This window comes from Chitinophaga sp. S165 (assembly GCF_003182155.1).
Taxonomy (GTDB): domain Bacteria; phylum Bacteroidota; class Bacteroidia; order Chitinophagales; family Chitinophagaceae; genus Chitinophaga.
The window spans coordinates 634,386-692,056 of sequence record NZ_QGTG01000002.1; the positions used below are offsets into that span (position 1 = coordinate 634,386).

General features: G+C 44.8%; 54 protein-coding genes and 1 tRNA gene (2 of these 55 cut by a window edge). 26 read left to right on the forward strand and 29 right to left on the reverse strand.

Features of this window, described 5'->3' with window-relative positions:
* On the forward strand, positions 1–351 hold the 3' portion of the coding sequence (locus C7475_RS10770) for a hypothetical protein (protein ID WP_110053360.1). Its footprint begins 246 nt before the window's first position; 351 of the gene's 597 nt are visible here — the last part of the coding sequence; its start codon lies off the left edge, out of view; its stop codon occupies positions 349–351.
* On the opposite strand, the gene C7475_RS10775 is transcribed toward C7475_RS10770, so the two are convergent.
* From C7475_RS10775 to C7475_RS10785, 3 genes are all read right to left on the reverse strand, one after another.
* Complete coding sequence (locus C7475_RS10775; RefSeq protein ID WP_158286481.1) at positions 348–1,670, reverse strand: D-alanyl-D-alanine carboxypeptidase/D-alanyl-D-alanine-endopeptidase; 1,323 nt, start codon at positions 1,668–1,670, stop codon at positions 348–350. The genes C7475_RS10770 and C7475_RS10775 overlap by 4 nt on opposite strands.
* Before the next feature lie 79 nt (positions 1,671–1,749).
* Entirely contained in the window at positions 1,750–3,087 is a 1,338-nt protein-coding gene (locus C7475_RS10780) for a Gfo/Idh/MocA family protein (protein ID WP_110053362.1), read from the reverse strand.
* A 66-nt stretch (positions 3,088–3,153) separates the two neighbouring features.
* A complete protein-coding gene (locus C7475_RS10785; RefSeq protein ID WP_110053363.1) occupies positions 3,154–4,116 on the reverse strand; it encodes an SUMF1/EgtB/PvdO family nonheme iron enzyme in 963 nt (320 codons plus the stop codon).
* Between the two features lie 164 nt (positions 4,117–4,280).
* Between C7475_RS10785 and C7475_RS10790 the strand changes: the two genes are divergently transcribed.
* From C7475_RS10790 to C7475_RS32950, 4 genes are all read left to right on the forward strand, one after another.
* Positions 4,281–5,207 (forward strand): hydroxypyruvate isomerase family protein, encoded by a 927-nt coding sequence (locus tag C7475_RS10790; protein ID WP_110053364.1) that lies wholly within the window; start codon positions 4,281–4,283, stop codon positions 5,205–5,207.
* 46 nt (positions 5,208–5,253) lie between these two features.
* Positions 5,254–5,601, forward strand: a complete 348-nt coding sequence (locus tag C7475_RS10795; protein WP_110053365.1) for a phage holin family protein — start codon at positions 5,254–5,256, stop codon at positions 5,599–5,601.
* Positions 5,602–5,616: 15 nt separating this feature from the next.
* On the forward strand, positions 5,617–7,596 hold the full coding sequence (locus C7475_RS10800) for a thiamine pyrophosphate-dependent enzyme (RefSeq protein ID WP_110053366.1): 1,980 nt from the start codon (positions 5,617–5,619) through the stop codon (positions 7,594–7,596).
* A gap of 71 nt (positions 7,597–7,667) precedes the next feature.
* A complete protein-coding gene (locus tag C7475_RS32950) occupies positions 7,668–7,811 on the forward strand; it encodes a hypothetical protein (protein ID WP_158286482.1) in 144 nt (47 codons plus the stop codon).
* Between the two features lie 65 nt (positions 7,812–7,876).
* Here C7475_RS32950 and C7475_RS10805 read toward each other — a convergent pair whose 3' ends face one another.
* Complete coding sequence (locus tag C7475_RS10805) at positions 7,877–8,617, reverse strand: NYN domain-containing protein (protein WP_110053367.1); 741 nt, start codon at positions 8,615–8,617, stop codon at positions 7,877–7,879.
* A 116-nt stretch (positions 8,618–8,733) separates the two neighbouring features.
* On the opposite strand from C7475_RS10805, the gene C7475_RS10810 reads away from it, so the two are divergent.
* Complete coding sequence (locus C7475_RS10810; protein WP_110053368.1) at positions 8,734–9,960, forward strand: MFS transporter; 1,227 nt, start codon at positions 8,734–8,736, stop codon at positions 9,958–9,960.
* A 65-nt stretch (positions 9,961–10,025) separates the two neighbouring features.
* Here the strand turns inward: C7475_RS10810 and C7475_RS10815 are convergent, their stop codons facing one another.
* The 3 genes from C7475_RS10815 to C7475_RS10825 are packed head-to-tail and all read right to left on the reverse strand — an operon-like array spanning position 10,026 to position 13,055.
* Positions 10,026–11,102: an iron-containing alcohol dehydrogenase family protein gene (locus C7475_RS10815; RefSeq protein ID WP_110053369.1), complete on the reverse strand. Its 1,077-nt coding sequence runs from the start codon at positions 11,100–11,102 to the stop codon at positions 10,026–10,028.
* A gap of 25 nt (positions 11,103–11,127) precedes the next feature.
* Positions 11,128–11,856 (reverse strand): 3-deoxy-manno-octulosonate cytidylyltransferase, encoded by a 729-nt coding sequence (gene kdsB / locus C7475_RS10820; protein ID WP_110053370.1) that lies wholly within the window; start codon positions 11,854–11,856, stop codon positions 11,128–11,130.
* Positions 11,857–11,864: 8 nt separating this feature from the next.
* Positions 11,865–13,055: a DegT/DnrJ/EryC1/StrS aminotransferase family protein gene (locus tag C7475_RS10825; protein ID WP_110053371.1), complete on the reverse strand. Its 1,191-nt coding sequence runs from the start codon at positions 13,053–13,055 to the stop codon at positions 11,865–11,867.
* An 80-nt stretch (positions 13,056–13,135) separates the two neighbouring features.
* Between C7475_RS10825 and C7475_RS10830 the strand changes: the two genes are divergently transcribed.
* Positions 13,136–13,558 (forward strand): DUF4440 domain-containing protein, encoded by a 423-nt coding sequence (locus tag C7475_RS10830; protein ID WP_110053372.1) that lies wholly within the window; start codon positions 13,136–13,138, stop codon positions 13,556–13,558.
* 124 nt (positions 13,559–13,682) lie between these two features.
* Here the strand turns inward: C7475_RS10830 and C7475_RS10835 are convergent, their stop codons facing one another.
* Entirely contained in the window at positions 13,683–13,871 is a 189-nt protein-coding gene (locus tag C7475_RS10835) for a hypothetical protein (protein WP_110053373.1), read from the reverse strand.
* Positions 13,872–14,379: 508 nt separating this feature from the next.
* On the opposite strand from C7475_RS10835, the gene C7475_RS10840 reads away from it, so the two are divergent.
* On the forward strand, positions 14,380–14,592 hold the full coding sequence (locus C7475_RS10840; RefSeq protein WP_110053374.1) for a general stress protein CsbD: 213 nt from the start codon (positions 14,380–14,382) through the stop codon (positions 14,590–14,592).
* 80 nt (positions 14,593–14,672) lie between these two features.
* Here C7475_RS10840 and C7475_RS10845 read toward each other — a convergent pair whose 3' ends face one another.
* A complete protein-coding gene (locus C7475_RS10845; RefSeq protein ID WP_110053375.1) occupies positions 14,673–14,951 on the reverse strand; it encodes a hypothetical protein in 279 nt (92 codons plus the stop codon).
* 16 nt (positions 14,952–14,967) lie between these two features.
* Positions 14,968–15,735: a glycoside hydrolase family 25 protein gene (locus tag C7475_RS10850; RefSeq protein WP_110053376.1), complete on the reverse strand. Its 768-nt coding sequence runs from the start codon at positions 15,733–15,735 to the stop codon at positions 14,968–14,970.
* Between the two features lie 145 nt (positions 15,736–15,880).
* On the opposite strand from C7475_RS10850, the gene C7475_RS10855 reads away from it, so the two are divergent.
* Positions 15,881–16,906, forward strand: coding sequence for an SPASM domain-containing protein (locus C7475_RS10855; protein WP_110053377.1), 1,026 nt, complete (start codon positions 15,881–15,883; stop codon positions 16,904–16,906).
* Between the two features lie 7 nt (positions 16,907–16,913).
* Here C7475_RS10855 and C7475_RS10860 read toward each other — a convergent pair whose 3' ends face one another.
* Genes C7475_RS10860 through C7475_RS10870 form a run of 3 tightly spaced genes read right to left on the reverse strand, consistent with a single transcriptional unit; the run spans position 16,914 to position 17,986 of the window.
* A complete protein-coding gene (locus C7475_RS10860; RefSeq protein WP_110053378.1) occupies positions 16,914–17,285 on the reverse strand; it encodes a hypothetical protein in 372 nt (123 codons plus the stop codon).
* Positions 17,286–17,315: 30 nt separating this feature from the next.
* Positions 17,316–17,762, reverse strand: coding sequence for a hypothetical protein (locus C7475_RS10865; protein ID WP_110053379.1), 447 nt, complete (start codon positions 17,760–17,762; stop codon positions 17,316–17,318).
* Positions 17,763–17,788: 26 nt separating this feature from the next.
* Positions 17,789–17,986: a YtxH domain-containing protein gene (locus C7475_RS10870; protein ID WP_110053380.1), complete on the reverse strand. Its 198-nt coding sequence runs from the start codon at positions 17,984–17,986 to the stop codon at positions 17,789–17,791.
* 263 nt (positions 17,987–18,249) lie between these two features.
* Here C7475_RS10870 and C7475_RS10875 point away from each other — a divergent pair, with 263 nt between their 5' ends.
* Positions 18,250–19,284, forward strand: a complete 1,035-nt coding sequence (locus tag C7475_RS10875; RefSeq protein ID WP_110053381.1) for an AI-2E family transporter — start codon at positions 18,250–18,252, stop codon at positions 19,282–19,284.
* Between the two features lies 1 nt (position 19,285).
* Here C7475_RS10875 and nadD read toward each other — a convergent pair whose 3' ends face one another.
* The 5 genes from nadD to paaA are packed head-to-tail and all read right to left on the reverse strand — an operon-like array spanning position 19,286 to position 22,608.
* A complete protein-coding gene (nadD, locus tag C7475_RS10880; protein WP_110053382.1) occupies positions 19,286–19,855 on the reverse strand; it encodes a nicotinate (nicotinamide) nucleotide adenylyltransferase in 570 nt (189 codons plus the stop codon).
* A 58-nt stretch (positions 19,856–19,913) separates the two neighbouring features.
* A complete protein-coding gene (paaD, locus tag C7475_RS10885) occupies positions 19,914–20,405 on the reverse strand; it encodes a 1,2-phenylacetyl-CoA epoxidase subunit PaaD (protein ID WP_110053383.1) in 492 nt (163 codons plus the stop codon).
* Between the two features lie 12 nt (positions 20,406–20,417).
* On the reverse strand, positions 20,418–21,173 hold the full coding sequence (paaC, locus tag C7475_RS10890; protein WP_110053384.1) for a 1,2-phenylacetyl-CoA epoxidase subunit PaaC: 756 nt from the start codon (positions 21,171–21,173) through the stop codon (positions 20,418–20,420).
* Between the two features lie 15 nt (positions 21,174–21,188).
* On the reverse strand, positions 21,189–21,557 hold the full coding sequence (locus tag C7475_RS10895) for a 1,2-phenylacetyl-CoA epoxidase subunit B (RefSeq protein WP_110053385.1): 369 nt from the start codon (positions 21,555–21,557) through the stop codon (positions 21,189–21,191).
* A gap of 46 nt (positions 21,558–21,603) precedes the next feature.
* On the reverse strand, positions 21,604–22,608 hold the full coding sequence (gene paaA / locus C7475_RS10900) for a 1,2-phenylacetyl-CoA epoxidase subunit PaaA (protein WP_199236208.1): 1,005 nt from the start codon (positions 22,606–22,608) through the stop codon (positions 21,604–21,606).
* Between the two features lie 63 nt (positions 22,609–22,671).
* On the opposite strand from paaA, the gene C7475_RS10905 reads away from it, so the two are divergent.
* Positions 22,672–23,346, forward strand: coding sequence for a hypothetical protein (locus tag C7475_RS10905; protein WP_110053386.1), 675 nt, complete (start codon positions 22,672–22,674; stop codon positions 23,344–23,346).
* Here C7475_RS10905 and C7475_RS10910 read toward each other — a convergent pair.
* From C7475_RS10910 to C7475_RS10925, 4 genes are all read right to left on the reverse strand, one after another.
* A complete protein-coding gene (locus C7475_RS10910) occupies positions 23,286–24,188 on the reverse strand; it encodes a M28 family peptidase (protein WP_110053387.1) in 903 nt (300 codons plus the stop codon). The two genes, C7475_RS10905 and C7475_RS10910, sit on opposite strands and share 61 nt — an antisense overlap.
* Positions 24,189–24,256: 68 nt before the next feature.
* Positions 24,257–26,392: a ferrous iron transport protein B gene (feoB, locus tag C7475_RS10915; protein ID WP_110053388.1), complete on the reverse strand. Its 2,136-nt coding sequence runs from the start codon at positions 26,390–26,392 to the stop codon at positions 24,257–24,259.
* A gap of 179 nt (positions 26,393–26,571) precedes the next feature.
* A complete protein-coding gene (locus C7475_RS10920) occupies positions 26,572–28,365 on the reverse strand; it encodes a PspC domain-containing protein (RefSeq protein ID WP_110053389.1) in 1,794 nt (597 codons plus the stop codon).
* A gap of 42 nt (positions 28,366–28,407) precedes the next feature.
* On the reverse strand, positions 28,408–28,734 hold the full coding sequence (locus tag C7475_RS10925; RefSeq protein WP_110053390.1) for a PadR family transcriptional regulator: 327 nt from the start codon (positions 28,732–28,734) through the stop codon (positions 28,408–28,410).
* Between the two features lie 709 nt (positions 28,735–29,443).
* Between C7475_RS10925 and C7475_RS10930 the strand changes: the two genes are divergently transcribed.
* The 3 genes from C7475_RS10930 (at position 29,444) to C7475_RS10940 (ending at position 32,317) form a co-directional block, all read left to right on the forward strand.
* A complete protein-coding gene (locus tag C7475_RS10930) occupies positions 29,444–29,734 on the forward strand; it encodes a hypothetical protein (RefSeq protein ID WP_110053391.1) in 291 nt (96 codons plus the stop codon).
* A gap of 207 nt (positions 29,735–29,941) precedes the next feature.
* Positions 29,942–31,588: a SulP family inorganic anion transporter gene (locus tag C7475_RS10935; protein WP_110053392.1), complete on the forward strand. Its 1,647-nt coding sequence runs from the start codon at positions 29,942–29,944 to the stop codon at positions 31,586–31,588.
* Positions 31,589–31,636: 48 nt separating this feature from the next.
* A complete protein-coding gene (locus C7475_RS10940; protein ID WP_110053393.1) occupies positions 31,637–32,317 on the forward strand; it encodes a carbonic anhydrase family protein in 681 nt (226 codons plus the stop codon).
* 89 nt (positions 32,318–32,406) lie between these two features.
* On the opposite strand, the gene C7475_RS10945 is transcribed toward C7475_RS10940, so the two are convergent.
* The 3 genes from C7475_RS10945 to C7475_RS10955 all read right to left on the reverse strand — a co-directional run bounded on the left by C7475_RS10945 (position 32,407) and on the right by C7475_RS10955 (position 35,693).
* The gene (locus C7475_RS10945; RefSeq protein ID WP_110053394.1) at positions 32,407–33,540 is read right to left on the reverse strand and encodes a methionine aminotransferase; all 1,134 of its coding nucleotides are present in this window, start codon (positions 33,538–33,540) and stop codon (positions 32,407–32,409) included.
* An 85-nt stretch (positions 33,541–33,625) separates the two neighbouring features.
* Positions 33,626–34,717, reverse strand: coding sequence for a mannose-1-phosphate guanylyltransferase (locus C7475_RS10950; protein WP_110053395.1), 1,092 nt, complete (start codon positions 34,715–34,717; stop codon positions 33,626–33,628).
* 1 nt (position 34,718) lies between these two features.
* Positions 34,719–35,693 (reverse strand): SIS domain-containing protein, encoded by a 975-nt coding sequence (locus tag C7475_RS10955; RefSeq protein ID WP_110053396.1) that lies wholly within the window; start codon positions 35,691–35,693, stop codon positions 34,719–34,721.
* Positions 35,694–35,998: 305 nt separating this feature from the next.
* On the opposite strand from C7475_RS10955, the gene recQ reads away from it, so the two are divergent.
* The 3 genes from recQ to C7475_RS10970 all read left to right on the forward strand — a co-directional run bounded on the left by recQ (position 35,999) and on the right by C7475_RS10970 (position 39,140).
* On the forward strand, positions 35,999–38,200 hold the full coding sequence (gene recQ, locus C7475_RS10960; RefSeq protein ID WP_110053397.1) for a DNA helicase RecQ: 2,202 nt from the start codon (positions 35,999–36,001) through the stop codon (positions 38,198–38,200).
* A 20-nt stretch (positions 38,201–38,220) separates the two neighbouring features.
* Positions 38,221–38,991: a DUF3050 domain-containing protein gene (locus C7475_RS10965; RefSeq protein ID WP_110053398.1), complete on the forward strand. Its 771-nt coding sequence runs from the start codon at positions 38,221–38,223 to the stop codon at positions 38,989–38,991.
* 73 nt (positions 38,992–39,064) lie between these two features.
* A tRNA-Phe gene (locus tag C7475_RS10970) sits at positions 39,065–39,140 on the forward strand.
* Between the two features lie 245 nt (positions 39,141–39,385).
* On the opposite strand, the gene C7475_RS10975 is transcribed toward C7475_RS10970, so the two are convergent.
* From C7475_RS10975 to rpiA, 3 genes are read right to left on the reverse strand one after another with little or no spacing between them, the layout of a single operon-like run.
* Positions 39,386–40,231, reverse strand: coding sequence for a sulfurtransferase (locus tag C7475_RS10975; protein WP_110053399.1), 846 nt, complete (start codon positions 40,229–40,231; stop codon positions 39,386–39,388).
* Between the two features lie 43 nt (positions 40,232–40,274).
* Entirely contained in the window at positions 40,275–40,838 is a 564-nt protein-coding gene (locus C7475_RS10980) for an isoprenylcysteine carboxylmethyltransferase family protein (protein WP_110053400.1), read from the reverse strand.
* 19 nt (positions 40,839–40,857) lie between these two features.
* Positions 40,858–41,532, reverse strand: a complete 675-nt coding sequence (rpiA, locus tag C7475_RS10985; protein WP_110053401.1) for a ribose-5-phosphate isomerase RpiA — start codon at positions 41,530–41,532, stop codon at positions 40,858–40,860.
* A gap of 79 nt (positions 41,533–41,611) precedes the next feature.
* On the opposite strand from rpiA, the gene C7475_RS10990 reads away from it, so the two are divergent.
* The 8 genes from C7475_RS10990 to C7475_RS11025 all read left to right on the forward strand — a co-directional run bounded on the left by C7475_RS10990 (position 41,612) and on the right by C7475_RS11025 (position 51,554).
* Complete coding sequence (locus tag C7475_RS10990; protein WP_110053402.1) at positions 41,612–42,901, forward strand: MFS transporter; 1,290 nt, start codon at positions 41,612–41,614, stop codon at positions 42,899–42,901.
* A gap of 80 nt (positions 42,902–42,981) precedes the next feature.
* Positions 42,982–43,866: a carotenoid biosynthesis protein gene (locus C7475_RS10995; RefSeq protein ID WP_158286483.1), complete on the forward strand. Its 885-nt coding sequence runs from the start codon at positions 42,982–42,984 to the stop codon at positions 43,864–43,866.
* A gap of 48 nt (positions 43,867–43,914) precedes the next feature.
* Positions 43,915–44,256 carry a hypothetical protein gene (locus C7475_RS11000; RefSeq protein ID WP_110053404.1) on the forward strand — a complete coding sequence of 114 codons (342 nt, stop codon included), beginning with the start codon at positions 43,915–43,917 and terminating at the stop codon, positions 44,254–44,256.
* Positions 44,257–44,292: 36 nt separating this feature from the next.
* Entirely contained in the window at positions 44,293–45,597 is a 1,305-nt protein-coding gene (locus tag C7475_RS11005; protein ID WP_110053405.1) for an SWIM zinc finger domain-containing protein, read from the forward strand.
* 7 nt (positions 45,598–45,604) lie between these two features.
* Positions 45,605–47,053 (forward strand): DUF5691 domain-containing protein, encoded by a 1,449-nt coding sequence (locus C7475_RS11010; RefSeq protein WP_110053406.1) that lies wholly within the window; start codon positions 45,605–45,607, stop codon positions 47,051–47,053.
* A 31-nt stretch (positions 47,054–47,084) separates the two neighbouring features.
* A complete protein-coding gene (locus tag C7475_RS11015) occupies positions 47,085–48,161 on the forward strand; it encodes an AAA family ATPase (RefSeq protein ID WP_110053407.1) in 1,077 nt (358 codons plus the stop codon).
* A gap of 9 nt (positions 48,162–48,170) precedes the next feature.
* Complete coding sequence (locus C7475_RS11020; protein WP_110053408.1) at positions 48,171–50,417, forward strand: DUF5682 family protein; 2,247 nt, start codon at positions 48,171–48,173, stop codon at positions 50,415–50,417.
* A gap of 6 nt (positions 50,418–50,423) precedes the next feature.
* Entirely contained in the window at positions 50,424–51,554 is a 1,131-nt protein-coding gene (locus tag C7475_RS11025; RefSeq protein ID WP_110053409.1) for a VWA domain-containing protein, read from the forward strand.
* Here the strand turns inward: C7475_RS11025 and C7475_RS11030 are convergent, their stop codons facing one another.
* A complete protein-coding gene (locus C7475_RS11030) occupies positions 51,555–56,222 on the reverse strand; it encodes a DUF3320 domain-containing protein (RefSeq protein ID WP_110053410.1) in 4,668 nt (1,555 codons plus the stop codon).
* A 118-nt stretch (positions 56,223–56,340) separates the two neighbouring features.
* Between C7475_RS11030 and cls the strand changes: the two genes are divergently transcribed.
* On the forward strand, positions 56,341–57,671 hold the 5' portion of the coding sequence (gene cls / locus C7475_RS11035; RefSeq protein WP_110053411.1) for a cardiolipin synthase. Its footprint extends 148 nt past the window's final position; only the first 1,331 of its 1,479 coding nucleotides appear in the window; the start codon lies at positions 56,341–56,343; its stop codon lies beyond the right edge, outside the window.

Sequence of the window (57,671 nt, forward strand, 5' to 3'; positions counted from 1 at the left end):
CAGGAGCTGACTTTACCTGGTTATCAGCTGGAACCCGGCGACCGGTTATTTCTACGCGACAACTATACCACCGGGGCAAGCTGGGAAGATACTGTGTCTGTTACCATTTCAGGAGTAGCACAAAAGGGATTATTACAGTATCATATACTGCAGCAACAAGCTGTTCATACCGTAATGGGTAAGGAATATAAAAATGTTATTGTTATACGGCAGGATGCCGCCATTTTAGCCGGAGAGACCGTATTTCCCGCCGGAACTATTGCAACCTACTATTATGCTTTGGGAGTAGGACATATAGAAACCGATTCTCCTACTGACACTATCCGTTTGCTGAACTATGCGATCCGTTAATATTTTTCCCATACCTGGGTCAGGAAACGCTCTACCGTTCTTCTTACGTTTGTTGCGCTGTTGTTATGGTTATTGACCAATACACTGAATACAAGCGTCTTATTCTTCTTCGTTACAAGATAGCCGCTCAATGCAACGCAGCCGGACAATGTACCCGTCTTGGCATGTACAAACTGTTGCTTGTAATAATTCTTCAGCGTGCCTTTTCCACCTGTCGGGAACAGGGCATACAGTCTTTCTGAAGGATATGTTTTATACATATCGGAGAGCACACTTACAAAATTGCGGGGCGTGAACAGATTATATCTTGACAGGCCGGAGCCGTCTACCCATTTAGGGGTATCTGGCAAATTAGCCAGAAAGCTTTTTTCCATAAAGGCAATGGTACGCTCAGTACTGATCGTATCCCATAGCCGGGCCGCACACATCATCAGCGTCTGCTCAGCAAAGAAGTTATCACTACGGTGCATCATAGGCTGGAACAGGGAATCTGCGGGAATGCCTTTCAACAGCGTAAAGTTCCCCTGTGGCAAGGTAGCAGGATCTGACAGTACTGTAACTGTTTTATGCAGGGTGTCCTGCAAACGATAAGCAAGATCGGACGCATGGCCTGTAATAAAAGGGACTTCCGCTTCCTGTACACTTTTATCATTACCATTGTAGGTCAGTGAAAAGCGGTTGCTTCGCTCATCTCTTTCAGCAAGCAATTCTTCCAACATATCGTCCCTACGGTACGTGAAATGTGCAGTATCACTGAACATGCGGGGAGAGATCACTGTTGAATCGCCATGATGACGGATGCGGGCAACGTTGCCATACATGGGCCATTCATTCAGTTCGGGTTGATAATAATCAGCATAGTCGCTCCAGGCCCATCCTCGTCCGAAACGTTTATTTTCTGACACTGCCGGCACTATTGCAATACGCTTCGAAGTATTCTGCAGCAACTGCCATGCAGGTTGTGAAGTATAGTCAGGATGCAGGAACGCTGGATCTGCAGTACCTTTTACGTACAACACAGAATCTGTTTCCAGGTATCGCAGTGCGGGCAATGAATCTCCTAACAGACGTAAGGCGGTATACAGCGTGAATATTTTGGTGTTAGATGCAGGTGTGAAATATCGATTGTCCTGATAGCTATACCAGTACTTGCCTGTGGCAGGTTCATAGATACAGATACCTGTATGGGCCTGACGTAAAGCTGGGCTTGTCAGCAATTCTTCTTCCGCCCATTTTTTGATCTGGCCATATTGTGCGAAGGTTGTCTGTGTAGTGAGGAACAGCAGACAAGCGGATAAAACAATCTTCAGTAGTCTCATATGCATCCTATAAAGAGGAGGCCCCTGAACGGAGGCCTCCAATGTATTTCTGATTATAATCATCTCAATATACTATGCATTAGCTAAAGTATCTAGTGATACCAGGTTTTGCATAAGCATAGTTCCCTGTTGCATCCGGCACTACCGGAGGGGCAGCGTCAAAGGCATAAGTTGCCGGCTGGAGGTTCAAGCCGGAGTTAAGCGCCTTATCAAATGCGATCGTTTGCCCGGAATAAGTAGCCAGTCGGCCGATAATGGCAGTCAGTGTTGTTTTAGCGCCTCTTTCTGCATCCCAGAACTTGTATTCACCTTTTGCAATGGCAGCAAACAGTTCATCGTGTTCCGCCTGATAAGGTTGGTTCTCGGTTTTCTTATCAAACTGGTAAAGCACCTTCCCCTTATGATCTTTGATCAGGCCTTTGTCCATCAGCATACGGCCTTTCGTACCAACAATTTCTTCGTCTACCCTGCTGTCAGCATCTTTCCAGTGTCGGCACTGGGCGTTCATTACTACGCCGTTACCATAACGGTACTCTACGTAGTGATGATCATATATTTCTCCGAACTCTTTGCCGGTACGCACGGAACGGCCACCCATACCAACTGCTGTTACCGGGTAATCGTTCATAAACCAGTTACCTACGTCGATGTTGTGAATATGTTGCTCTACGATATGATCGCCGCACAGCCAGTTGAAATAGTACCAGTTGCGCATCTGGTATTCCATTTCGGTATACTCAGGTTTGCGTGGTCTCACCCATAAAGCGCCCTGGTTCCACCATACCTGCATGGATGTTACGTCTCCGATAATACCGTCCTGGAAGCGTTTATACATCTCGCGGTAAGACGTCTGATAACGGCGTTGCAAACCAACTACGACGTTGAGCTTCTTCGACTTCGCTACTTCAGCGGCGTCCAGTACTCTTTTGATACCGGCAGGATCTGTCGCCACTGGTTTTTCCATGAAGATGTGTTTTCCTTGTTTTACCGCTTCCTCAAAATGGATAGGACGGAAACCCGGAGGAGTTGCAAGGATCACAACATCGGCCAGCGCAATCGCTTTCTGATAAGCGTCAAAGCCGACAAATTTATGTTCTTCCTTTACGTTCAGGCGGCCTGGCTTGTCGCCCATCTCGCCTTTGATATCATTATAGCTATTGTTCAACCTGTCGGCAAAAGCATCCGCCATTGCAACCAGTTGTACATTCTGTTTTGTACTGAGCGCTTGTACAGCCGCGCCGGTACCGCGGCCTCCGCAGCCGATCAGCGCAATTTTGATCACTTTGTCTGCGCCTGAAAAGAAATTTGCCTGAGAGAGCATAGGTGCCGCCAGTAATCCGCTGGCAAGAAGAGACGATTCTTTTACAAAGTCTCTGCGGGTTTTTCCGTGGAATTGATTTAGTTCTTCCTGTTGCATGATAGAAGTTTTTTTATGTGTTAATGTGGGGGGATGCTTAACCTGTAATCTGTTTACGCCCCGCTGTTATCTAGCTCCTTTATACTGATCTACAACGCCTTCAAAGAATTGCGCTGCTTGTTCTTTTGTAGGCTGTTTAAGAGGGCGCACAAGCCGGAAGCCGATAAATGGAGCGTCGGCGTTCCACCATGAGCTTTTAGGGATCTGTGGGTCCCGGCGGTTCCAATCCGGATCAGACTTCAGGCGGTTTGCGCTGCGTAGGGCTACAGGCGCGTCCTGATAATTACCGCCTTTGATCGTCCTGGGAGTTTTGGCCGTTGGCTTATTCCAGGGGTCGGTGTCCGATACATGCTGAAGATATTGCTCGTCATACTGGTCAAGAGTCCATTCGGCTACATTACCCAGCATATCATACAAGCCCCAGGCATTGGGTTTCAACTCACCAACCTTATGATATTTATTATCGCTGTTACCTGCGTACCAGGCGTAATCTTTCAATTGTGCAGCATCATTTCCGAAGGGATAGGCTGTAGCGGCTCCTGCGCGGCAGGCATATTCCCACTCGGCTTCCGTTGGCAGCCGGTAGAATACACCGGTCTTCGCATATAACCATTTGCAGTACATCAGTGCTCCATACTGGCTCATGCTGTTAGCCGGATAACCTCCTACTTTACCCATACCCAGCGTCAGATCTATATAAGGGGGGCTGGGCCTTGTCATACCGTCAGGGATCGGCGTTTTATCTTTCTCAGGATCTGAATATACATCATATTGCTCAAAGGTCACTTCATGAGCACCCATCCAGAAAGCACCGATCTTCACTTTCTTCTGCGGACCTTCGTCAGCGTCCCTGCCCTTCTCGTTCGCCGGACTACCCAGCGTTACTTCGCCGGCAGGAATAGGCACCATTTTAAAAGTATAAGTTGTTCCGGGTAATTTTTCTTCATACGCAGTAAACGGCTGGTCCTGTGCGAATGCCGTACCTGTAAGCATACTTCCCAGCGATAACGCCAATAATCTGTTTTTCATAACACTTCTTGAGAGATAATACCCGTGAATTTATTAAATCAAATAATGGAATGCAACGTTTTTTCAATAAATACGCGTCCCCAATACACTTTTAATCGCTCGCCCTTGCAATAGAATCAAAAAGCGATTACATTTAGTATTCATGCAATCAACCCTTTAACGTTATGGAAAGAAGACAATTCCTTCAACAAGGTACACTAGCAGGACTATCCACACTGGCCATGGGCAGTGCAACTGCTGCGGTAACAAATGGTCTCGCAAAATCCGGATCTGCCGCGAAAACCTTTAACCTGAACTATGCTCCTCACGACGGGATGTTTAAAAACAGTGCCGGAGCCAGCTTTTTAGATCAGATACAATTTATGTATGACCAGGGTTTCCGTGCAATAGAAGATAACGGACTGATGAAACGTGACCCTGCTGAACAAGAAAAGATCGGGAAGCTGCTCAGCAAACTGGGTATGCAGATGGGTGTTTTTGTGATCGATGCCGGCGACAACTGGAAGGTGTCTCTCACTACGGGTAAACAGGAGTACAAAGACAACTTTGTAAAAGTGTGCAAACAGGCACTGGAAACCGCTAAGCGTGTGAACGCAAAGTGGGCTACGATCGTACCTGGCTATTTTGAAAGGAACCTCCCTATCGGCGTACAAACAGGTAACGTCATAGAAGCATTCCGCATGGGTGCTGATGTTCTGGAAAAACATGGACTTGTCATGGTAATGGAACCACTAAGCGACAATCCAGACCTGTTCTTACGTACGGCAGAACAGAGCTACGGTATTTGTAAAGCGGTGAACAGTCCCAGTTGTAAGATCCTTTACGATATTTATCACATGCAGCGTAATACCGGCAACCTTATTCCTATCATGGACCTTTGCTGGGATGAAATTGCCTACATACAAATCGGAGATAATCCCGGCCGTAAAGAGCCGACAAGCGGTGAGATCAATTACAAGAACATCTTCAAACATCTGCATAAGAAAGGGTTCAAGGGCGTATTAGGAATGGAGCATGGCAATGCCCATCCGGGTAAAGAAGGAGAAGAGGCCCTGATAAAGGCTTACAGGGAAAGCGATGATTTTCTGTAAGCAGGTATAACATCAATTTTGTTACCTTCCCGGAAAATTCGCCGTCATGAACTTTTTAATCCGTTTACTTGTAACAGCCCTGGCAGCCATGCTTTCCGCATACCTGCTACCCGGTGTTACGATCAGGGATTTTATCACTGCACTTGTGCTTGCATTAGTTTTGGCTATCTTGAACGTGTTGGTTAAACCGATACTGATAATACTCACACTGCCGGCAACAATATTTACATTGGGATTATTTCTGCTGGTGATCAATGCCATTATAATACTGCTTGCGTCCAAGCTGGTAGGCGGCTTCTCGGTAGATGGATTCTGGTGGGCGCTGATCTTCAGTCTCGTCCTGACGGTAGTTAATAGTATCATGCATAGTATAGCGGGAAAGGATAACAAATGATTGAGCTTTTATACCATGTATTTTGAACGTGCACATATTAGTGATGAGGAACTGCTGACTTTTTACAAAACATTGTTATATCCCCGGTTGGTAGAAGAGAAAATGCTGTTGTTGCTACGACAGGGGAAAGTAAGTAAATGGTTTTCCGGCATCGGGCAGGAAGCAATTGCTGTAGGCGCCACTTTAGCGTTGGATACAGATGAATGGGTCCTGCCCCTGCACCGGAACCTGGGTGTATTTACTGCGCGGCAATTACCTTTACAGCAGCTGTTCCATCAATGGCAAGGCAGTCCGCTGGGGTTCAGCAAAGGACGGGAACGTTCTTTTCATTTCGGTAGCCGGCAACACCACATCTGCGGCATGATCTCCCACCTCGGTCCGCAGTTATCTATTGCAGATGGGATATCTCTCGCACATAAATTAAAAAAAGAAAACAAAGTATCCCTTGCCTTCACCGGCGAAGGAGGCACCAGTGAAGGTGAATTCCATGAAGCGCTTAACGTTGCGTCTGTATGGAACCTGCCTGTTATTTTCCTTATAGAGAACAATGGTTATGGCTTAAGCACACCGGTAGAAGAACAATACCGCTGCGAACAACTTGTTCAACGTGCCACCGGGTATGGTATGCGCGGCATGCGCATCAACGGGAACAATCTTCTGGAAGTATATCACGCTGTGAAAGAAGCAAAACGCCATGCTATACAGGAACAGCAGCCGGTATTAATAGAAGCGATGACCTTCCGTATGCGGGGGCATGAGGAAGCCAGCGGTACCAAATATGTACCCCCTGCCCTGCTGGAAGAATGGGCGGAGCAGGACCCTGTCCTGCATTTCGAACGTTTTCTACTTTACCTGCAACTTATAGATGAGACCAGGATACAGGATATCCGGGAAACACTGAAACAGGAAATAGAACAGGAGATAAATACAGCTCTGACAGAAGTATTCTCTCCGGTTAATGAGGCCGATGAGCTAAAAGATATTTATGCTCCTGCACCCGCTCCCGTCTCTCCCACAAGCGGTGCCGCTACCCCCGAAAAAAGATTCATTGATGCCATTTCGGATGGATTAGATCAGGCAATGGAGCAATATCCTAACCTGGTATTGATGGGACAGGATATCGCTGAATATGGCGGTGCATTTAAGATCACGGATGGATTGATGGCAAAGTTCGGGAGAGACAGGGTAAGAAACACCCCGCTATGCGAAAGTGCGATCGTAGGCGCCGGGCTAGGGCTTTCCATTATGGGCTTTAAGAGTATGGTAGAAATGCAGTTTGCCGACTTTGTGACCTGCGGTTTCAACCAGATAGTAAATAATCTTGCAAAGATCCACTACCGTTGGGGGCAGACAGCAGATGTCGTGATACGGCTTCCGGCAGGAGCCGGTGTTGGTGCAGGCCCATTTCACTCCCAAAGTAACGAGGCCTGGTTTACACATGTACCCGGGTTAAAGGTAGTCTACCCTGCCACCCCAGCCGATGCAAAAGGCCTTTTACTGGCCTCTTTTGCAGATCCTAACCCGGTGTTGTTCTTTGAGCACAAGGCACTGTACAGAAGTATCAGCGGGCCGGTACCCGAAGGATCGTATACCATAGAAATCGGTAAAGCTAACGTAGTGCAGACCGGGGAAGACGTCAGTATTATCACATATGGCAGCGGTGTACACTGGGCGCTGGAATATGCACAACAGCATCCGCAGCTATCGATACACGTACTTGACCTGCGTACTTTACTCCCGCTGGATTATACCGCTATCCGGGAAGCGGTGGCCGCTACCGGCAAGGTGTTAATTCTTCATGAAGATACACTTACAGGCGGGCTGGGCGGAGAGATCAGCGCCTGGATAGCAGAACATTGTTTCTCTCTCCTGGACGCCCCGGTAATGCGTTGTGCAGGATTGGACACGCCTATTCCGTTCGCAGCAGCATTAGAGAAAAATTTCCTGGCCAAAACACGTATGCATCAGTATATAGAGCAACTTATAAACTATTAGACGGATATGTATGTTGGGATTTTCAAAGAGAATGCGCTAACTTGCAGCCCGGACCACTAAACATTTTTATTATGTTACTTGAAATAGTTAACAACGTAGAGACTACCGATTTTTACAGAGCTGGAGATAAGTTCATGCACACAATGACCTATGTTGTCATTGCACTGTTTGCTTTAATGTTCCTCTACGCTGCTATCAAATACGCTAAGCGCTAGTATCCAACTAATTAAGATATTTAAAGGCTGTTTTACTCCATAAGTAGAACAGCTTTTTTTATGTCTTATTTTACCCTGACATATACCAGTTTCCCCATCTTACGGCTACTTTCGCGGATATCTATTTCGAAATCCTCGAAGCTTTTAATAAGCTGTACCAGCTTGTTATAGCCATAGTTACGGGCATCGAAGTCGGGCTGTTTCTTCAGCAGCAGGTTTCCCAGCTCTCCCAGGTAAGCCCAGCCATCTTCATCTGCAATATCATTGATACTTGATGCCAGGATGTTTACCACATCTCTGTCAGCCTTGCTGATCGCCTTTCCTTTTTCTTTATCTGCTTTTTCTTTAGTAGAAGATTTCTTGTCTGCACTAGCCAGGATCTCCAGGTAAATGAACTTGTCGCAAGCGGCCCTGAAGGCGCTTGGCGTCTTCTTCTCCCCCAACCCGAACACGCGCATACCGGCTTCCCGCAGCCTGGTGGCCAGACGGGTGAAATCACTATCGCTGGTAATAAGACAAAAACCGTCAACCCTGCCAGTATAAAGAATATCCATGGCATCGATGATCATGGCAGAATCTGTGGCATTCTTTCCGGAGGTATAGGCATATTGTTGTACCGGAGTAATGGCATTATCCAGCAGGACTGTTTTCCAACCGGTCAGCGTGGGTTTCGTCCAGTCTCCATATATCCGTTTAAAAGTCGGGATTCCATACTTGGCCACTTCTTCCATCATTGCTTTTACACTGGCGTAGGGGATATTATCTGCATCGATGAGGACTGCCAAACGGAGCTCTTTGTGTTCCATAACTGGTAATTTGGGGGGTTCATACCAAAGTTACTATCAACCGTTAGATAAATAATATAAGTTGTATTTTTCCCATTAATCTGCTGGGGTTCTGCCCTTTATCTTAACTTTGCAACATGGACCAGTTGCCCGGGAGAATTTACACCTTCCATTTTATCATGCTATGCCTCAGCAATGCACTGTTTTCCGCCAGCTTTAACATGTTGCTTCCGGAATTGCCCGCTTATCTGACCCGGATGGGCGGCGAGGATTACAAAGGATATATTCTTGCGCTTTTTACACTGATGGCCGGATTATCCCGTCCTTTCAGCGGAAAATTAACAGATACTGTCGGCCGTGTTCCTGTCATGATATTCGGATCACTGGTATGTGTTGTGTGCAGCCTGCTATATCCACTGGTTAGCTCTGTAGGAGCATTTTTGCTCCTCCGTTTCTTTCATGGTTTTTCCACAGGATTTAAGCCTACCGGCACGGCCGCTTATGTATCCGATATCGTGCCTGCTACCCGAAGGGCGGAAGCAATGGGCATGATAGGCTTGTTCAGTACCATAGGCCTGGCTATGGGCCCTGCTATTGGCGGTTACATATCCACCCGCTGGAACATTGGGATCATGTTCCAGGTATCAGCAGTATTTGCACTATTGTCTGTCGTAATACTGGCAGGCGGAATGCGGGAAACATTAGAAAACAAACAGGGCTTCCGGCTATCAACATTAAAGATCTCCAGAAGTGAAATATTTGAGCCGCTGGTGCTGGCTCCGGTTATCATAACATTCCTGACTTACCTCAGTTATGGTGTTTTGTTCACGATCATTCCCGATTTCAGTACTTATCTTGGCATTCAGAATAAAGGTTTATTCTTCACGTTCTTCACGGCCAGTTCCATTGGTATCAGGCTGCTGGCGGGTAAGATCTCCGACAAGTATGGCCGTGTACCTATCCTGAAGATCTCAGCTGCAACCATGGCGCTTGCTGTGTTCCTGCTGGCGATATCGCATACACCAGCGATGATGCTGACCGCTGCTGTTATTTACGGTATTTCTGTTGGGATGAACTCTCCGGCTATCACCGCCTGGACAATTGACCTGGGCCATCCGGAGCATAAAGGCCGTGCGCTGGCAACGATGTACATTGCACTTGAAGCAGGTATAGGTCTGGGCGCCTATCTTTCTGCATTCATCTATCATAATGATGCCCGCTTCTTTGCGCTCACGTTCTATTGCACCGCGTTCGTGACATTAATGGCATCTTTCTATCTCCTCTTTATTTATCACAATCGCCGCCTGCAGGTCATGTGGCGTTTCGTTCATATGAGGGTACCTATCAAACGGTTCCTCCGATAACTACTTATAAAAAAGCCCCCTGCTAAAACAGAGGGCTTTTTTATAAGCAGTTATTAATCTTTTCATTATAGTTGCTCGTACAATGCACGAAGGCGTTCACGTGTCATCTTCTCTTTCCAGTCTTTGCCAAGTGCATTTTCCCACAGCGGAGCCATACCCAGGGATACATCGATCATGATATTGAACTGTTCGTCGGTCAGTCCTTTTGTAATGCCTTGTGGAATGTCAATGTTGTGTTTCTTCACCATCTGCTTGAACTCCTTCACGCCTTCCGGATAAAACTCTTCCAGCTTATCAAATACGATACAGTTACCGATACCGTGTTTAGTGCCGAGCAGATACGCCAGTCCATAGCTTACAGCGTGTGCAACACCTACCTGTGAATAAGCGATACTCATACCACCGGCATAAGAAGCCATCATCAGCTTTTCGTCTGCATCCTCGTCCCAGGTAGCTTTCTCAAGGAATATTTCCTGGCAAAGACGAAGTGCTTCTTCACCGTAAGAACGGCTGAAAGCGTTCAGGTAAGTACCTGTCAGGGATTCAATACAGTGAATATAGCAGTCCATGGCAGTATAGAATTGCTGATTCACCGGTACACCTTTTATCAACTCGGGGTCCAGCACGATCTGATCGAACGGTGTGAAGTCGGAGTTCATGCCCAGTTTACGGGTAGGGCCGGTCAGCACGCACGTACGGCTTACTTCTGCACCGGTACCGGAGATCGTAGGAATACCGACTTTATATACACCGGCAACCTTTACGAGGTCCCAGCCCTGATAGTCAGCGGAAGAACCAGGATTGGTCATCATCAGGGCTACAGCTTTCGCCATATCCATTACAGAACCACCGCCAATACCAATAATACCGCTCACTTCACCAAATTCTGCTTTCAGCTCATCTCTTACCTTATCTACATATTTGGTTTTCGGTTCGTCGGTAACGTCGATATATACGATCTTATCTTTGCCTCTTAAAGGAATACGTTTGGCAAATGCCGCATTACCCTGGAAGAAATGGTCTATGAAAAATATCATCGGCGCATCACCTTTACGGCGGGGAGCGAGTATTTCATCAAGCTGGTCAAACGCACCACGGCCAAACACCACGTAATCTACCATTTTAAAGTTCCTGAATTTCATCTCAGTCGTTTAATTGATTTTAATATTAGAGTAATTTTTCCGCCTTGATCAGATCTTCCGGCGTATCGATCTCTACACCCATATATTCTGTTACTACCATTTTCATGGAGATCCCATTTTCCAGGTATCGCAGGCATTCTATCTTTTCTGCAGCCTCCAGCGGACTTACCGGCATTTTGGTAAAGTCCATCAGCGTTTGTCTGCGGAATGCATATATACCTATATGCTCGTAATATATGGTCTGAACATTTTTATCGCGCGGATACGGAATGACTGAACGGGAAAAGAAGAGTGCATTGAACTTTTTATCCACCGCAACCTTCACATAGTTAGGATCTTCTATTGCCTGCGGGTCTTTCAATACCTGCATCAGGGAAGCTACCTGTACCTGTTTACCTTCTTCACCTTCAAATACTTTCAGCAATTTTTCCAATGGCTCTTTCTGGGTAAAAGGCTCATCTCCCTGTACATTCACAACGATATCAACATCTGTACGGTCTTCAATAGCCTCCGCTATACGATCGGTACCGCACTCGTGTTCTTTTTTGCTCATCACGGCTTTACCGCCATTACTTACAATTTCGTTGTAGATGATCTCATTATCGCACACCACCATTACTTCATCAAAAACACCTGTATTAACGGTGCTTTCATAAGTACGCAGAATTACGGATTTACCTCCCAGTTTAGCCATCAGTTTACCTGGGAAACGGGTAGCGCCATAACGGGCAGGAATCAGGGCTATTTTCTTCATGCTTGTTATTATAAGGCGCTCTTTACAGCATTTACCAATTTCTCAGCACGCTGCTGTACTTCTTCTTCACTCCAGCCCAGGTTAATAGGCGTACAGATACAACGGCTCATGATAGCGTCAGACACAGGGAATTGCTTCACTTTATACAGTTCCATTGCCTGCTCCAAACCTGGTGCAAAACGGGAAAGCACTGTGCCTTGTTTGAAATGTTCCCAGTTACGGATGTAATGCCAGTTGTTATCAAACCAGTAGAATGCAGCCAGACCAGCGGCTTTCATTGCAGCAGCAGCAGCTCTCGCCTGTTTTTCTTCAGGCAGGAAAAATGCCAGGAAGGTAGCACTATCACCATCTGCATCTGGCAGACGGCGGAAAGTTACGCCTGGTACAGTAGCCAGCGCATCTTTGAAGATCTTCTTTGTTTTACGGTGGATGCCCAGGAAGGTATCCAGCTTGCGTACCTGGGCAAGGCCCACAGCAGCATGCAGTTCGGAGATACGATAGTTGTAACCGATATATGGGTGAAGGTCTGCACCACGATCTACACCAAGATGGTCGTGACCATGGTCTGCATAAGCATCACATTTCAGATAAACATCCTTATCGTTTGTTACAACAGCACCACCTTCAGCACAAGTGATCGTTTTTACAAAGTCAAAGGAAAATGCACCGGCATGACCGATGGTCCCCAGGGCTTTGCCTTTATAAGTACCGCCAAAAGACTGGCAGGCATCTTCCAATAAAATCAGGTTATGTTTTTCGCAGATGGCTTTCAGCGCATCCAGGTCGGCCATTGCACCACACATGTGTACCGGCATCACTGCTTTGGTACGTGGAGTGATAGCTGCTTCTACCGCTGTAGGGTCCAGTGTAAGGGTATCATCCACATCCACCAGAACGGGAGTTGCCCCAACAGAGAAGATACACTCAAAGCTGGCTACAAATGTAAATGTGGGCATGATCACTTCATCCCCGGCGCCGATACCCAACGCAGCCATTACGGTTGTAAGGGCAGCGGTACCGCTTGATACCAGGTGAGTGTGGGCTACATTCAGTTTTTCAGAAATGGCCTGCTCAAGCTCTTTAGCTTTCCAGATGCCTTTGCGGGGACCGTCAAAGCCATAACGCATAAAAATGCCTGTTTCCAGTACATCGTTTACTTCCTTGCGTTCTTCCGGGCCAAAAAATTCATATCCGGGCATAAGTTGTTGATTTTTGCAAATGTAGTACAATCAAATTGCCCTGCCTCGCAAAAACTGTTTATCTTTTACTAAAAATTACCATGCGTTTTTTGTTGTTCCTTATTCTGTTGGCCGCGCCGTTTACCGTCTTACGCGCACAACAGCCGCAGTCTGCCATCAGGGCATTATTACAAAAGCAAACCGCATCCTGGAACGAGGGTAACCTGGAAGAATTTATGACCACTTACTGGCAGTCCGATTCCCTGATATTTATTGGCAAAAGAGGCCCTACCTATGGCTGGCAGGCTACCCTGGATAATTATAAAAAGTCCTATCCTGACACAGCCGCTATGGGGAAACTGGCATTCAATATACTGGAACTGAAGCCATTGTCGGCCGACGTCTATTTTGTAGTAGGAAAATGGCATTTACAAAGAACCGTGGGCGACCTGCAAGGTCACTTCTCACTGATCATTAAACGTATTAAAGGCGCCTGGAAGATCATTGCCGACCATAGTAGTTAAAAAAAAACCATCCCATGAATGGGACGGCCTGCTATACACCACAACATTAAAGAAGAATGTTTACTAATCGTTTTTCCTCGTGGAATACCATTTTAGAGGTCAATCAATAAATAATGGTAACGAATTAGTCTTTAGTATCTTGATCGCGTGCCACTTTGTTTTCCTTTTCAGGTTTCTCTGAGAGGTCGCCATGCAGTGGATTACGCGAATTATCTGCTTTATCTGTTTTTAAAATTTCAACGGGATGCTGTTCTTCCTGATGATACTCTTCCGAGGGCTTTTTATCCTTATCGGATTCTTTTTCACTTAGCATATCGTTTCCATTTAGATGATCAATGTGTCATTGTCATTTATTACTTTGCAAAGTCTGTTCCATCCCTTAAATCCTTGCTAATTACGCATTGCATAGCAGTTATGAGTAAACCATTCCACACAAAGCGCCCCAAACCGTTGTAATGGATGTGCAGACTTTCCACAAAGGCATCAGAAGCAGCGGTTGGTGCAATCTATTGCAACTTCCGCATCAGATTTGTTTTAGCATTTTTTTAGCACCAAACCTATTTTTAATATTTTAATACCCTCGCCTGTAAGCCAATACTGCAAAGCATTTGCCGCCAAAAAACATGACTTTTATTTAACGTTCGTTCAACTACAAATGGCACAGATATTGAACTTTATTCCATCCAACCGTGTTGATAATATAGAAGTTAAACCTCAGCAGCAATCACGGCTACCCTGAAACTAAACACGGAAAGGAATCGAAAATTGGCAACTTTGGATATCTACATAAATTCTATAACAAAAAACAAAAAAATGCTACTATGAACATCCGGGGATACCAGTGGTCGGTACTGAAGAAACTGCTCAAGCAGCGTTTCACCGAACTTTCAGACGAAGATCTAGTGTTTGAAAGAGGTAAAGAGAGGGAGCTGTATATCAGACTTGAACGTAAAACCGGTAGGTCTGAAGAAGATGTTGCCCGCATAATCAAAGGTATGCAACAAGCATATTTGCAGCAGACAACATTGCTGTAAGGATCGTAAGTGATCAATTATATGTTAGCATTCAGGCCAAAAACCTGCTGTGAGAATTTATATAATTGATCACTTCTTTTTTATTTGTAATTATCCTGCACATTTCCATTCTTTCTCCACATCCTGATCACAATAAAGAGATAGCCCGCCAGTGAAAGCACGAACCAGCTGTAGAAAAATATCATCCTGCCGGTGGTAGACTCCTCAGGTACGGCAAAGCCCAGATACAATCCAAGAAATACATTTATTATCATCCAGAAGAACCCAAGAAATACCGTGCGCATGATCCGTACAAAATATTGCACTATCCTCATGTCAAAAGGTTCCTTTCTGTCCTGTTGTGGTTCCTGTGTTTCCATATCACAGCTTATTAGTTTAAGGAAGGCATAATTTACGAAGGGCCAGACTGTCTCCTCTGAAAACGTTGAAATCAACCGTTGTAGAGATCCCGTTCACCCTGCCGATATCACTGTGCTGCCAGAACAACCAGTGCCGTTGTGTAGATGGCCGCTCCTTCTGGTAATAGTGCGCCACCCACAATGGATAACGGTCAAATTCCTCTCCAAGATATGTCTCGTAAAAATGCATATTGGTATAAATGATCGGCTTCACACCATACGCCTTTTCCATTTCTTCCAGCCAGATCCGGGCAGTAGACCTTATTACGGCCGGCGGTTGATTATTATGAACTTCTATGTCCAGCACCGGCGGCAAGTCGCCAGACTCCAGTTGTACTACATTTTGGAAATTGATCACCTGTTTCAACGGGTCACGGGTAGAATAAAAAAAGTGATACGCCCCACGGACGATACCCGCTTTTTTGGCTTTTTGCCAATTCTGCTTAAATGAGGCATCCTGACGGGTAATCCCTTCTGTTGCCTTGATAAAAGCGAAAGAGATATGGATACGGTCCACCTGCATCTGTTCCACAGCAGACCAGTTAATATTCTTCTGGAATCTTGATACATCAATTCCATGTATAGCATAGTTAACCGGCATCTCGATCCCAAATTCTTCATACCTGACAAAATTCAGGGCTTCCTCTCTTTCCTGCCACCACAGCCATGCTCCAAATGTCAGACATAGGAGCAATAACAGGGTGAAAATGATACGCCTGGATTTCTTGATTCGGAGTTTTGGCACTTTTTATTTATTCTGCTTTCGCATTAGGGTGACAGCTTTTAACGCTCACATTGTCAATCTCATTCCCAATTTCACAGCAAGTATAATTATTATTATACATAACCGGCATAGATATCTTATTTTTACAACAATAAGTGATGTTGTTATGCCAGAATTCAATCTAAATGATACCCTTAACCTGATCTCCAAGTTTACACTGCGCCGTGGCTGGAATGCCGCCAAGGTATTAAGCAGCTACTTTGTAAGCAAATGGACAGGTAAACCTATTCAATGGGGATACCCCATTTCGGTATCATTTGAGCCGACAACATCCTGTAACCTGCGATGCCCGGAATGCCCCAGCGGACTGCGTGCCTTTACACGCCCCACAGGTATGCTTCAACAGGATTTTTTCAGGAAAACAATAGACGAGATCCATAAAGAACTCTTATACCTGATCTTTTATTTCCAGGGAGAGCCTTTTTTGAATCCCGGCTTCCTGGAAATGGTCAAATATGCACACGCCAAAGGCATCTATACCGCAACCTCTACCAATGCCCATTACCTCACAGAAGAGAATGCCCGTAAAACCGTGGAAAGCGGTTTGGACAGATTGATCATCTCTATTGATGGCACGACACAGGACGTTTATACACAATACCGTGTAGGTGGTAATCTGGAAAAGGTAATACAGGGAGCCAAGAATATTGTAAAATGGAAAAAGGAACTCAACTCTAAAACACCTTTTGTTTTCTTCCAGTTCCTCGTAGTAAAACCGAACGAGCATCAGATTGAGGAGATAAAGCAACTGGCGAAGGAGATCGGTGTAGATGAAGTTCGCTTTAAAACCGCACAGGTATATGACTATGAAGAAGGTAACCGCCTGATCCCAACGATCGATAAGTATAGCCGTTACCACAGAAATGAGGATGGCACTTATAAGATCAAGAACAAAATGGGAAATCACTGCTGGCGCTTATGGCATTCACCTGTTATTACCTGGGACGGATTGGTAGTTCCCTGTTGTTTCGACAAGGACGCACAACATAAACTTGGTGATCTTAAACAGGAATCCCTGAAAGAACTATGGCATAACGATAAGTATATCCAGTTCCGGACTAAACTTCAGACGGGGCGTAAGAATATTGATATCTGTGCTAACTGCAGTGAGGGAACAAAGGTTTGGGGATAACAAACCTTTAATCTTCATCATTTTCCGCCGTAGCTCTTGCTTTTTTCTTCTTTTTGCTACGGCTTTTTCGGAATTTATCAAAGAGGTTGATGCCCATACGGACACCGGCAAACTCCAGTGCTGTCATCAATGCGCTGGTGGTAAATGATTTGAACTTACCACTCTGCCAGGCAATCTTTGCAATACGGCCCGCCATTCCCATAACACCGCTATGTTTAGCGCTGCCGGGAATAACGGAGTTTAATGCCATTTTACCATAGTTACCCTTGAAATAACTAACCCTGTCTCCTAATTCATTTTCCAATGCACGTGAGCGTTTTTTGAGCCGGCTTATTTCCTTGTCCAACAGCTCCGTACTTGTTACTTTCACCTTTGGCATGTGTAAAGGTTTATCAATAAATGCTCGATATTATAGTTGTTCGTACAATTCTTCTTCCTCTTCTTCAGGCGCTTTCCTGTCTGCTTCCTTTTCTTCTCTTTTGTTATTATCCTCCACATCATCAATATCCATTTCGCTCATTAGCTCCCTGACAAGCATATTGGATAAAGGGATTTGAATAAGGGATTTACGGAAAATGAGCAGGATACCCAGCAGTACTATAAATAGCCCTGCAGAGCAGGAGAAGCCTAACGTAAAACTATTAGTCATCTCACCTATCCAGAAACCGAGTACCATTCCCAGAAATACAATAACAAAAAAGAACAGCAGGAAAGCCAATATCAATGAGAAAAACAGCCCTAAGGCCTTTGAAAGCTTTCCTGCTGCCTGGAGCTTAATCAGGTCCAAACGGGTTTCCAGGTATTCCTTGGCAACCTTGCCTGTCTGATTGAAGTAACTGCTGAAATTATCTTCCATGCAAATGTTTTTTGTGACACTGTGCTTTATGCCAACTCGTTTTCCAATGCATCTTCATATTGTTCCTTCCTCTTCTTGAATTTGTCTTTCAGTTTATCCGCCTGGTATTTCAGCTTTTCTACCAGTTCGTCCTTTTTATCAGAATTCAGGAAATAACCTACCGCTACACCTACCGCAGCACCAACAATGAATGATACAACTGCTTTTGAACTGTTGTTCGCCATAAAATAAAGTTTTAGAAAGATGAGTAATGGTTTTTGAATCGTACTGTACAGGGTACAAACACTATTCCAATAATTTTAATCTTTCACGAATACTTATTAATGAAATATTATTTATTGAGGCATGTTGCTTAATAACCTGCACTGATTAAACACTTTATGCAGAAGTTTAGTTTACTTTAGTACTAATCCACACTATTGCAGGGAACGGTACTTTTTTTGTAGACATATTGTAACATTTACTGACAGAATAACCTTTTAACCATATGGCTGTAATAGATAACGAACGCATAAAACAGGTCAGCTTCTTATTGATCATTGTACTGCTGGCATATGTGCTCTTCAGAGAGCTGTATACATTTCTCCCCGGATTTCTCGGTGCCATTACTATGTATATTCTCAGCCGAAAGTATATGTTCCGGCTTGTGGAGCAGCGAAAGTGGAGAAAGAACCTTGCTGCGGCCCTCCTGATGTTTATGTCATTTATTATTGTACTGATGCCCTTCGGTATACTGATAAACATGCTGACCAATAAGATCAGCTACGCTGTGACGCACTCTTCAGAGCTTATAGCTGGCTTGAAAACCGTTAATGACCGTATACATTCTTCCACTAATATAGACGTCCTTTCACAAGTCCGCCTGGAGCGCCTGCAGGGTTACCTTACATCAGTATTGCCAGGCTTGCTGGGTGCTACGTTTAATATACTAACAGCCATCGCTATACTTTATTTCATCCTTTATTTTATGTTGGTTAAGGGAAGGGAAATGGAGGCCTGGTTATATGAATATATTCCCCTGAAAGATGAAAATGTACTACGGCTTGGGACTGAATTCCATAAACTGGTGATCGCCAATGCGGTGGGAATTCCACTGATTGCGATCATTCAGGGTATTGTGTCGCTGGTTGGTTATTTTATTTTCCAGGTTCCCCAGCCATTTTTCTGGTTTGCCGTAACCTGTTTTACTGCCATGTTGCCTGTAGTGGGCGCTGCCGCTGTCTATGTGCCTATGGGAATTTATCTTATTGCCATTAATATGACCTGGCAGGGTATCGGCGTGCTGGTATATGGTTTTGCCGTAGTAGGTACTTCTGATAATTTATTCCGCTTTATCCTCGCAAAAAAGATAGGAGACGTCCACCCTTTAATTACCATCTTCGGCGTATTGATAGGTGTGAACCTTTTTGGGTTTATCGGGTTGATCTTCGGGCCACTGCTGATATCCATGTTCATACTCCTGCTGGATATCTACTCAAACGAGTTCCTCACCAAAAAGCGGGAGGTAAGAGTACAGCGCTGAGTTACCGGTAGTAGTTATTCTCCGCCATATAGGCCACTACATTGTCGGGTACCATATAACGGATGGATTTCCCCTCCTGGATCCACTTACGTATATCGGTTGACGAGATATCGAGCATTGGCGCTTTTAATACTTCTACCTGGGCTCCATACGTATCTGTTACTTCATGTCCCGGACGCAGGTAAACATAGATGGGATAGTGCTTGATGATCTGCTGATAATTACGCCAGCGGGTGATATTCTGGAAACTATCACTACCCATGATAATCGTAAACTGCTGCGTGGGAAATTTTTCTGTCAGATAAGTCAGGGTATCTATCGTGAAGGAAGGCCTGGGTAGGGAAAACTCTATATTACTGGCCCTGAGTTTGGGTTCGTCCTTAATAGCCAGTTCTACCAGGTGAAAGCGGTTATGTTCGTTTAGTAATGATCCTGCCGGTTTCAAAGGGTTCTGCGGTGATACCACCAACCATACTTTATCGAGGTCCGTATTGTATGCCACGTAGTTAGCTATAATCAGATGCCCGGTATGTATAGGATTAAAGGACCCAAAATACAAGCCTATCTTCATGCCCCTGTTTTTTGAGCGTGAATGTAATCAATAATGGGGAAATCTGATATATGTATGCTTATGAGAGCGGTTTAAACTGTTCGAACATCATCCCGCATTGCCGGCAGAAGTGTAAAGCCCTGCACAACGTAGATCCGAACGGGGACCGCAAATAGGTGTTTTCACTTCCACAGTGGGGACAATTCGTTTTGATCAACAGGTCTACGCTTACCTCGCCTTCATGCCTGGCGGGGGGCGCAATCCCAAAATCGCGCAGCTTTTCTTTTGCTGCATTGGTCAACCGGTTACTGTTCCAGTTCACCTCTTTATCTACCATTACAAATGCCGGCATCTGCAAATCCCTCTCCACAGCATTTTTAATGTTTTCCTTTATAATATCTACTGCAGGGCAGGCCGCAAATGTGGGGATCATCTTAATGTGCACGCCTTCAATATCTACCTTAACGTCTGTGATCATTCCCAGCTCCAATACGCTTAATACAGGAATCTCAGGGTCCATCACATGTTCCAGTGAATTGTATACCGCCTGTAATGTTGTTATAGTTTGCATAGTCTTTTGTTTCTACCAGGTTGCTTCGGGATCCAGGCGGAACACTTCGCCCATTTCCTCCAGTAATTGTTGTAAATATTGTGTGTGCTGCCCCTTACGGCCGCCGTATACAGGCGCTGTTAGCACCGGTAAGGTCAATCCTGCTTTCTCTATTACAGGGGAAATGTTGTTCAGCCATTGCTGGTATAAGGCAGCCTCTCCAGGATAGATCTGTTCTGCTATCAGCAGGTCCTCTCCTTCTCCTGGTTCAAAGATGCCTCCCGCCAGTTGAAAACAATCGTCCAGTGCCGTTTGCATACGCCGACGGCTATCTTTTCCCGCTGTACAAAGCTGTATGATCCAGGCATCCGCGTGCAGCGTGTGATATTTTAACTCCCCTTTTACCTTTCCTGCCAGATGTTGCAAAGGAGTAAAACTGCTTCCTGAGAGAGATTGGTACCGCACCGTTTCTGCGTGGTCAAAAAGAAAGTGCCGCATCAGGCTGAATTCATAAGAGCCTATCGGCATTTCTGCAAAGTGACAACATCTGTAGTCCCGGGCATTCCTCAGAAATGCAAACTGGTCCGGGTCTGTGCCTCCAAAGGACTCCTGCAGTATGCGATAGAGCGCCCATGCATGACCGATCTTATCCTGCGCCATAGAAGAGAATGCGATATCTTCCTCCATGACAGGACCTAAACCCGTCCATTCGGAATTGCGATGTCCGATCACCAGTTCATCGTCTGCCATTTTCGTGATCAGCTCCTGTATTGCTTGTTGTAATTGCATTGGGATATGTGGGTACTATTTAGTCTGTGCTTTAAACTTGTTGATCTTGTCCATGACTTTAAATCCGCTGGCATCCCGGTAAGTCTTGTCCGGGTTGTTGGCAAACATGTCTTCATCTTCCAGGTCGAATGCGAGGATATCTGCACTGCGTACCACCCATAGGTTCACGCATTTCTTCCGGCGGCCGAATTGTTCTTTTGCAAAGATCAGTGCAAGGCTGGCGTCCGGGGCATGTACACACCCTACGTGCTCGTGATGCGCGCCTCTTTTTTCCTGGTGAAATACTTCAAATACATTCCAGTTCTCTCCCTCTTCTACCTTAAAGGAGCCGTCATTCTTATCCAACCGGAGCCGGTTGACACGTGGATCAAGTGAGTCATTCATAAATCGTGGTACTTACTAATATACTATAAAAAAGGGGAAACAATCCTTATGCAACAGGAAGCGCACTGCGTTCCATTTCATCTTCGCGCATGAGCGCTTTTCTGATCCATCGGCCATTTTCTTCTGCCCATTTCCTTACATCCAGCCGTTCTTTGTTACAAGGGCCATTCCCTTTGATCACTTCAAAAAAGAGATCCCAATCCGGGTCAGAATATTCCCATTTACCCGTATCTGCGTTCTTTTTTAACAGTGGGTCAGGAAGCGTCAGCCCCAGTTCCCATATCTTAGGAACATACGCATCCAGGAACTGGTTACGCATATCATCGTTGCTCGCCATTTTTACTTTCCACTGCATCAGCTTTTCGCTATGATTGGATGTTTTATCCGGAGGGCCAAAGAAATGCATGATAGGCTGCCACCAGCGGTTAAGGGCGTCCTGCAACATCCCTTTCTGTGCCGGCGTACCGGTAGCAAGCTCAATGAATGCATCATGTCCTTGTTTAAGATGAAAGCTCTCTTCATAACAGATCCTTTCCAACGCCCGGCAATACGGTCCGTATGACCCTTTTGAATTGGCCACCTGATTCACAATTGCGGCCGCATCGATCAGGAACCCGATCACAGTAACATCCGCCCAGGTTTCTGCCGGATAGTTAAACACATTGGAATACTTTGACTTGCCGCTGAGCAGGTCATTGATCATTGCTTCCCTGGATTTACCCAGTGTCTCTGCTGCGTTATACAACAGTTGTCCATGGCCCACTTCATCCTGCACTTTGGCAATCAAGGCCAGTTTACGCTTAAAGCCCGGCGCCCGGGTGATCCAGGTACCTTCCGGCAGCGCGCCAATTATTTCAGAATGTGCATGTTGTTCTATCAGCCTGATGAGCTGCCTGCGATATTCAACCGGCATCCAGTCGCCCGGTTCAATTTTTTCCCCTCTGGCTATACGCGCCTCAAACGCGGCCAGTTTTACAGGATCGTCATGCAACTGCTCTTCCCGTTGCTGCTTCCCGTTGGGTTCGTCGAAGATATATCCGCCACCGTACATAGTGCGATTGTTTTGGTAGCTTGTAAGTTACGAAAAATGTACCTTTAACCCAGAACGGGCGCTATGTTTTTATTACTTACGTTCATATGGTGCTGTCTCCTGCTTCCTGTCAGGTCACTGAAGGAAACACCACCTGCTACTGTTATAAAAGTTGTTTTTACGCCGGACCGGCGGCCGGAAGATCCGGAATCCGACAGCCTTTTTTATCAGCCTCACCGGAAACTCCGCTGGTCTGATTTCAAAGCTACACCTCCCCTGCGCGGCCCAAGCGCAGCCGTCTCATATACCAGCTTCGCCTATGAAGGGAATAGCCTCCACAAAAAAGATACTTTACAGATAAACCTGACCCTGCAGGTCTTTTTTGTAAAAAGCTCCTCCTGGGTTAAATCCTTCGCAAAGGACAATTATTCGCTGGAACATGAACAGCTGCATTTTGATATTACCTGGCTGGTCGCTCTCAGGTTCCAGCAACGCATTAAAAGTATGGAACTGACTGCCGAAGATTTCGACAGCATTATTCAGTATCAGTATATTGAGTCGTTCAGGGAAATGAACAGGTTACAGGATGCATATGACCGCGAAACGAATCATGGACAGAGCCCTTCTGCTCAGCAAAACTGGAAACGTTCTATTGGAGAAGCCCTGGCGGCATTAACACTGGAGGGGGCGCTTACCCCTTATTTGAGACCCTTATCTGCCGATCGCAGCACCGTCAGTACTTTCAATACTGACTGGTAATAGAAAGATGGCTGGATACCTGAAAATTCATCGCTTAACTGATGATAATCAGGATGGTCCTCAACACCAAAATAAAGTATGGGGATCTTTAACTTATGAAATTCGTAGTGATCGCTCTGATTGATCCAATTATTTGACCCTTCTTCTTTTTTGTCATGACCGGAGAGCACTTTTACAACTCCTCCTGTGCTTACTGCATCGTCTACATATTTCTTTAGCTCGGGATACGGGGCCAATCCACAGACATATAATTCGTTCTTGTCATTCCGGCCGATCATATCCATATTGATATTCAGTACAATCCGTTCTACCGGCACTGGCGGTTGCTTCACAAAGGCTTTTGCTCCCTGTAACCCTTCTTCCTCCCCATCAAATGCCACGAAGATCATTGTATGTTCAGGCTGATTTTTCTTAAAGTAGGCCATCAGTGCTAATAAGCCTCCTGTTCCGGAAGCATTATCGTCTGCGCCGTTATATATACTATCTGGCGTAGCCCCCTTCTTTATTCCCAGATGATCATAATGTGCAGTAATAACAATGGCCGCGTCGGATCTTCCCTTGATATATCCGAACAGGTTTGTACCCATTATCTGTTTTTCTCCCTGTTTAAAATAAAAGGGATACTCATAAGTATTGTGATAGGCTGTTAATCCGGTCTCTTTAAACCGGCCCATAAGGTAAAACTGCGCCTGACGGCTACCACGTGTACCCGCCATACGCCCTTCATATTTATCCGAAGAGAGTGTTTGTATATCTTTTATTAATTGGGTTGAGTCAATGGGCGACTGCGCGTAAGCGCCGGCAGCCAATAAGAGCAGCAAACTGTGGATGACTATTTTCATACCTTGATCTGGTTATAACGCTAATATAAGCTATTTCACCGCGTACGATTTATCAGTGGATCATTTGATTATTTGAGCAGCTGAAATGCGATCAGGCCAGAGATATAAGCCAATGCGGTCATGTAGGCAAACTGGATAACCGGGAACTTCCACGATTTCGTTTCCCTTTTTACAATAGCCAGGGTACTCATACACTGCATGGCAAAGGCATAGAACAGCATCAGGGAGACGCCGCTGGCCAGGGTATATACCGGTCTGCCATCTCTCCAGGTAGCGTTGCTCATTTTTTCCCGCAGTGTAGCGTCTCCATCTTCAGGAGATTCTCCCACACTGTATAAGGTGGCCATTGTACCAACAAATACCTCACGGGCGGCGAAAGAAGTGATTAGGGCTATCCCGATCTTCCAGTCGTATCCGAGAGGACGGATCACCGGCTCAATAGAGTGTCCTAATAAACCGGCATAGGAATTCGCCAGTTTTTCAGATTGCATTTCCATGTCCAGTTTCTCACTCTGGTCCGGATTAGCAGTTTTCAATTGTTCATAATGGGTTGTCACCTGTTGCATTCTGTCGCCAGGACCGAAAGATGCCAGGAACCATAGGATGATGGAGATCACCATGATCACCTTACCGGCGTCTGTAACGAAGATCTTCGCCTTTTGCACCATCGTCGTGCCTACATTAGCCCAGCGGGGCGCCCTGTAAACAGGCAGCTCCATGATGAAATAACTTTTTTCCTTTATGGAAATGAACAGTTTCAGTATAGCAGCAATGGCAAGGGCCATAACAAAACCTAATAAATATAAACCCATCATTACCAATCCCTGCAGGTTCAGGAAACCCAGTATAGGTCTGTTCGGAACGACCAATGCGATCATTACTGTATAAATTGGCAGACGGGCAGAACAACTCATGAGAGGTGTGATCAGGATGGTGATCAACCGTTCCTTCCTGTTTTCGATGTTACGGGTCGCCATAATAGCCGGTACAGCACAGGCTACTCCACTGATCAGCGGCATCACCGATTTACCGTTCAGTCCCACCTGTCTCATTAAACGGTCTGTCAGAAAGCTGATCCTGGCCATATAGCCGGTATCTTCCAGAACAGTGATAAAGGCGAACAGGATCATGATCTGAGGTATGAACACCGCGATTCCTCCTAACCCGGCAATAATTCCATTCACCAGGATATCGGTCAGGCGATTGGCTGGTAATACATCTGTCAGCCAGCCACTCACTGCGCCAAATCCTGCCTCGATCCAATCCATCGGATAAGATGCCAGCGAAAAAATACTTTGGAACATGAAGAACATAATGCCCAACAGGATCACATATCCCCAGAAGCGGTGTAACAGCAAATTATCCAGCTTCTCGGTCTGCAATTGTTTCTGTAGCGGATCGGCCTCCACTACGGTATTCTTCATGATGTGTTTGATCCTTGCATAACGCTGCATGATCTCTTCCGCCTGTACTTTCGTCTTATTGAAATGATGCGTTTGCAGAATATTGGTAATGGCCAGTTTCTGTCCACCGTTCAGAAATTGCAGTTCATGGTGGTTTACGGCCACGTGTAAGGCGGCATAGTCGCTCTTCACCTGTACATACTTCCTGATCTCGGTTACCACTTCAGGCGCTAATGCCTGACTATCAATAAAGTCACGTGGCGTTACTGACTGCTTTTCCTTTGCCACCAGTTCTATCATCTTCTTCAGCTCTGCTAATCCCTTGTTTTTCCTGGGATTGATCGTCACCACCGGCACCCCTAACTCTCTTTCGAGACCCGCTTCGTCAATTTCGACACCTTTTTTGCGGGCAATGTCCATCATGGTAAGGCCAATGATAACAGGAACCTTCAGGTCCATGATCTGGGAGCAGAAAAGCAGATTCCGTTTCAGGTTAGCAGCATCCGCAATGATGAGGATCATATCTGGTTGATCTTCTCCGGAGGGATTCACGAGGACATCGTAGGTTACAAACTCGTCGGCGCTTTTAGGATAAAGGCTGTAGGTGCCTGGCAGATCAATGATATTGGCTTGGAGGCTTGGAGAAATAGTTGCCGCCCCGGTCTTTTTGTCGACAGTAACGCCCGGAAAGTTGCTAACTTTCTGATTCAGACCCGTCAACGCATTAAAGAGCGAACTTTTCCCACTATTTGGATTACCTACCAGCGCAATATTGATCGTTGCTTTTTTTGTTGCCTGCATTCCTTATCCTTGTCCTGATAAACGTTAAAAAAGCAAAACTATGAATTAATACGGCAGGGCCGGTATCGGATCGGGAAAAAAGATGGTATATAAAAAAACCACGGTAAAAACCGTGGTTGTGTTTCTTTAACTATTGAACTTATTGTGATGACAAAGTTTAATCTATACACACTATCCCATCACTTAATGAGTTTATATAAACTGTAGCCGATCACTGCGAGGCCATCCATTGCAGCCACTTCACCTACCTGGGCAGCAGGCTTTTTGCTTGAATCGGTATCTTCTACAGGTGTTTTATTTTCCTGCTTACCGCCCTTGTAGCGGTAATTTCTTTCCAGGGAGTCTGCCCTGTTTTCAGAATTATCACTATTTGTATCGGGGGTACTATTTCGTTCTTTGTTCAGATCTTGCGGGTAACCGTCGTCGTGCATTTTGAACTCAATATGTCCTTTTTCTCGGTGATTTCCCCACTCATCCCATTCATAATCATCATCGAAGTCCCAGTCATTGTTATAATAGTTGAGACTCTTGTCCATTACTACATTTTTGTTGGCTGGTACCCTGATAACAACTCTTACATGCTGTCCTCTGAATTTCGAGTTAGTTGGGATGGATATTCCGCTAGGGACGTAAAGGACAGAATCATTCTGAACAATCTGGTACTGTATTTCCCTGGCCAGTTCTCTTGCTTGAGCCACTCTTCTACCCCTGGAATAGCGTTCGATATATACCTCAAAGCTGTCCGTAGCGCTTTTTTCCAGTTTTATCTTAGCCGCATTGATGATAACTGTGTCTTCGGCCACCCTTAATACATCATCCCAAAACTCAATTTCCTCGATGTCGGTGAAATCTTCTGCCTGTTTAATGACTAACTTTCCAGCAGAAGGTTGCACGAGTGCAAATTTTTCTTTGATCGGAGTGCTGCCTGTACGGAAGTCTTTTACCACAGAAATGATTAATATGACGGCAGAAATTAATCCTGCAAACCAGAGCATCACCAGGGTATATCCCACATAGCGGCTGGTTTCTTTAATGCCGGTCGCCTTGCGGACGAAGAATATAACCAGTGCAACGATGGGGATACCGATCAGGAAGAAGATGGACACCCATAATAGTAAATTTTGTAAAGGACCAACCAGTATCAGGTCCTTGAGTGGGAAGAGGGCCGCGGAATGTACGGTAACATATATTCCTGCGACTATCAGCCCAACCAGGATCGCACCAGCAAGAATATAAAAGAATGCCTTGATCAAAAATAACAGGACTTTCGCCAATGCTTCGAAAATATTACGAAAAGCCCGTTCCAGATCATTACCAACTTGCCTTCCGCGGCCCTGAGAAAAATTTCTAACGTCATTTCCGAAGTTCTTCAGATGACCTTTCGCCGCGTTGATCTCATCCTGTACGGTAGCCCTGATGTTATTCACATCGACCTTCTCCCCCCTCATCTGCAGCTTTTCAGCTGCAGTGTTGGCTTCAGGGGTTACGATCCAGAGGATAAAATATACAAGAATACCGGTACCGAAGCCGCCAATGGCCAGCAGGGCAAATATGATACGGAATACAACCGGATCAACGTTCAGATAAGCGCCCAGGCCACCACACACGCCACCGAGTACTTTACTATCCGGATCGCGGTATAATCTTTTGCGCGGACGGATGTTGTCATATACAGGATCGTTTGCAGGTTGTTGCTGCTGACTGGTTTCTCCGGCATCGTCAAACTGCTCGGGAGTACCCATGGCCGCTTTTACAGACTGTACATCCTCATCGGTGATACAATGTGTTGTTTTTAATTTATTCAGGAACAGTTCGGCTATACGGCTCTCAATATCACTCACAATCTCATCCCCACCCTCTTCCCGGGCGAAATATCGCACCAGACTATCCAGGTACTGCCGCAATATCTCATACGCACTATCTTCGATAGCGATAAGGCGGCCTGCCAGGTTTATATTAATAATCTTTTTCATTTCGAGTCTCTATTTTAGGTTTTGGTTATTGGATGGTAGTTGTTAGTTACTTGTGAGCTGCGTGACCGCATTTGCCAGCTCGTTCCATGTCGCCTCTAGTTCTTTGTAGAATAATTCTCCCTTATCGGTCATGGAGAAATATTTTCTTGGGGGGCCTGAACTGCTTTCAACCCATCGATAGGACAGCAATTCTGCGTTTTTAAGTCGGGTGAGTAAGGGATAAAGAGTGCCCTCCAGGATGTCCAGCTTTGCTTCTTTCATTTTTTCTATAATGTCTGAAGGATAAGCTTCTCCTTGCTTGATGACCGAGAGAATGCAAAATTCAAGCACCCCTTTCCTCATCTGTGACTGTGTGTTATCTATATTCATGGCAAGTGAGCTTTATGAATAAAATGATACCTATACATATTCTAATGGTGGTTTTTGATGATTACGATGTAAAGATAGAGAAAATATACTACTATGCAATACACAATACCATATAAAGCAAAATAACTTGCTTAAGATATTACCGTTTCCGGTACCGTACTTCAGCCACAGGTAAGTATTTCAGGTTATATTAACGCCCCGATTTTTATTTTCCCCTTTTATGATGAACGGTATTAGCCCGGTATGAATGTAACCGGAATGACTCCCGATTGCACCCGCTAACCCCGATAGAAGTTAAATGCCCGCTGGTTAAAGGTTTCCTGGGAATGAATTATTACAGATGCCTTCGTGTACAGTGTTTTCTCAGTCCGTCCATATCACGTTACCGGCATTTCCATATCACTTTAGGCTCATTTCTATATCGAAGGGATATAGAAATGAGCCTAAAGTGACGGCCAAATGACGGTAACGCGATATGGAGATATAGAGAACACATACTACCCATAACGATATCCGTAAAAATTAAGATGTTTAAACAGGACTCTGAGGAACTATTCGGATCTGTTTAAAGACGGGCCTGGTAAGGGGAATAGGATGAATATCTCTCCGTGACTGTCCACACACCATTCATCATAAAAGGGGATTTAACATTTTTTTAAATAGTATATTTGGAAACTAAACATGCGCTAAACTATTTTTGTAGCGAACGATGAAAAGAATTATCGGCATATTCCTCCTGGCACTGATGTGCTTACAGCTCCTTCCAATCAAGGAGGTGGGGAAGATATTGTTCAATAATCAGATCGTTGAGGAACATCCGGTAGAAGATGGTAACTGTGGTGACCATCTGAAATTGTGTAAGGAATTAAAATTCCTGAAGGGTGATTCCATGCTTCAGTTTGAGCCTTCACTACTGGTAAAGAGTCTTCATTATAATTTCTTCGCTGAAATTCCTCAGGGCCCAACCCGTGAGATACATTGTCCTCCACCTAACTGTTAATATCTTTTTGCTTTAGTATTCTCCTTCTGTCTGTATTGGGCATATCCGGTATTATGCTATAGCAATGCTGCTTTTCTTTAACGCGTATACTGCGTTTCAATCTCTATTATAATTATTTATTCACATGACAGGAGTAACTATGCCAGGTAGTATATGGCATTTTATTCCCTGTTTCTGACGCTTGGCGTTTTTTAAATCCTTCTGACTATGAGCAGGCAATCTATATTTTCCAACTTGAAAGGTGACCTCTCTTCAGGTCTCGTTGTGTTTCTGATAGCGGTACCTCTTTGCCTGGGTATTGCCCTGGCATCCGGCGCTCCATTATTTTCCGGTATGATCGCCGGTATAATAGGTGGCATAGTGGTCGGTTCACTAAGTGGCTCCCAATTGAGTGTAAGTGGTCCTGCGGCTGGTCTTACGGCCGTTGTACTTACCGCCATCACCAAGTTTGGTGTATTTGATATCTTCCTGATGGCAGTTGTCATCGGAGGTGTGCTGCAGTTGATACTTGGTCTTGTTAAGGCAGGGGTAGTTGCAAACTACTTCCCTTCTAACGTCATAAAAGGAATGTTGACAGCAATCGGTATTATCATCATACTGAAACAGCTGCCGCATGCATTCGGTTATGACGCCGATTCAGAAGGAGACTTCGCATTTATTCAGGTAGACGGGAATAATAGTATTACCGCCTTACTTTCCACATTGAACCATATTCATCTGGGGGCGACAATAATTACCCTCGTATCAATACTGATCATCCTTTACTGGAACAAGATCCCGAAAGCGGGCGTAGTTCCTGCTCCACTGGTGGCTGTACTTGTAGGTGTCGGTTTAAATGCACTCTTTATTGCAAGCGGTAGTGTACTGGCGGTGTCTCCAAGTCATCTGGTTAGTCTGCCGGTAGCAACAGATTTCGGCTCGTTTATCGGTCAGTTCAGTCTTCCTGATTTCAGTTCCCTCGCCAATAAAGAGGTATGGATCGTTGGTGCTACTATCGCGATCGTGGCTTCCATAGAAACATTGCTGAACCTTGAGGCTACGGATAAACTGGATCCGCTGAAAAGGTATTCTTCCCCAAACCGTGAGCTGAAAGCACAGGGTATTGGTAACATCATCAGCGGTATGATCGGTGGTTTACCTATCACGTCAGTGATTGTGCGTTCATCTGCGAATATCAACTCAGGCGCCCGTTCGAGATTTTCTACTATTACGCACGGTACATTATTGCTGGTTTGCGCAGCACTGATTCCATCCATCTTAAATAAGATCCCACTGGCAACCCTGGCGGCAGTATTGCTTGTAACAGGTTATAAACTGTGTAAGATCTCCATCTTCAAAGAGATGTTTAAGAATGGTAAGTACCAGTGGGTGCCATTCCTAGTAACTGTGGTTGCTATCGTATTTACTGACCTGTTGATCGGTATCGCTCTGGGTATGGCAGTAAGTGTGATCGCCATTTTACGTGGTAACATCCGTAGTTCTTATTTCTTCCGCAAGGAAAAATACAGAGCAGGTGATAGCATTGTACTGGAACTGGCACAGGAAGTCTCCTTCCTGAACAAGGCAAGCATCCTGCTGACGCTTGACCACATGCCGGAAAATTCTACGGTAGTGATAGACGCGAGCAAAACTACGTACATAGACTTCGACGTATTAGAAATGATCCGTGAGTTTAAGGATGTAAAAGCTCCGCAGAAGAATATTACAGTGATCCTTACCGGATTTAAAGATCAATACAAACTTCCAAACACGGAGAATATCTCTCCTGAACACCAGGAGAAGATAGCCAGTGGGCATGTTCATACCATTACAGGTAATCATGAACAATTGTTGAAAGAGCTGCAGCTGAATTAATACAGATGCAGTAAGAAGAATTAATTAAAAAAATAAAAGTTGACAAAGATGAAAACATTAAATAAAGTATCGCAAGCTAGTATAACACCCGCTCAGGCTCTCCAACTTCTCAGAAATGGTAACGAACGTTTTGTTGACAACCTGAGATTACACCGTAACCTGCTTGAGCAGGTAAATGAGACCCGTGACGGACAATGGCCAATGGCGGCAATTGTAAGTTGTATGGACTCCAGAACATCTGCCGAATTGATCTTCGACCAGGGGTTAGGAGATATTTTCAGCATCCGCTTAGCTGGCGCTGTAATCTCTGACAATGTACTGGGCAGTCTCGAATATGCCTGTAAAGTAGCAGGCTCCAAATTTATCGTGGTACTGGGTCACTCGAAATGTGGTGCTATCAAAGGCGCGTGTGACAATGTGGAAATGGGTAACCTGACCGGATTACTGAACAAGATCACTCCGGCAGTTTATGCAGAAAAAACGATCAAAGAAAACAGAACTTCTTCAAACCCGGATTTTGTGGACGCAGTGACACATCTCCATACAAAGCGTTCCGTGCAGGCGATCATGGAGCAGAGTCATATTCTCCGCGAAATGATCCTGAATGGTGAGATTGGTATTGTGGGCGCAGTATACAATGTGGAAACTGGCGTGGTAACCTTCCAGGAAGAAACCCTGGTAATAGGCCGTGAAATGTTTAAGGAATCTCCTGAGGCAGTAACTGTCTGAGGACCTACAACTGTTGACAAGCCATGCTTGTAGTCATATACAAAGGAAAAGCCGCTCCTCTTCAGGAGTGGCTTTTTTGTTGATACTGTTTATATCTTTCTTAATCTTTCTGCTGCCTGTTCCAGTGTATCCTTCTTCTTTGCAAAGCAGAAACGTACTACATGATCGTCTTTCCCGTTCTCATAAAATGCCGATACCGGGATACTCGCTACGCCGAACTCCTTTGTGATGCGGGTCGAGAATTCTTTATCCCCCTCATCGGAAATACGGTCATAACGCATCAGCTGGAAATAGCTTCCCTTTGAATTCAGTGGCGTAAACCGCGTGTCTTTCATTAGCTCCAGGAAATAATCCCGTTTCTGCTGATAGAATGCCGAGAGGGAAAGATAATGTTCCGGTGTTTGCAGATAGCGTGAAAGCCCGTATTGCATAGGCGTATTTACAGAGAAACACAGGTATTGATGCACCTTCCGGTATTCTGTCATCAGGTGTGCTGGCGCGACACAATAACCCATCTTCCAGCCGGTATTATGAAATACTTTTCCGAAGGAGAAAGTCACAAAACTATTACGCAACAATTCCGGATAGCGGAGTATACTGAGATGTTCTGCTCCATCATAAATGAGGTGCTCATACACTTCATCTGATAATACAAGCAGATTATGCTCCGTCACGATCTTTTGCAATTCCTCAAGGTCCTTCTGACTGATAATACTTGCAGTAGGGTTATGAGGAGTATTGATCATGATCATTTTGGTACGAGGCGTGATCTTACTACGCACCAGCGCCCAGTCAATACTATAATCAGGATAAGAGAGTGGTATTAATACCGGTACGCCACCGTTCACCAATACGTTGGGAATATAACTATCGTATGCAGGCTCAAAGATGATCACCTCATCACCTGGACCGATACAGGTAGCGATAGCGGTGAAGATGGCATATGTACCTCCGGGAGTAATAGTGATCTCTGTATCCGGATTGACCTGCTGTCCGTAGAGGGTATGGATCTTTTGTGCAATCACTTCTCTTAGCGGCATAATACCCGGCATGGGGGCGTATTGATTATATCCATCCTCCATGGCCTCATTCACCAGCTTCTTCAAAACATCATCGCAATCAAAATCGGGGAATCCCTGGGAAAGATTAATGGCTTTATGTTGCGCAGCAAGTGCGGACATGACAGAGAAAATGGTTGTGCCTACATTTGGAAGTTTCGACATAAAAAACGGATGATCAATTACGGATCAATGTCTGAAATTAAAACATGTAATCCGTAATTGATCATCCGATCCCTGCTTTTATTATTTAGAGAAATTTCTCTCCTTTGTTCCTTTTCACTTCTGCGACATACTCTTTGATCTGTTGTTCATTCTCCTTTTTGCAGATCAGTAATACATCTGAAGTATCTACAACAATGAATTCATCGAGGCCCTGTATAACCAACAGTTTTTCCTGAGGGGCTTTCACCATGCAGTTTGTAGCATCTACCAGCATGACATTTTTTCCCTGTACGGCATTGCCATCGTCATCCCTGTCCAGGTTTTCATAGGCAGAAGCCCAGGTACCGAGGTCACTCCATCCGAAGTTGGAAGGGATCACATATACATTATCTGCTTTTTCCATGATCGCGTAATCAATGGAAATATTTGTACACTGCGGGTAGATGTTTTCTATTACTTTCTTTTCTTCCGGAGTATTAAATACGTCTGTGCTTTGTTGGAACAGCTCATCTATTTCCGGAAGATATTTATTGAACGCGGTCAGTATTGTTTTTACGTTCCACACAAAGATACCAGCGTTCCAAAGGAAGTCTCCGCTTTGCAGGAACGTCTTTGCCAGTTCCAGGTTAGGCTTTTCGGTAAATGTTTTAACGGGATACACATTATCCGCCACCTGTTGTGTCTCAAACTGAATATACCCATATCCGGTGTCAGGACGGGTAGGCTTTATACCAAGTGTCACCAGGGCACTGTGTTTCTGTACGAACATCAATGCATTCAGGCAGGTGCTGGCAAAAGCAATAGAATCCATGATCAGATGATCTGCCGGAGCACAAATGATACTTGCCTTCGGGTCCTGCTTGTTTATTTTATGAGAGATATAAGCAATGCAGGGAGCAGTATTTTTCCTTGAAGGCTCGCTGACTATATTTTCTACGAGCAGTTCAGGCAGCTGCTCCTTCACCTTTGTTACATAATGATGATGTGTGACTACAAAAATGTTTTCCTGTGGAATAAATTGCGCGAACCTTTCGAAGGTCCATTGTAATAACGTTTTCCCGGTATTCAGAATATCCAGGAATTGTTTGGGGTGATCAGTGCGGCTATAGGGCCAGAAACGGCTACCTATTCCCCCGGCCATAATGGCCACGTAAAAATGCCTATTCACAGCTGTCATCTTATATAATCCCTTCCCTGATTAAGTCATGTAAATGAATGATGCCAATATATCGTTTATCTTTCAAAACCAATAGTTGAGTGATATCATGTTCTCTCATCATCTCCAGGGCATTGATAGCCAATTCTTCTTCCTGGATCGTTTTTGGGTATTTAGACATGATATTTTCTGCGATGACACTTTCTGCCGGTATTCCTTTTTCAAGCATACGGCGAAGGTCGCCATCTGTAATAATTCCTCCCAGTTGCCCGTCTGACTCCAATACAGCGGTCACACCAAGCATACCGGAAGATATTGCGACGATGATCTCTTTTAAAGGGCTATCCTTTTGTACCTGCGGGGCTTGGTGAAGACGGCTAAGATCTCCTACCTTCAGATATAATTTCTTACCCAAGGTACCTCCGGGATGAAACTTCGCAAAATCAGCAGCCGTAAATCCGTGCCATTCTATCAGGCATACCGCCAACGCATCTCCCATTGCCAGCTGGGCAGTGGTACTGGTTGTGGGTGCCAGGTTATTCGGGCAGGCCTCCTGGCTGACAGAAGTATTCAATAAAAAGTCTGACTCTCTCGCCAGATAGGAATCTGTGTTCCCTACCATGCCGATCAGTTTATTTCCAAAGTTCTTAACTAATGGGACCAATACTTTGATCTCTGGAGAGTTACCGCTTTTTGAAATACACAAGATAATATCATCCTCCTGGATCATACCCAGATCCCCGTGGATAGCATCAGCAGCATGCATAAAAATTGCGGGAGTGCCAGTGGAATTTAATGTAGCTACAATCTTCTGACCGATAATTGCACTTTTGCCAATACCGGATACAACCAGCCGTCCGGCGCAATGTGCAATCAACTCTACCGCCTGCTCAAAATCACTATTGATGTATTGCTTCAGATCTGAGACCGCTGTCGCTTCAAGGCTAAGCGTTCGTTTCGCCACTTCGGCAATATTAATAACCGTTCTATTTTTCATGGGCAGCCACAAAGTTAACTAGGTTTCAGCAGATTAAGCCTATGATATTGCCTAATTTTATAATAAGGAGCCGTCCTGGCCGGATTTTGTCATTTTTGTTCATTCCTGTCTCCCCTGCCGAGCGTCCCTCTGCTTCGGGGGGGCAATCTGAGTAAGCATTTGGGAGAATTTTAACACGCTATAACACATAAATTAATTGCCGGTCAGCCTATTTTTAGTTAACTTCGTGTCCCCTAAAAAACACATAAACAATATCCATAATTTGTTACTTTCTTTAGAGTTTATTTGTTTTAAATTTGAATGCAATGGCTGTTGTAAAGGTAAGTTTGATTGATGCATTACGGGAACACTTTGGGTTTGATTCCTTTAAAGGAAACCAGGAAATCATCATCAAAAGCATTCTTGCCGGTAAAGATACTTTTGTTATAATGCCAACCGGCGGAGGCAAATCTTTATGTTATCAATTGCCGGCTCTGATGAGTCCCGGCTGCGCGCTCATAGTATCCCCTCTTATTGCTTTAATGAAAAACCAGGTGGACCTGGTACGTTCATACAGCAGTAAAGATAACGTGGCGCATTTTCTAAATTCTACCCTGTCAAAAGCACAGATAAAAAAAGTAAGAACGGACCTGCTTGCCGGCAAAACCAAGATGCTCTATGTAGCACCGGAAACGCTGACTAAACAGGAAAACCTGGATTTTTTCCGCGAACTCGAGATTTCTTTCATCGCAGTAGACGAAGCGCATTGTATCTCTGAATGGGGGCATGACTTTCGTCCGGAGTACCGCCGTCTTAAAGAAATGATAGAGCAGATCAATGGCGATCTTCCTATTATTGCCCTGACAGCGACCGCTACACCTAAAGTACAGAGCGATATTGTAAAGAATCTGGGGCTCCGTGATCCACAGGTATATCTATCTTCTTTTAACAGGCCGAACCTTTATTATGAGATCCGTCCTAAACGGAAAAAAGACCAGACCATCCGTGAGATAGTCAAGTTCATTCATTCTCATAAGGGTAAGAGCGGTATCATATATACGCTAAACCGTAAAACTACCGAAGAACTGGCAGATATGCTGGTAGCTAACAACATCAAGGCTGTTGCTTACCATGCGGGGCTGGATGCCGGTACCCGTGCCCAGCGTCAGGACATGTTCCTGCATGAAGATGTAGATGTTATCGTGGCTACTATTGCCTTCGGTATGGGGATTGACAAACCCGACGTTCGTTTCGTTATTCACTATAATATTCCGAAGAGCCTGGAAAACTATTACCAGGAAACAGGACGCGCTGGTCGCGATGGCCTGGAAGGTATCTGTGTGTGCTTCTATTCATATAAAGATGTGCAGAAGCTGGAACACCTGATGCGCGATAAGCCATTGAGTGAAAGGGAAATGGGCGCTCAGCTCATTAATGAAACGGTGGCCTATGCAGAGAGCTCTGCCTGCCGCAGAAAGGTGATCCTTCACTACTTCGGGGAGAAGTATGAAGAATCTCAGTGTAATAACGCCTGCGATAACTGCCGGAACCCGAAAGAAAAAATAGAAGTTAAGAACCGCGTCGTAATCGTTCTCAAAGCCATAAAAGCTTTAGAAGAACGTTTCGGAAGCGACTACGTCGTAAATATCATTACGGGCAAAGTAAACCCTCAGATCACTACCTACCAGCATAATCAACTGGAAGTATTCGGAGAGGGAAAAGAATTTGATGCCCACTTCTGGAATTCCCTCATCCGCCAGATGATGCTGGAAGACCTGATTGAAAAGGATATTGAAGAATATGGCCTGCTGAAGATCACGGAAAAAGGACATAAGTTCCTGAAAGAACCGTACTCCATCATGGTCTCTCTCAACCATCAGTTTGAAGAGGAAGGCGGAGAAGATGATGATATCGCTACAGAAGCACAAGCATCCGCAGATACTGTACTCTTCGAAATGCTGAAAGAGCTGCGTAAGAAAGTTGCGAAAGAAAAGAACCTTCCTCCTTTTGTGATCTTCCTGGAAACTTCCCTGGAAGACATGGCCACCCAATACCCGACCACTGTTCAGGAATTAGAAAAGATACAGGGGGTAAGTAAAGGTAAAGCCATCCGTTACGGTAAACAGTTCGTAGACGTCATCTCCAAATACGTTGAGGAGAATGACATTGTGAAACCGGACGATTTTGTGATGAAGAGTGTGGTGAACAAGAGTGGTCTGAAAGTCTTCATCATTCAGAATATCGACAAGAAAATGCCGCTTGAAACCATCGCCCGCAATAAGGAGTTAACAATTCCTCAGTTGCTGGATGAAATGGAGACGATAGTAGCCAGTGGTACCAAACTAAATCTGGACTATTGTCTGGATGAAGAGCTGGACGACTATGCACAGGACGAGATTATGGAATACTTTAAAGGCTGCGAAACATCCAGCCTGGCACTTGCCCGCGAGGAATTGATAGACAGCGATTACACCATCGAACAGTTAAAGCTCATGCGTATCAAGTTCCTGGTGGAATACGGAAACTAATAGGCTCATCAGAATAGTACATGACTGGCATACCACACATTAAAGCAACCATTGCTCCTATCCGGGAGCAGATCATACAGCATCCTTTATATTCCGAAATGCAGCGCATGGAAGACATCCGCTCTTTTATGCAATATCATGTATTTGCTGTATGGGATTTCATGTCATTACTCAAATCATTACAAAAGCATCTTACCTGCACAGATATTCCGTGGGTGCCTAAAGGCAGCGCTGCTACCCGTTATCTCATCAACGAGATCGTTACGGGAGAAGAAAGCGATGTAGATCCGGATGGTAATCGTGTAAGTCATTTTGAATTATATCTCCAGGCAATGGAGCAGGCAGGCGCTGATGCTTCTGCTATCAATGACTGTTTACTGCAACTCGAAAGAGGCAAATCACTGACAGCTGTGCTGAATGGTCTACCACATACAGTACGCTCTTTTGTAAAATATACTTTCGATCTGATCCATAACTCGCCCGTGCATATTCAGGCAGCTGTATTTACCTTCGGACGGGAAGATCTTATACCAGATATGTTCCTTGCATTGGTTAATGATCTGGATAAACAATTCCCGGGACAGATCAGTCTTTTCAAATATTACCTCGAAAGGCATATAGAAGTTGACGGAGATCACCATAGTCATTTAGGCATGGAAATGGTACAGGAATTATGTGGCAATGATCCGGTTAAATGGGAAGAAGCTGCGCAAGCGTCGAAGACTGCTCTTGAGGAACGAAATGCTTTGTGGACAGGGATTCTAGAAGAAATTAAAAGTTTTGTTGCATAAAAATTTGGAAGTTAGTTTTTAATTTGCTTATCTTTGCAATCCCTTCGAGAGAAGGACACAGAAAAAAAGGAATGGTGCGGTAGCTCAGTCGGTAGAGCAAAGGACTGAAAATCCTTGTGTCGGCGGTTCGATCCCGCCTCACACCACCAAGAAAAGCCTCTGATTAACTCAGAGGCTTTTTCTATTTATGATGTGTATATTCTCCTGATCCATAAAACCTACACAAGGTTCTACATCTCACTATATAGGCATTAAGTCAATCAAGACGTTTTCAACACAGAGCTTATGAATTACTGAACTCTTAACAAGCGCTCCTTTAGACATTATACAATCAAAAAAGACTTTGAAGCATTACCTCTTCAAAGCCTTTTGCAAAATTCATTTCTGACTTACTCTACGCTCCTACCGCCACAGGCCTTTCCGGATCTGTGATCCACTCACTCCATGATCCAGCATACAACTTCGGCAATGAGTATCCTGCATATGCCGACAGTAATACATTAAATGCAGCAGTTACTCCTGATCCACAATAAAAGATCACGTCTTCCTTCGCAAAATCAGCAGCAAAATAGCCCCTTACTGCTTTCTGTTCTGCTACGATACCCTCGGGTGTAATATTCGCGTTAAACGGCCTTGAAATCGCTTCCGGAATATGCCCCGCTACCGGATCAATGGTTTCATTCTGACCGGCATATCTGTCTGCCGTTCTGGAATCTATTACACAACTGCCATGCTTTTCTGTTGCTTTCATCACCTCCTCCGCAGTTGCCAGAAGCGCATCATTAAATTGTGCGGTGAACGTTCCTGCTTTCGGAGTAACAACTCCGCTTTCTAACGGGAATCCCTTTTCACGCCAAACCTTTTTGCCTCCGTCCAACACCGCGACTTGCTCATGTCCGGCCCATTTCAGTAGCCACCACAACCTGGCGGCAGCCATAAATCCGGCACCTGCATCATAGGCGATCACCTGTGTTGTAGGCGTGATACCCCATGCAGCAAATTTTGCTTTAAGGTCCCCTTTCTCCGGGAGAGGATGACGTCCGGTTACACCTGATATGATAGTTCCGGAAAGGTCTTTATCCAGGTCAGCATACAGTGCCCCCGGAATGTGTGATTTCTCGTATTCATTTCTCCCCCACTCCTTATCGTTTAGTGCAAAACTGCAATCAATAAAAAGAACATCAGGAGTACCAACAAGCACTTGTGCCTCTGCTGTCTTTACAAAATTTGTGTAACTCATTGTGTGTCTTTTAAAGTAATGATATGGTTCTTATAAATTAGACTCAGTAAATAAATGGGATCAAACGCCACGTTCCTTTCTTATAGTCAAGATATTCTTCTCCAAAATTCGATACCAGCAGTTCTTCCTCTATTTTCATTCTGTAAAGAAATACAGCCAGCACCGGCAGAAATCCGACTAACGCTGCCGCCCAGCTGTTAAATGCCAATGCGTTACCCAAGAAAGAGACCAATACACCCAGATAAGACGGATGTCGCAAATATCTGTACACCCCTTTTCTTACGATTTTATGGTCTGAGCGGATAGCTACATCCACCGTAAAATATCTTCCCAGCGTATATACAGCGATCGCACGGAACACCATACCGGCAAGGATCATCGCTAATCCAAGACGATGCAATACAGGTGATGAGCAGATCTCCCAGTTTAACTGCAAAGACAGAAAATGGGCCAGCGGCAATGCAATCATGACCGTGATCCAGATAATACGCAGGGACTGTTTGTCGGCCTGTGTTTTATCTGTTTGTGACGATCGCAACAACCTGCTTAGCAGTATCTCTGAGATTACCCAGATAGCTGCAATAATTAGATGAAGACTGGGGTACATAGGAAAGTAATTTCGCTTATCAGATGGTCTTTACCTCACCATTTTCATAAGCGATGATGACAGTCGGCTTCATGTTAATGAACAGGCCTGTCTCTACAACGCCGGTAATCGCCTTCAACTGGTGATGCAATTGTTCCGGATTTTCAATTGCACCGAAAGCGCAATCAAGGATATAATTCCCGTTGTCGGTGATATATGGTTTATCTTCTCTCGTTCTCAACGTAGGTGCGCCTTTCAGAGACTGAACGGCTCTGAATACCAGTTCCCAGCCGAAAGGAATGATCTCTATCGGTAAAGGGAATTTACCGAGGGTCTTTACATACTTACGCTCATCCGCGACAATTACTTTTTTTCTACTCGCCATCGCCACTATCTTTTCACGTAGCAATGCGCCTCCTCCTCCTTTGATGATCTGCAGATCATGGCTAACCTCATCTGCTCCATCTATATCAATATCCAGTTGTTGTATTTCGCTGAATGATGTTATGGGAATTCCCAACTCCTTCGCCTGCTTTTCGGAAGCCAGAGAGGTGGCTACTGCGCGGATATTCAATCCGCCTTTTACCATTTCTCCTAACTTCTCTATGGCCCAGTAAGCCGTTGATCCTGTTCCTAATCCTACCAGCATGCCGGGCTGTACCAACGCGGCAGCTTTTTCTCCTGCTGCTTTCTTTGCTTTTGTGATCGTGTCCATGATTATCCAGTTAATTGTTTAGCAATATAATACTATTGGCCCGATTGTATTATTTTTGAAAGCCACCCTCCTTTCAATAATGAATAGTTATCAAAAAAGTGATACCGCCCGCCGCATAAAAGCCATCTTTACCGGCTCTGTCGGCAACCTGGTTGAATGGTACGATTGGTACGCCTATGCTGCCTTTGCCCTGTACTTTGCACCTGTTTTCTTTCCAAAGGGAAATCCTACCGCCCAGCTGCTTGATACGGCTGCCATCTTTGCCGTAGGCTTCCTTATGCGTCCCATCGGGGGCTGGTTATTTGGCAGTATTGCTGACCGTAAGGGCAGAAAAGTTGCTATGACCCTCTCCGTTCTGCTGATGTCGCTGGGTAGTATGATGATAGCCCTCGCACCCACTTATAACAGTGCCGGCATCGCCTCTCCCATTATCCTGCTTACCGCAAGGCTCTTACAGGGTTTAAGCGTTGGCGGTGAATACGGCACTTCCGCTACTTATCTCAGTGAAATAGCTACTCCGGAGAGAAGAGGCTTTTACTCCAGCTTTCAGTATGTAACACTTATCGGCGGACAACTAACTGCTCTCGGTATACAATTACTGCTTCAGAAGGTCTTCCTCACTTCAGAACAGCTGCACGAATGGGGATGGCGTATCCCTTTTGTGATCGGCGCAGGATTATCTCTCTTCGCCCTGGTGATCCGTCAGCATATGCAGGAAACAGTTGCTCCCGAAAAAGAGAACAAAAAACGAGGCTCTGTGCTCATTTTACTGAAAGAACATCCAAGAGCTGTGCTAACAGTGGTAGGGTTGACGATGGGAGGTACGCTGGCCTTCTACACATATACTACTTACATGCAGAAGTTCCTGGTAAATACGGTACATCTTACAAAAGAAAGATCTACCGTACTTACATTCTTTCTCATGCTTATTTATGCCTGCCTGCAGCCGCTGTTTGGAATGCTGAGCGATAGGATCGGCCGTAAGCCCTTGCTGCTCGGTTTCGGAATATTAGGCACCTTACTCACCGTTCCTATTCTCACCGCTATCAGCCATGCCAGCAGTGAGTGGACGGCCTTCTTTCTTATCCTCGCGGCGCTCATCATTGTGAGTGGTTATACCTCCATCAATGCGGTCGTGAAAGCAGAAATGTTTCCCTCCGAGATCCGGGCGCTTGGTGTTGGTCTCCCCTACGCCCTTACTGTAGCACTATTCGGCGGTACAGCAGAATACATCGCACTGTACTTTAAGAAAATAGACCACGAGTCCCTGTACTATTGGTATATCACCGGGTGCATCTTTGTATCCCTGATCGTTTATGCCCTTGTGAGGGATACAAAACATACGTCCTTTATGGACAAAGAACAATGAAAACGCTTGCAATGTTACCTTATGCAAATATGCCTTATGGCTTTCCTCCCGGGTTATGTTACCCAATCACAGAAACCTGTATGATCATATTGTTCCTTCTTTCCATTTTCCATGCCTGGAAAAGAGGAACGGGCCACGTTGCTTATCTGCTGGGTGGTTTTGGCTTTGGGCTGTTGCTGGAATACGTTAACGTCGTTTCCAATGCCGGTTATAAATATGGGCAGTTCTGGCTGATGCTTGGACATGCTCCGGATAATATCCCCGTTTGCATTGGCATGGGTTGGGGTATTATCATTTATACTTCCAGGCTGGTGTCGGACAACCGGGGGCTGCCTCTCATTGCTGCTGCGGCATTCGACGCATTACTCGCGTTAAGCATAGACTTGAGCATGGATGTAGTTGCTTACCGGTTGCACATGTGGCATTGGGACTGGGAAAGTCATCCGGAGGCTGGTACAGCTCTTACTGCACAATGGTTTGGTATTCCTTATGGTAATTTCTTCGGTTGGTTATGCGTTGTCTTCTTTTATTCCACATTTGCGCGCACACTCGAAAAGATACCTATCAGCGGCCGTACAGGTAACCGTATCTGGCAGGCAATAACACCGTTGTTATCTATCCTCATTTCACAAGCTGCATTGTGGATTTCACTCTTTCCAATGTCTACATGGCTGCGCGAAAAATTTGGTATCGCAAGCAGGGAAAAGCTGATCTTCCTTCTGATCTTATTTCCAATATTGGCGATCATCGGATTCAGAAAAAGAAGCATCCAGCAACAGGGGAAACTTCCTGCTATCACATGGCTGGTTCCCGGCTGGTTTCATCTTTACTTTTTTGCGTGGTTATTCCTGGGCGGTTTTGCCGGAGAAAATCCCCGGATGACCTTCTTTTGTGTGCTCAATCTCATGCTGGGTATATTTATTCACTGGTGGACGCACCTTCGCAAACCGGCAATAGGTTCCTAATCTTTTAATCCCGAACTTAGCAACCGGATGTTTAAATCTTGAAGAATAATGCAACAGGAAAATAAGAATCAGAAAATCAGCAAAACAGCGGCAAAGACTGCTATCAGGATCTTTATTATCATTCTTTTTATGGGAATCCTTCCTTTCGTTGCCGGACAGGACCAACCCTGGGGAGATAAGTTGGCGAATGCCCACCTCGTTATTACCAATAAGTGGACATTAGTCTTTCCGGCAATTCTTTTTGTTGGTTTTCTTACCCTCACAATTCTTTGCCTGAAAAATAAATATAGCCAGACAGACATCAACTGGTTGTTAGTGTTAAACGCAGTGATCCTTGTTACTTACCTGGTTTTGCTATATTCCAGGATTTATAAAGCACTGTTTGTATAACATTGTTTGTATTCGGACTTTTAAAACTTATATCCATTGCGCCTATCAGAAGAACAGGTGCTAACATTGGCACCAGATGAACCTTCCATGAAAGCCGGTAAGGCTTTAGCCGGTATTGCCAAATGGGTAAGTAAAGGGGCTAGTGAGCATGCTTTATGGGGAGAATGCCAGGGAAGTGGCAGCAAGCCTTATCAAACCCAGATTGACCTTTCTGATATTGCTTTTAAATGCAGTTGCCCCAGTCGTAAATTTCCCTGTAAACATGGCATCGGATTGATGTTATTGTATGCCCGCCAGCCGGAATTATTTACCGATAACATTCCCCCGGCATGGGTAAATGACTGGCTGCAGAAACGTTCTCAGAAAGAATCAAAACAAACCGGTAAGGAAGAAAAAACTGTTGATGAAACAGCACAGGCAAAACGACAGCAAGCCAGACAACAAAAAGTTGAAGATGGCATTTATGAGCTATTACTGTGGATGAAAGATATTGTGCGTAACGGGCTTATCCAGCTGCCCGAGAAGGGCACTTCTTATTGGGAAATCATGGCCCGCAGAATGGTGGATGCACAGGCGCCAGGATTGGCCGGTATGGTACGTGGACTTTCTGAGATCAATTTTTATAGCGAGGGTTGGCAACACCAGTTTATGGACCAGTTTCTCCGGATTTATCTTGTAGCGCAGGGTTTCAACAAAGGAGAAGAACTTCCTGAACTTTTACAACAGGAACTTCGTTCCCTGGTTGGATTTACGCAAAGCCAGGAAGCATTACGACAGCAAACCGGCACAAAAGATACCTGGCTGATACTGAATAAACAGTCCACAGAAGAAGATAATCTCACTACAGAAAAATACTGGCTATATGGCCTTCATTCCTTTCAACCGGCACTCATACTACAGTTCTATGCCAGGGGGATGTCAAGACCACAATTACTGCTAACACCTGGGATGTCCATCGAAGCAGAGCTTGTCTTTTTTCCATCCAACGTTCCACTAAGGGCCATTATTAAAGAACCAGTTACGAACAATTCCTTACAGGACACTTACGGGTTAACCGGCTGGCAGGAACTGGCGGTGGCAGAAACTTTACTATCTAAAGAGATGCCTGTCCGCAGTGAAAGGCCTTATATTGTACAACAACTTACTCCTGTTCAGCATAATATGAAATGGTGGCTGAAAGACCGGCATGAACAGATCATGCCACTGAAAAGTGGTTTCCGGAATATCTGGAAACTGTTATCATTAAGCGGAGGCCTTCCTTTAGACATGGCATTGCTCGGAAAAGAACAGGAATACGAACCATTGGGCGTATGGCATAACGGGACGTATAAATTGCTATAGCAGGATCATGTGGAATAACATTATTAATACCGCTTTACTCGGCGTAGGAAAAAAGCAGTTAACCGCTGCCGATTTTCCAACAGAACTACTTCCTGTTGCCGAAAAGATCATGACAGATAAAAGTCTTGATGCAGAGACACAATTCCTGCACCTGGCTGCTGTTATGCTGAATTACAGGCAAAGCGGCGTTACCCCGGTTAACAACAGTGGTGTTCCACTGGAACCAGCTCCACCGGAAGAACGCTCCTATTGCAGTACGCAGGCAATATATGCGTTGCAGGATGCACTCGACATGGACCTCCTTCCATTGGTCACTTATTGGCTGGAGGCCTGTCACGATAAAGGACAAATCGTTCTGCCCGAATATATCCCCGTACTGCTGGACACAGCCGTATCTCAGAAACGTATACGGCATCTGGCCATGACTGTATGTGGCAAACGCGGACAATGGCTGGGTAGCATGAACCCTGACTGGCAGTTCCCTTTTGCTGTAAGTAATGAGGACCGCTGGCAAACGGGTAGCGCTGAAGACCGCAGGCAGGTATTACAGGAGATCAGGCAATCCTATCCCGGTATGGCCCGCGAATGGTTACAACAAACCTGGGCACAGGAGAATATATCAACCAGGACTGAGTTCCTGAAGATCATGCGGATCAATATTTCCGAGGATGATCTTTCCTGGCTGGAATCCCTTCAGGAAAAAAATCAGAAAGTAAAAGATGAGGTCTGGGCATTACTGAAACAGATCCCTTCTTCTTTTATAGTACAAGCTTACTGGCAGCTGCTACAAAATAGTATTTCACTTGGGCCTGCTCAGTCGCTGCACATTTCTTTACAACTGCCGCTGGATAAAAGAATTATCGACTCTGGTATTGCTACACTAAGCAATGAAAAGAATGTAAGTGAAGAAGCGTATATCCTGTTTCAGTTAATGGGTTGCATTCCTCCCTCCTGGTGGGAATCTCTCTTTAATACAGATAAGGAAGAAGTATTGCAGATCTTCGAGAACGATGATCTCGGAAAACGTTTCATTCCTGCGCTCATACTCGCAGCCGGCCGGTTCAAAGATGCTACATGGTTACGATTGCTCCTGCAAAAAAGCAACGCCTTTTATCCGGATGCTATTCCGTTGCTCCCCGCAGCAGAACAGGAAGCATATGCCTTAAAACTATTTAGCAATCATCCACAGGATGTTATTAACTATCTAAGTAACCGCGCAGATGAATGGGGACTGGAAATAACAAGCGAAGTATTAAAATGGATGGCCCGGAACCCTTATCAGTATACACGGAATTTCTTTGACAAGCACGTTTTACAACTGCCTCCTGGCATAGTTGACGAACTGGAAAAGCTTGCTCCTGAAGAACCGGCATATCAGGCTACCTGGAGAAACACCAGTGAGCATATACGAAGATTATTGGCCTGCAAAATACAGATCAATAAAGCTTTTAAATAACTATAAACGATCACTTTTCAAGCATATAAAGATGTCAAACGTATTACGTCAACATGCCGAACAACTGTTCCTTGAAGAACTGGAAGAGCTGAAAAAACAGGATACTGAAAAGCGCCCTTATACCTGGCAGTTGTCTCCACAGGCAGTGGTGACCTATCTGATGGGAGGACGGCTCAGTAATGGTTTTGAAGTACAGCCTAAATATATCGGTAGCCGCAGGCTTATTGAGATCGCTGTTGCGACGCTTACGACCGACAGAGCCCTGTTATTATATGGTTTGCCAGGTACTGCCAAAAGCTGGGTAAGCGAACATTTGGCTGCTGCTATCAGTGGCGACTCCACTCTCATCGTACAAGGTACTGCCGGTACCGGAGAAGAGGCTATCCGCTATGGCTGGAACTATGCACTATTACTGGCTGAAGGCCCGTCGGAAAAAGCATTGGTGGAAACGCCTGTAATGAGGGCAATGCAAACCGGTAAAATAGCAAGGATCGAGGAACTGACACGTATCAGCGCAGATGTACAGGATACCCTGATCACAATATTATCTGAAAAGACCTTACCTGTGCCTGAGCTAAATACCGCTGTAATGGCACAGAAAGGCTTTAATATCATTGCTACGGCCAATAACAGGGATAAGGGAGTAAATGACCTTTCCAGTGCGCTGAAGCGCCGTTTCAATACTGTTATTTTACCTGTGCCCGATTCTATTGAAGAAGAAATAGACATCGTTAAACGCCGCGTGGAAAGCTACGAGAAAGTAATGGAACTCCCGGTGGAAAAACCAGCCCTGGAAGAGATCCGTCGTATTGTTACAATCTTTCGCGAACTAAGGAACGGTGTCACCACCGACGGTAAAACGAAAATAAAAGTTCCCAGTGGTACGCTCAGCACTGCAGAAGCAATTTCTGTTGTAAACAACGGACTGGCAATGGCCGCCTACTTTGGAGATGGTCAGCTGAAAGCCGATGATCTTGCCGCAGGAATTATCGGCGCCGTATTAAAAGATCCTGTACAGGATAAACTGGTATGGCAGGAATACCTGGAAACAGTGGTGAAAACCAGAGAAGACTGGAAAGACATTTATCGCGCGTGCCGCGACCTATAAATCAATCATATGTCAATACACGTATTAGGCATAAGACATCACGGGCCTGGCTCTGCAAGAAATGTGAAGGAATACCTGGAAAGGATCAAACCCGATATAGTTCTGGTGGAAGGTCCTCCTGATGCTGACGGTATCCTGGAATGGGCTGGCAATGAACAACTGACTCCTCCGGTGGCCATTCTGGTCTATCAACCAGACGCGCCTCAGAAAGCTGTCTTCTATCCGTTTGCTGAATTCTCGCCTGAGTGGCAGGCTATATTATATGCACGCAGGAATAAGATCCCTGTACGTTTTATGGATTTGCCTATGGCGCACCAGTTTGAACTGAAAGCCGCACGTGAGCCTAAAATAGATCCAGAAGAAGCTCCTTCTCTGAATAATACATTGGCGCCTCACATTCCTGATGCCCGCACAGTGAAATATAATCCTATTGCGTATCTCGCAGGTGCAGCAGGCTTCGACGATGAAGAAAAGTGGTGGGAGCATATGTTTGAATACAGACAGGACCCACAAGACGTGTTCACCGCTATTTCCGAAGGTATACAGGCATTACGCCAGGACTTACGCCTGCCTTACGACAGGGAAGAACAATTGCGTGAAGCGCATATGCGAAAAACGATCCGCCAGGCGGAGAGAGAAATGTACACAGAGATCGCCGTAATATGTGGCGCATGGCATGCACCGGCACTTATCAACATGCCGAAAGCCAAAGAAGATAACGATCTCTTAAAAGGCTTATCAAAAGTAAAAGTTGCGACCACCTGGATTCCCTGGACGTATAACCGGTTAAGTTATAGCAGCGGTTATGGCGCCGGTATAAACTCTCCCGGATGGTATGAACATAACTGGCGCTACCCTGCTGATGATGGGTCCCGATGGATGTCGCGGGTAGCCAGTCTATTCAGAGGGCAGCAAAAGGATATCTCTGTTGCACACGTGTTGGAAGCTGTTCGTCTTTCGTCGGCACTTGCTGCATTAAGGCGATTACATAAACCGGGACTGGAGGAATTAAACGAGGCGACGCTGAGTGTGCTTTGCAACGGCGAAGACTTCATGATGCAGTTGATCAATTCGGAATTGATCGTGAGTGACAGGATCGGAGAAGTACCATCAGATATTCCCCGCCCACCCCTGCAGACAGATATTGAAAAACAACAGAAAAGATTAAGACTTCCTCAAACTGCCGACTTTAAAGACTATGTGCTTGATCTTCGTAAGGAAACAGATCTTGAGCGCAGTATTCTATTACACCGGCTGGAAATGTTAGGCATTCAATGGGGAGAACGTTTCGGCGCATCCGGCAAAGGAACCTTTAAAGAGCAATGGCGTCTGCAATGGGACCCATCTTTTTCTATAGAGATCATTGAAAAAGGCAGCTGGGGTAATACAGTTGAAGAAGCCTCTTCTCAATATGTACAGCACGAGGCACGTAGCAGTACTTCTCTGAAAGAAATAGTCACGCTGCTGGAAACAGCCATTCCCGCAGAGTTACACACTGCAGTAGAAGTACTGATTCAACAGGTGAACAACCTTGCTGCAGCTACCGGAGATGTAATGCAACTGATGACTGTCATACCAGGCCTGGTGCAGATCAGCAGATATGGTAACGTGAGAAAAACAGACGCATCACTGGTGGAGAATATCACCGGTGGCATGATCACACGCATCTGTATAAGTCTGCCTGCTGCGTGTATATCTATTGCAGATGATGCTGCTACTGAATTGCTCGATCTCATCTACAGTATGAATGATGCTATACTGGTATTGCAGGAACCCGACCTTACAAATCAATGGCAACAAACGTTGTTCCAGATAGCACACAATGATAGTACAGCTCCCATTATCGGCGGTTACGCTACGAGATTACTGGCAGATCATCGGCAGGTTACAGGTAATGAACTGGTAAAGGCATTCAGTTACGCAATGTCATCAGCAACATCACCTGCTATATCCGCAGCATGGCTGGAGGGTTTTCTTAAAGGGAGCGGTACTTTATTACTCGTTGATAATGATCTGTGGACCGTTGTATATAACTGGATGCATCATCTGGAAGAAGATGCTTTCAAACAATTACTTCCTTTGCTGCGCAGAACCTTCTCGAACTTCAGTAAATCAGAAAGAAGAAAACTGGGAGAAAAAGCAAAAGGCGGTGTTACCGGCAACACCGGTATCCATCAACAGGGAGCGGATAATATAGATGTCGAAAGAGCATTACAAGGGGTTCCTGTAGTATTGCAAATGTTAGGTATTAAATAGTATTGTATGGACGATTTGAATAAATGGCGTCTTGTGCTGGGTGGTAAAGATGCGGATGGTACCGGCTTCTCTCTTGGCGGACAAGAACTTAAAATGGATCAAACACTGGAAGCGCTTTACGATAGCGAGAAAAAAGGTGGCCTCGGTCCCTCCTCTCCTAACGTAAGCCGCTGGCTTGGTGATATTCGTACTTTTTTTCCGGCATCTGTTGTTCAGGTAATGCAGCGTGATGCCTTGCAACGTCTGAACATCACACAGATGTTGCTTGAAAAGGAGATGCTGGAAAATGTAGAACCAGATGTACATCTCGTAGCTACATTATTAACATTACGACATGCTATTCCTGATAAGACAAGAGATACTGCTAAACAGGTTGTAAAAAGAGTTGTGGATGAATTATTGAAAAAACTGACACAGCCTACATTACAGGCAATAACGGGCAGTCTTCACAGAAGCATCCGCAATAGAAGACCGCGTCATAATGAGATCAACTGGCATGCTACTATATTAAAGAACCTCCAACACTATCAACCCGAGTACAAAACCATTATACCTGAAACCCGCATTGGTTACGGACGCAAAACAACATCACTAAAAGATGTTGTACTCTGTCTTGACCAAAGTGGTTCAATGGGTACCTCTGTCGTTTACTCTGGTATATTCGGATCTGTAATGGCATCTATCCCTGCAATCAAAACCCGCATGATTGTATTTGATACTGCTGTTGCCGACCTTACAGAAGAGTTGAATGACCCTGTTGATCTTTTGTTTGGCGTACAGTTAGGTGGAGGCACTGATATAAATGCTGCGCTCTCCTATTGCCAGCAGATCATTACAAAACCTGCTGACACTGTGCTGGTGCTCATTACCGATCTCTTTGAAGGTGGTAGTGATGATAACATGCGTAAACGAGCTGCTGAATTAACAGCAGCGGGTGTACAGGTCATTGTGTTACTCGCACTGAATGATGATGGAGCTCCCGCTTATGATCACAGTAATGCACAATTCTTTTCAAATCTCGGCATTCCCGTTTTTGCCTGTACACCCGATAAATTCCCTGATATGATGGCTGCTGCATTGAGCAAACAGGATATCAACAGCTGGGCAGCCAGAGAAGATCTTGTATTGAAAAAATGATCACTTAACCTTTAACCATTCATCGTCCTGATAAATAGTTCCATTGGCAAGCGCCATTTCAACAACCTCCTGCAGATCTGTTCTCAGATCTTCCGTTACACGCGCAAATCCTAACGTTTTTGCAATAACCGGTATGGCCGCTACCATAGTAATGGCAATTGCATCACCCACTACTTTTTCTATTACGGTCATTAATTCTTCTGGCGCTATATAAGTCATCTTACGAGATGCCGGAGGTAAATTAACCCGGCTTCGTACAAGTGGTTTCTCCATCGTTGAATCCCACAGGAACTCATCTTTCACCACGACAGAATCATTTCCAACAGCATCTGCGATAGCCTGTTTCAGCACCTCCCGTATCCTGTTTCCCACACGTGCAACATCAGCTGCGTCAAGTATACGACGGGTAGCTTCTTCAACATGAATAGGACTTTCTACACGTACGATCATTTCTAACCATGACCGCAATTTATCTGCCGGATGCTGATGAAGATCTTTTGTCGATATCTCAGCGGGCAATACCGCCATCTCATATAAAGGCACGTCACTACCTTCTCCTTCATCCTCTCTTACCATCGTATAATCTTCCTGGCGGTTTGTATTTATGTCCTGGTCATTACGCTCTCCTTCACGCGCACTTTCAATCGCAGTTATTAGTCTTCTCAATTCACGTGCAGGATGACGGAACCAATCTGTGCTCCATACGTTATAAATGTTCCAACCCATATTCTCTAATACCTGCTGACGCAATCTGTCCCTGTCTTTTGCTGAACGGGCGGAATGATAAGCAGCTCCATCGCAGGTAATACCAAGAATATATTTACCCGGATGCTCCGGATCTACTACTGCCAGGTCAATATAAAACCCTTTACTACCGATCTGTTTTTTCACATTATAACCTGCTGCTGTTAAATGCTCCGCAACCAATGTTTCAAAAGGAATATTTGATGGCATGCCATCTGCATATCCGCTCTGCATTGATCCATGTTGTGCGAAATACAGGAAGTTCTTTAACGCTCTCACTCCTTCACTTTCCGTTTTGCTCAGATCAATATCATCAGCGGTCAGATTTGTAAATACTTCACAGCGTTGTTTTGCACGCGTGATCAATACATTCAATCTCTTTTCTCCACCTTCATTATTCAATGGTCCGAATGACAAGTTCACAGTTCCCTCCGGTGTACGGCCGTAACCTATGCTGATAAATATTACATCCCTTTCATCTCCCTGAACATTTTCAAGGTTCTTCACAAAAAATGGTTCATGCGGATGTGCCTTGAAGAACGTCTCCACTTCTGGCATTTTCTTTCGTGCCGTTTCCAGTGACTGCTGTATCGCCTGCATTTGTGCAGTACTGAAAGCAACTACGCCGAGGCTCATCTCGGGATATTTCTTTGCATGTTCTATTACCGCTTCTGTGATGGCATCAGCTTCACGTTGGTTTGTTCTCGTTTTACCTCTGTCATACGTTGCATCTTTCAGCTGATGATATACCAATCCCATTTTGTGTGCCGCACCAGGGCTTGGGAAGATAACCAGTTTGTCTTCATAGAATTCATGATTGGACATCTTTATCAACGATTCATGTCTGCTACGGTAATGCCAGCGTAGCATTCTTTGTGGTGCACCCTGTGCATCGCACATGCCTAAGATGCTCGGCATATCTGCCGTTACATTTTCTTCATCATCCACTTCTTTCATCAGTGAATCAAAGAAAGTGCTGGGTGGTAATTGTTTACTATCTCCTACAACCACCAACTGTTTTCCACGCAGCAAAGCACCCAATGCATCTACTGGTCTTACCTGACTTGCTTCGTCAAATATTACTAGGTCAAACTGCAATGAACCCGGCGGTAAAAAGTTAGCGATAGAAAGAGGGCTCATCATGAACACAGGTTTGATAGCCTGTATTGCTAATCCTGCTGCCTGCATCAGTTTTCGTATAGGCATATGTCGCGCCTTCTTATTGAATTCTGTGCGTAACACATTTACCTGTCCGCCTGCATCCAGCGGAGGTACACCGTCCCAATGTTTTAATGCGGCCCGCGCTCTGTTGTATTGGAGATTAAGTGTATCAAGTTTTACAAATTGTTTTACTGCTGCTTCATGACTTGATCTTTCAAACTTGCGTAATGATGCATGTGCAGTCAATGCTTTTTCCCATAGATATTCATACCATGTTTTTTGCAATGCTCCTTTTAACGCAGTAACTCCTTCCGCCCAATACGATACTGTATCTGTTAACGTCTGTAATCCTTCTGCAGTTGCAGTTTCTACGAGATTATTCCAGGAAATGATATGATGTATTTCAGGTAATCCATTGATCCATGATTGCGTCAATATGATCTGTTCTTCATAAGGGCGTTGCAGTAATGGAGTGAGATCTCGGAAACGTCGCTGTTCATTCAATACGAATACAGCTACAATATCATCTATTGCAGCTCCCTGTTGTTGGAGGTTTTTCAGCAAAGTATCGTAATAACGTTTGGCTACTTCTACCGGTTCGTTCCTTTCAAGATAATCTAATATCACCGCTGAACATGTACCAAAGCTGATCTGACGATGTACTTCCGTAAGATAATTTGTGATGGCTTCCAGTAACTCCCAGTTGGTCTGTCCTTTCTGCCAACGTTGCGCGAATAATTCTTTAGCCAGGATTTCCTGTTCCTGCAATTGTTTCTCCAATCGCTTTGCTTCGAGAATAGCATCAATGCAGGAGAGTTTTCCCTGCAGATCATCCGGCACACCTGCTTTACATAAGGCGGCAAGTTGACGATTTGTTCTGTTATAATCTCCCTTCAGGAATTTATACCATTTGTCACCATAAGCCAGCAAGTTCTGTCGTATTTCAAGTACCTGCTGATCCCATGCTTCAGGAATAAGAATAGTATCATATACCTGATGGATCTGACGCAAGCGCTTACCCGTTTGCAACAATTCTTTAATGTCTTCTTTCTGTTGCAACCATGCCGGATGGCGCAATTGTACTCCTGTTATATCGGGGCGAATGGAAGCAAGTTGCACAAAGAAAGACAGATCCATGCTATACTTTCTGGTAAGTGGCATCGGTAGTCCTACCTGTCCTGCAATTACAGCGCTCTCATGTTGTAATGATACCGTTGTGCTCTCAGCCTTTTGCAGTATTGGAATTAATCTATCCTGTTCGGCCGGCACTAATACAGTTAAACCACTACCCCAGAATAACAATGTCGACGGTATCCCTGTTTCCCCTAACCTGTTCTCAATACGCGCTGCCATTGCTTCCGCACGTTGCATGTCAAGTGCATTCCAGGTATCGATATTAGGAATGGCTATGCGTGGTAACTCTATTGCTGCGAATTGTTCTTTCAGCTGTAACAGATATCCCATCAGCTGATGAGGAGTAAGACCGCTTTCACCAACAGCAGTATTCACAGCAATACTATAATCATTCAATTCTTTTCTATAATCATTCAGTAGTGTTACTTCCTGTTGCAGTTGAAGAATAGCCGGTTTGCCAAGTTCGAGTGTTCTTCTTAACTCCTGATGCAGTTCTTTTTTATTCGCTTTGTGACTATGTAACTCGAGACATGCGTCTCCTAATTGAATACTGTCCAGTCTACGTTTCACGACTTCAAGCGCCGCCATTTTTTCTGCTACGAATAATACTTTCTTTCCTTCACCAACTGCATTAGCAATAAGGTTAGTGATCGTCTGCGACTTACCCGTTCCCGGCGGGCCTTGTATTACAAGGTTACGTCCTTCCTGCACAGCAAGCATTGCCAGCAGTTGAGAACCATCTGCATCTACTACCTGATGTAATTCATGAGCAGTTGTTTCATTATCTATGAATACATCTTCCGGAATGTTCGACGTATCTTCTTTAAAACCTTCTCCGAAAAGACGCTGCAAAATAGGATGATCAACAGGTTGCTCATCAGCGGGCCATCCATCACTATCAAGGTCATGATACAACATCAGTTTACCAAAGGAGAAGAATCCTAGTTCAACCGCATCAGTAACAACTTCCCAATCAGGCATTCCGTTTATGACATCTGCAATCTTCTCTATGTAATCAATTACTGCTATCTCATCTGCCTCGGGCATATCAGGCAAAGTGATACCATACTCTGCTTTGATCTTAGTTTGTAAACTGAGGTTCATTTCTACCTCACTACCGGTGTAGCGCAAACGAAATCTTTCTCTTGCGCTGGAACGTTCAAGAGAAACAGGTATTAATATCAATGGGGCCTGCCGTTGTTCTTTACCGTTATCTTTTTCATACCATTTCAACATACCTAATGTCAGGAACAGTATATTCACACCCTGTTCTTCCAGGCTGGTACGCGCAGCATAATATGTATTTAATAATCTGTTCTGTAAGGCAACGGCAGTTTCTGTTGTTTGCAGGCGAGTATCATATACAACTTCCTCCGGTTCCTGTAGCGGCAACGGCGGATCGACAATTTCCCCCTCTTTTTCTTTCTTTTCTTTCGGATCGGTCTTAGGCAGGAAAGTCATTGCCTTTCCCTGTTTCACTAACACCTCATATATATTTGTAACGCTCTCCTGTTCAATGTGCACACCACGACTAAGGGGTAAACGATAATTTAACAAGGGGTTACGCAGTCCCAGATCCAGCAGTTCCCTACGGGAAGCTTCCAGTTTAATAAGGATTGATTCCTTCATGTACAGTTCGTTGTAAGAACAAAAAAAATGATAATTTATGTTAAGAACGATTGATGGGGATAATTTATTCTAATAGATATTACCGTTACCTTTATTCACATAATTATTTAGAAACTAAGTGTATCAGATATTATATTTTCTTTGGGGTTCCGATTGGCACATAGCATTGAAAATCATAGGATATGTGCTCATCTCACTTTCCTTCATCGGAGTAGTAGGCACGATCTTGCTGGAAAATCGTAATCCGGTCAAGGCAATGGCTTACATCCTGCTTTTGTCTTTCGTACCCATACTGGGACTAGTAGTATATTACTATCTCGGAAGAGATCTTCGTAAGAAACGTCGTTTCACACTCAAAGGAAGTAAGGACGAAACCTTGATGTTGCGTTACTGGGAATCTCAAAGAAGAGAAATAGAACAACTACAGATTCAGTTAAGACATCTTGTAGCAAGCAAGCAGGAAATATCTGCTATGTTACTGAACACAAGACACTCCGTACTTTCCCGTAATAATCGTGTTCAACTCCTGCTGAATGGAGAAGAAAAGTTTCCTGCAGTAATGGAAGCGTTAAAAGCAGCAAAGCATCACATACATATAGAATACTACATTTTTGCCGCAGATGATGTAGGAAATGAGGTGGCCAATATATTAGTGGAAAAATTAAAAGAAGGTGTTGAGGTCAGGTTTATATATGATGATCTGGGAAGTGATGACATAGGCGACATCCCGGATATGCTGGAAGAACATGGCGCAGAAGTCTTTTCATTTTCTCCTGTACTGATCAATTTTTATCTCAATGCTAACTACCGCGATCACCGGAAGATTATTGTCATAGATGGTGAAGTAGGATTTACAGGTGGAATCAATATGGATGGCCGTTATCTTAATAATGATAAACATCCTGTATTCTGGAGAGACACACATCTGAAGCTGGAAGGAGATGTTGTAAATTTATTACAGCTACAGTTTATGATGAGTTATCGTTACTGTAGTAAAAAAACATTTGATTTCGGTCCTCCTTACTTTCAACGTTCCGAACTCCGCGAGAATTGTTTTGCAGATATTGTTGCCAGCGGTCCTGATTCAGATTTCCCTATGGCCATGCAAACCATACTTATGGCGATTAACGTAGCGAGACGTTCCATCCGCATAAGTAATCCGTACTTCATTCCGAATGAACAAATATTGACTGCGCTACAGATGGCTGCACTCGCAGGTAAAAATGTACAACTGATCTTGCCTTTCCGGGGAGATTCATTTTTTGTTCAACACGCAGCACAATCATACATCAAGTCTATGCTTGATGCAGGCGTAAAAGTTTATTTCTATCAGAAGGGTTTTATACATGCTAAGTCAATTGCAATAGATGACAATCTTGCAATTGTTGGTTCTGTCAATCTTGATTACCGCAGTTTCTATCTGAACAGCGAAATTGCTGTAGTCATTTA

Excerpts from the sequence above, each read along its gene's own strand:
- C7475_RS10920 (WP_110053389.1), bottom strand. The coding sequence starts at position 28,365 with ATGAAAAAGATTATTAATATAAACCTGGCAGGCCGCCTTATCGCTATC.
- C7475_RS11015 (WP_110053407.1), top strand. The coding sequence starts at position 47,085 with ATGTCAAACGTATTACGTCAACATGCCGAACAACTGTTCCTTGAAGAA.
- C7475_RS11010 (WP_110053406.1), top strand. The coding sequence starts at position 45,605 with ATGTGGAATAACATTATTAATACCGCTTTACTCGGCGTAGGAAAAAAG.
- C7475_RS10935 (WP_110053392.1), top strand. The coding sequence starts at position 29,942 with ATGAGCAGGCAATCTATATTTTCCAACTTGAAAGGTGACCTCTCTTCA.
- rpiA (WP_110053401.1), bottom strand. The coding sequence starts at position 41,532 with ATGGACACGATCACAAAAGCAAAGAAAGCAGCAGGAGAAAAAGCTGCC.
- C7475_RS10895 (WP_110053385.1), bottom strand. The coding sequence starts at position 21,557 with ATGAATGACTCACTTGATCCACGTGTCAACCGGCTCCGGTTGGATAAG.
- recQ (WP_110053397.1), top strand. The coding sequence starts at position 35,999 with ATGGCTGTTGTAAAGGTAAGTTTGATTGATGCATTACGGGAACACTTT.
- C7475_RS32950 (WP_158286482.1), top strand. The coding sequence starts at position 7,668 with ATGTTACTTGAAATAGTTAACAACGTAGAGACTACCGATTTTTACAGA.
- C7475_RS10955 (WP_110053396.1), bottom strand. The coding sequence starts at position 35,693 with ATGAAAAATAGAACGGTTATTAATATTGCCGAAGTGGCGAAACGAACG.
- C7475_RS10950 (WP_110053395.1), bottom strand. The coding sequence starts at position 34,717 with ATGACAGCTGTGAATAGGCATTTTTACGTGGCCATTATGGCCGGGGGA.
- C7475_RS11030 (WP_110053410.1), bottom strand. The coding sequence starts at position 56,222 with ATGAAGGAATCAATCCTTATTAAACTGGAAGCTTCCCGTAGGGAACTG.
- C7475_RS11000 (WP_110053404.1), top strand. The coding sequence starts at position 43,915 with ATGCAACAGGAAAATAAGAATCAGAAAATCAGCAAAACAGCGGCAAAG.
- C7475_RS10990 (WP_110053402.1), top strand. The coding sequence starts at position 41,612 with ATGAATAGTTATCAAAAAAGTGATACCGCCCGCCGCATAAAAGCCATC.
- C7475_RS10825 (WP_110053371.1), bottom strand. The coding sequence starts at position 13,055 with ATGCCCGGATATGAATTTTTTGGCCCGGAAGAACGCAAGGAAGTAAAC.
- C7475_RS10845 (WP_110053375.1), bottom strand. The coding sequence starts at position 14,951 with ATGGAAACACAGGAACCACAACAGGACAGAAAGGAACCTTTTGACATG.
- C7475_RS11025 (WP_110053409.1), top strand. The coding sequence starts at position 50,424 with ATGGACGATTTGAATAAATGGCGTCTTGTGCTGGGTGGTAAAGATGCG.
- nadD (WP_110053382.1), bottom strand. The coding sequence starts at position 19,855 with ATGAAGATAGGCTTGTATTTTGGGTCCTTTAATCCTATACATACCGGG.
- C7475_RS10805 (WP_110053367.1), bottom strand. The coding sequence starts at position 8,617 with ATGGAACACAAAGAGCTCCGTTTGGCAGTCCTCATCGATGCAGATAAT.
- C7475_RS10875 (WP_110053381.1), top strand. The coding sequence starts at position 18,250 with ATGGCTGTAATAGATAACGAACGCATAAAACAGGTCAGCTTCTTATTG.
- C7475_RS10945 (WP_110053394.1), bottom strand. The coding sequence starts at position 33,540 with ATGTCGAAACTTCCAAATGTAGGCACAACCATTTTCTCTGTCATGTCC.
- C7475_RS10965 (WP_110053398.1), top strand. The coding sequence starts at position 38,221 with ATGACTGGCATACCACACATTAAAGCAACCATTGCTCCTATCCGGGAG.
- C7475_RS10800 (WP_110053366.1), top strand. The coding sequence starts at position 5,617 with ATGTATTTTGAACGTGCACATATTAGTGATGAGGAACTGCTGACTTTT.
- C7475_RS10830 (WP_110053372.1), top strand. The coding sequence starts at position 13,136 with ATGCGTTTTTTGTTGTTCCTTATTCTGTTGGCCGCGCCGTTTACCGTC.
- C7475_RS10940 (WP_110053393.1), top strand. The coding sequence starts at position 31,637 with ATGAAAACATTAAATAAAGTATCGCAAGCTAGTATAACACCCGCTCAG.
- C7475_RS10995 (WP_158286483.1), top strand. The coding sequence starts at position 42,982 with ATGATCATATTGTTCCTTCTTTCCATTTTCCATGCCTGGAAAAGAGGA.
- C7475_RS11020 (WP_110053408.1), top strand. The coding sequence starts at position 48,171 with ATGTCAATACACGTATTAGGCATAAGACATCACGGGCCTGGCTCTGCA.
- C7475_RS10775 (WP_158286481.1), bottom strand. The coding sequence starts at position 1,670 with ATGAGACTACTGAAGATTGTTTTATCCGCTTGTCTGCTGTTCCTCACT.
- C7475_RS10910 (WP_110053387.1), bottom strand. The coding sequence starts at position 24,188 with ATGAAAATAGTCATCCACAGTTTGCTGCTCTTATTGGCTGCCGGCGCT.
- paaA (WP_199236208.1), bottom strand. The coding sequence starts at position 22,608 with ATGTACGGTGGCGGATATATCTTCGACGAACCCAACGGGAAGCAGCAA.
- C7475_RS10780 (WP_110053362.1), bottom strand. The coding sequence starts at position 3,087 with ATGCAACAGGAAGAACTAAATCAATTCCACGGAAAAACCCGCAGAGAC.
- C7475_RS10795 (WP_110053365.1), top strand. The coding sequence starts at position 5,254 with ATGAACTTTTTAATCCGTTTACTTGTAACAGCCCTGGCAGCCATGCTT.
- C7475_RS10925 (WP_110053390.1), bottom strand. The coding sequence starts at position 28,734 with ATGAATATAGATAACACACAGTCACAGATGAGGAAAGGGGTGCTTGAA.
- C7475_RS10835 (WP_110053373.1), bottom strand. The coding sequence starts at position 13,871 with ATGCTAAGTGAAAAAGAATCCGATAAGGATAAAAAGCCCTCGGAAGAG.
- C7475_RS10865 (WP_110053379.1), bottom strand. The coding sequence starts at position 17,762 with ATGGAAGATAATTTCAGCAGTTACTTCAATCAGACAGGCAAGGTTGCC.
- C7475_RS10810 (WP_110053368.1), top strand. The coding sequence starts at position 8,734 with ATGGACCAGTTGCCCGGGAGAATTTACACCTTCCATTTTATCATGCTA.
- C7475_RS10860 (WP_110053378.1), bottom strand. The coding sequence starts at position 17,285 with ATGCCAAAGGTGAAAGTAACAAGTACGGAGCTGTTGGACAAGGAAATA.
- C7475_RS10905 (WP_110053386.1), top strand. The coding sequence starts at position 22,672 with ATGTTTTTATTACTTACGTTCATATGGTGCTGTCTCCTGCTTCCTGTC.
- C7475_RS10785 (WP_110053363.1), bottom strand. The coding sequence starts at position 4,116 with ATGAAAAACAGATTATTGGCGTTATCGCTGGGAAGTATGCTTACAGGT.
- kdsB (WP_110053370.1), bottom strand. The coding sequence starts at position 11,856 with ATGAAGAAAATAGCCCTGATTCCTGCCCGTTATGGCGCTACCCGTTTC.
- C7475_RS10870 (WP_110053380.1), bottom strand. The coding sequence starts at position 17,986 with ATGGCGAACAACAGTTCAAAAGCAGTTGTATCATTCATTGTTGGTGCT.
- C7475_RS10840 (WP_110053374.1), top strand. The coding sequence starts at position 14,380 with ATGAACATCCGGGGATACCAGTGGTCGGTACTGAAGAAACTGCTCAAG.
- C7475_RS10815 (WP_110053369.1), bottom strand. The coding sequence starts at position 11,102 with ATGAAATTCAGGAACTTTAAAATGGTAGATTACGTGGTGTTTGGCCGT.
- C7475_RS10790 (WP_110053364.1), top strand. The coding sequence starts at position 4,281 with ATGGAAAGAAGACAATTCCTTCAACAAGGTACACTAGCAGGACTATCC.
- C7475_RS10980 (WP_110053400.1), bottom strand. The coding sequence starts at position 40,838 with ATGTACCCCAGTCTTCATCTAATTATTGCAGCTATCTGGGTAATCTCA.
- feoB (WP_110053388.1), bottom strand. The coding sequence starts at position 26,392 with ATGCAGGCAACAAAAAAAGCAACGATCAATATTGCGCTGGTAGGTAAT.
- C7475_RS10930 (WP_110053391.1), top strand. The coding sequence starts at position 29,444 with ATGAAAAGAATTATCGGCATATTCCTCCTGGCACTGATGTGCTTACAG.
- C7475_RS10855 (WP_110053377.1), top strand. The coding sequence starts at position 15,881 with ATGCCAGAATTCAATCTAAATGATACCCTTAACCTGATCTCCAAGTTT.
- paaC (WP_110053384.1), bottom strand. The coding sequence starts at position 21,173 with ATGCAATTACAACAAGCAATACAGGAGCTGATCACGAAAATGGCAGAC.
- paaD (WP_110053383.1), bottom strand. The coding sequence starts at position 20,405 with ATGCAAACTATAACAACATTACAGGCGGTATACAATTCACTGGAACAT.
- C7475_RS10975 (WP_110053399.1), bottom strand. The coding sequence starts at position 40,231 with ATGAGTTACACAAATTTTGTAAAGACAGCAGAGGCACAAGTGCTTGTT.